At 59.9% G+C, this 44,610-nt stretch carries 34 protein-coding genes and 3 pseudogenes; 12 read left to right on the plus strand and 25 right to left on the minus strand.

The genetic code is table 11. From position 1 onward, the window contains the following. Positions 1–245: 245 nt before the first annotated feature. Positions 246–518, minus strand: a pseudogene (locus Q4B98_RS05585) (helix-turn-helix domain-containing protein); the annotation flags it as partial. 346 nt (positions 519–864) lie between these two features. On the opposite strand from Q4B98_RS05585, the gene alr reads away from it, so the two are divergent. Continuing rightward, positions 865–1,992, plus strand: coding sequence for an alanine racemase (alr, locus tag Q4B98_RS05590; RefSeq protein WP_303196150.1), 1,128 nt, complete (start codon positions 865–867; stop codon positions 1,990–1,992). A gap of 227 nt (positions 1,993–2,219) precedes the next feature. On the opposite strand, the gene Q4B98_RS05595 is transcribed toward alr, so the two are convergent. The 3 genes from Q4B98_RS05595 to Q4B98_RS05605 form a co-directional block, all read right to left on the minus strand. Further along, a complete protein-coding gene (locus tag Q4B98_RS05595; protein ID WP_303196151.1) occupies positions 2,220–3,644 on the minus strand; it encodes a phosphoglucomutase/phosphomannomutase family protein in 1,425 nt (474 codons plus the stop codon). 109 nt (positions 3,645–3,753) lie between these two features. After that, complete coding sequence (locus Q4B98_RS05600) at positions 3,754–4,944, minus strand: galactokinase family protein (protein ID WP_303196152.1); 1,191 nt, start codon at positions 4,942–4,944, stop codon at positions 3,754–3,756. Then, positions 4,941–5,777, minus strand: a complete 837-nt coding sequence (locus Q4B98_RS05605) for a nucleotidyltransferase family protein (RefSeq protein ID WP_303196153.1) — start codon at positions 5,775–5,777, stop codon at positions 4,941–4,943. Before Q4B98_RS05605 ends, Q4B98_RS05600 begins: the two co-directional genes overlap by 4 nt. 124 nt (positions 5,778–5,901) lie before the next feature. On the opposite strand from Q4B98_RS05605, the gene Q4B98_RS05610 reads away from it, so the two are divergent. Beyond that, entirely contained in the window at positions 5,902–6,759 is an 858-nt protein-coding gene (locus Q4B98_RS05610; RefSeq protein ID WP_303196154.1) for a hypothetical protein, read from the plus strand. A gap of 180 nt (positions 6,760–6,939) precedes the next feature. Here the strand turns inward: Q4B98_RS05610 and Q4B98_RS05615 are convergent, their stop codons facing one another. Further along, complete coding sequence (locus Q4B98_RS05615) at positions 6,940–7,821, minus strand: endonuclease domain-containing protein (protein ID WP_303196155.1); 882 nt, start codon at positions 7,819–7,821, stop codon at positions 6,940–6,942. A gap of 353 nt (positions 7,822–8,174) precedes the next feature. Here Q4B98_RS05615 and fumC point away from each other — a divergent pair, with 353 nt between their 5' ends. Further along, the gene (fumC, locus tag Q4B98_RS05620) at positions 8,175–9,581 is read left to right on the plus strand and encodes a class II fumarate hydratase (protein ID WP_303196156.1); all 1,407 of its coding nucleotides are present in this window, start codon (positions 8,175–8,177) and stop codon (positions 9,579–9,581) included. 365 nt (positions 9,582–9,946) lie between these two features. After that, positions 9,947–10,927, plus strand: coding sequence for a LacI family DNA-binding transcriptional regulator (locus Q4B98_RS05625; RefSeq protein ID WP_303196371.1), 981 nt, complete (start codon positions 9,947–9,949; stop codon positions 10,925–10,927). 3 nt (positions 10,928–10,930) lie between these two features. Here the strand turns inward: Q4B98_RS05625 and Q4B98_RS05630 are convergent, their stop codons facing one another. Beyond that, the gene (locus tag Q4B98_RS05630; protein ID WP_303196157.1) at positions 10,931–11,623 is read right to left on the minus strand and encodes a suppressor of fused domain protein; all 693 of its coding nucleotides are present in this window, start codon (positions 11,621–11,623) and stop codon (positions 10,931–10,933) included. A 123-nt stretch (positions 11,624–11,746) separates the two neighbouring features. Between Q4B98_RS05630 and Q4B98_RS05635 the strand changes: the two genes are divergently transcribed. Then, on the plus strand, positions 11,747–12,604 hold the full coding sequence (locus tag Q4B98_RS05635; RefSeq protein WP_303196158.1) for a mechanosensitive ion channel family protein: 858 nt from the start codon (positions 11,747–11,749) through the stop codon (positions 12,602–12,604). A gap of 548 nt (positions 12,605–13,152) precedes the next feature. Here the strand turns inward: Q4B98_RS05635 and Q4B98_RS05640 are convergent. Beyond that, positions 13,153–14,298, minus strand: a complete 1,146-nt coding sequence (locus tag Q4B98_RS05640) for a glycerate kinase (protein ID WP_368492316.1) — start codon at positions 14,296–14,298, stop codon at positions 13,153–13,155. A 116-nt stretch (positions 14,299–14,414) separates the two neighbouring features. Between Q4B98_RS05640 and Q4B98_RS05645 the strand changes: the two genes are divergently transcribed. Then, complete coding sequence (locus Q4B98_RS05645) at positions 14,415–14,669, plus strand: hypothetical protein (protein ID WP_303196372.1); 255 nt, start codon at positions 14,415–14,417, stop codon at positions 14,667–14,669. An 84-nt stretch (positions 14,670–14,753) separates the two neighbouring features. After that, on the plus strand, positions 14,754–16,277 hold the full coding sequence (locus Q4B98_RS05650) for a CCA tRNA nucleotidyltransferase (protein ID WP_303196159.1): 1,524 nt from the start codon (positions 14,754–14,756) through the stop codon (positions 16,275–16,277). A gap of 29 nt (positions 16,278–16,306) precedes the next feature. On the opposite strand, the pseudogene Q4B98_RS05655 reads toward Q4B98_RS05650, so the two are convergent. After that, positions 16,307–16,540: pseudogene (locus Q4B98_RS05655) on the minus strand (DNA-binding protein); the annotation flags it as partial. Between Q4B98_RS05655 and Q4B98_RS05660 the strand changes: the two are divergent. Both Q4B98_RS05660 and Q4B98_RS05665 read left to right on the plus strand, forming a co-directional pair. Then, entirely contained in the window at positions 16,539–18,494 is a 1,956-nt protein-coding gene (locus Q4B98_RS05660; protein ID WP_303196373.1) for a DUF6049 family protein, read from the plus strand. The pseudogene Q4B98_RS05655 and the gene Q4B98_RS05660 sit on opposite strands and share 2 nt — an antisense overlap. Before the next feature lie 100 nt (positions 18,495–18,594). Further along, positions 18,595–20,334: a protein kinase family protein gene (locus Q4B98_RS05665; protein WP_303196374.1), complete on the plus strand. Its 1,740-nt coding sequence runs from the start codon at positions 18,595–18,597 to the stop codon at positions 20,332–20,334. Positions 20,335–20,728: 394 nt separating this feature from the next. On the opposite strand, the gene glpK is transcribed toward Q4B98_RS05665, so the two are convergent. Further along, positions 20,729–22,252 (minus strand): glycerol kinase GlpK, encoded by a 1,524-nt coding sequence (gene glpK, locus Q4B98_RS05670; RefSeq protein WP_303196160.1) that lies wholly within the window; start codon positions 22,250–22,252, stop codon positions 20,729–20,731. 80 nt (positions 22,253–22,332) lie between these two features. Continuing rightward, a complete protein-coding gene (locus tag Q4B98_RS05675) occupies positions 22,333–23,088 on the minus strand; it encodes an MIP/aquaporin family protein (protein WP_303196161.1) in 756 nt (251 codons plus the stop codon). A 186-nt stretch (positions 23,089–23,274) separates the two neighbouring features. Here Q4B98_RS05675 and Q4B98_RS05680 point away from each other — a divergent pair, with 186 nt between their 5' ends. After that, positions 23,275–24,222 carry a sugar-binding transcriptional regulator gene (locus tag Q4B98_RS05680; RefSeq protein WP_303196375.1) on the plus strand — a complete coding sequence of 316 codons (948 nt, stop codon included), beginning with the start codon at positions 23,275–23,277 and terminating at the stop codon, positions 24,220–24,222. A 64-nt stretch (positions 24,223–24,286) separates the two neighbouring features. Here Q4B98_RS05680 and Q4B98_RS05685 read toward each other — a convergent pair whose 3' ends face one another. Further along, positions 24,287–25,687, minus strand: coding sequence for a S1C family serine protease (locus Q4B98_RS05685; protein WP_303196162.1), 1,401 nt, complete (start codon positions 25,685–25,687; stop codon positions 24,287–24,289). A 362-nt stretch (positions 25,688–26,049) separates the two neighbouring features. Here Q4B98_RS05685 and trxB point away from each other — a divergent pair, with 362 nt between their 5' ends. Next, positions 26,050–27,102, plus strand: a complete 1,053-nt coding sequence (gene trxB, locus Q4B98_RS05690; protein WP_303196163.1) for a thioredoxin-disulfide reductase — start codon at positions 26,050–26,052, stop codon at positions 27,100–27,102. Between the two features lie 102 nt (positions 27,103–27,204). Here trxB and Q4B98_RS05695 read toward each other — a convergent pair whose 3' ends face one another. Further along, a complete protein-coding gene (locus tag Q4B98_RS05695) occupies positions 27,205–28,050 on the minus strand; it encodes a pseudouridine synthase (RefSeq protein ID WP_303196376.1) in 846 nt (281 codons plus the stop codon). 222 nt (positions 28,051–28,272) lie between these two features. Between Q4B98_RS05695 and Q4B98_RS10565 the strand changes: the two are divergent. Continuing rightward, positions 28,273–28,635, plus strand: a pseudogene (locus Q4B98_RS10565) (MFS transporter); the annotation flags it as partial. Positions 28,636–28,891: 256 nt separating this feature from the next. Here the strand turns inward: Q4B98_RS10565 and Q4B98_RS05705 are convergent. The 13 genes from Q4B98_RS05705 to Q4B98_RS05765 all read right to left on the minus strand — a co-directional run. Then, positions 28,892–29,329, minus strand: coding sequence for an OsmC family protein (locus Q4B98_RS05705; protein ID WP_303196164.1), 438 nt, complete (start codon positions 29,327–29,329; stop codon positions 28,892–28,894). Positions 29,330–29,338: 9 nt separating this feature from the next. Next, entirely contained in the window at positions 29,339–29,665 is a 327-nt protein-coding gene (gene trxA, locus Q4B98_RS05710) for a thioredoxin (RefSeq protein WP_303196165.1), read from the minus strand. Between the two features lie 396 nt (positions 29,666–30,061). Next, positions 30,062–30,226 (minus strand): hypothetical protein, encoded by a 165-nt coding sequence (locus tag Q4B98_RS05715; protein ID WP_303196166.1) that lies wholly within the window; start codon positions 30,224–30,226, stop codon positions 30,062–30,064. Between the two features lie 113 nt (positions 30,227–30,339). Continuing rightward, on the minus strand, positions 30,340–32,397 hold the full coding sequence (gene tkt, locus Q4B98_RS05720) for a transketolase (protein WP_303196167.1): 2,058 nt from the start codon (positions 32,395–32,397) through the stop codon (positions 30,340–30,342). A 133-nt stretch (positions 32,398–32,530) separates the two neighbouring features. After that, positions 32,531–34,240 (minus strand): ribulokinase, encoded by a 1,710-nt coding sequence (locus tag Q4B98_RS05725; RefSeq protein WP_303196168.1) that lies wholly within the window; start codon positions 34,238–34,240, stop codon positions 32,531–32,533. A gap of 91 nt (positions 34,241–34,331) precedes the next feature. Continuing rightward, entirely contained in the window at positions 34,332–35,696 is a 1,365-nt protein-coding gene (locus Q4B98_RS05730) for a sn-glycerol-1-phosphate dehydrogenase (RefSeq protein ID WP_303196169.1), read from the minus strand. Positions 35,697–35,722: 26 nt separating this feature from the next. Continuing rightward, positions 35,723–37,285 carry a ribulokinase gene (locus Q4B98_RS05735; protein WP_303196170.1) on the minus strand — a complete coding sequence of 521 codons (1,563 nt, stop codon included), beginning with the start codon at positions 37,283–37,285 and terminating at the stop codon, positions 35,723–35,725. Between the two features lie 60 nt (positions 37,286–37,345). Beyond that, positions 37,346–38,200 carry an HAD-IIA family hydrolase gene (locus Q4B98_RS05740; RefSeq protein WP_303196171.1) on the minus strand — a complete coding sequence of 285 codons (855 nt, stop codon included), beginning with the start codon at positions 38,198–38,200 and terminating at the stop codon, positions 37,346–37,348. Positions 38,201–38,223: 23 nt separating this feature from the next. Next, complete coding sequence (locus Q4B98_RS05745) at positions 38,224–39,303, minus strand: hypothetical protein (protein WP_303196172.1); 1,080 nt, start codon at positions 39,301–39,303, stop codon at positions 38,224–38,226. 172 nt (positions 39,304–39,475) lie between these two features. Continuing rightward, on the minus strand, positions 39,476–39,964 hold the full coding sequence (locus Q4B98_RS05750; RefSeq protein ID WP_303196173.1) for an RpiB/LacA/LacB family sugar-phosphate isomerase: 489 nt from the start codon (positions 39,962–39,964) through the stop codon (positions 39,476–39,478). Between the two features lie 312 nt (positions 39,965–40,276). Then, positions 40,277–41,092, minus strand: coding sequence for a DeoR/GlpR family DNA-binding transcription regulator (locus Q4B98_RS05755; protein WP_303196174.1), 816 nt, complete (start codon positions 41,090–41,092; stop codon positions 40,277–40,279). A gap of 296 nt (positions 41,093–41,388) precedes the next feature. After that, entirely contained in the window at positions 41,389–42,690 is a 1,302-nt protein-coding gene (locus Q4B98_RS05760) for an alpha-L-fucosidase (protein ID WP_303196175.1), read from the minus strand. 363 nt (positions 42,691–43,053) lie between these two features. After that, on the minus strand, positions 43,054–44,610 hold a 1,557-nt coding region (locus tag Q4B98_RS05765; RefSeq protein ID WP_303196176.1), incomplete at its 5' end, for a Rib/alpha-like domain-containing protein.

Below are 44,610 nucleotides of genomic sequence, written 5' to 3' on the forward strand. Positions count from 1 at the left end.
TTGTGACGACACGGTCAGCGTCGAAACCATTCAAAGTTAACGAGCTTGTGGGATTACTGACCAAACCCGGACAACAATAAGCCGAAGCGTCCTCAATGTCATTACGCATGACAACAGGACCCGGTTATATCGTTCGATGGTGCCGTTGCGACTGTGGAGTGTAAGGGCGGATCTGTGGGTGATACCTTCATCGACCAGCACGGATGTGACCATGTGCCTATAACGGGCCGTTATCAGTGACTGTGGAGGACACGTCGACGGTTCAACCCAAGTCGGCGTAGCCATCGCCCGACCGTGGCCTGAGAAATCCGGATACCACGATCTGCCAGGTCGAAACAGATCAGCCGGGCCGACCACTGTCGTTGCCGCCGCAGCCTGGCAATAATCTCGACGACCCCACTAAAAGTTTGATGGGGACACCGGGCAGGCCGACTGGTCCGATCAGCCAGGCCAGCCTCACCATGGCGGCGGTATCGGTTGACCCATGTAGGTGCGGTAACCTGACTGATACCCATCTCGACGCCCACCATGAGCGATCAGGCAGGTGTTAGCAACGCTCAACCAGACGTCCGCTCAAAGGTGCGTTAGCGTGAGTACTCACCGGCAGGCTCCCTACCCAGGCCGTTATTTTCCGACTCCTATCCTGACGGGGCCTACCCCCTCCCTCACCCCAGCAGCGTCAACAACCCCATGAACCGCAACAACACGTCTGCAATCACATCCGAAGGCGTATCCGATGGACGCACGCACGTAACCAGCCCCGTCGTTCCGTAACCGGTACGGTTCTCTCCCGAATATCGTTCCCCATAGCCCGCTCCTGTTGACCACACCGAAATTTCTGACAGCTCAAAGGAGTTATGCCACATGTCAAGATGTCCGTCGCCCTCACATGTCACTGTTGATCTATCTGCTATCGCTGCGAACCTCGCCGTCGTCAGGAAACGCGCCGGTGATCGGAAAGTTCTCTTCGCCGTCAAGGCCGACGCTTACGGACACGGTGCCGTCGAAGTCTCCCGCTACGTCGAAAAACATCACTGCGCCGATTGGCTCGCCGTTGCCACTGTTGCGGAGGGCCAAGAGCTAGTCGAAGCAGGTATCACTCTCCCCATCCTTAAGCTCTCTCCTACTGATCCCTGGGACCTCGATGCCGCGATTGAATCCGGGATACGCCTGACCGTGGTGGATTTCGACACCCTGGATGCAGTGGATGCTACCGCCGGACACCGAGGAGTTACTGTCAAGATTCATATTGCCGTCGACAGTGGCATGGGACGTATCGGATTGCGGCCAGAACACCTGGCAGAGCTCGCTGCCGCCGCCGATCGTGCCAAGAACGTCGAGGTGGAGGGGGTTTTCACTCACCTACCGATGAGCGACGTCCCCGAGGGGGAAGAATTCACTCGTCATGAGATAAGCACCTTCATGAATGCCGTATCCCAGGTCGAGGCCGGACGCGGCCCATTCCCGTTGGTGCACCTTGCCAATTCTGGCGCCATCCTTGGGCATGACCTGGGGAAAACATCGATGGTACGCGCCGGCATCGTTGGTTACGGCTATGACCCCGATCCACACGCTGATCGCGCCGATCTGCACCCTGCTCTGTCCTGGGTGAGTCACGTTACCTTCGTCAAAACCGTCAACCCAGGGGACACGATCGGCTATGGAAGAACCTGGACCGCTAGCCAGACGACAAAAATCGCAACGGTGCCCGTTGGATACGCCGATGGACTGTCCAGGGCTTTATCGAATAATGGCCGCGTACTCATTGGAGGCGCTATTCATCCCATCGTCGGCCGGGTATGCATGGACCAGTTCATGGTCGATATCGGACCCGATTCCGCTGTTGGTGTGGGCGATGAAGTGGTTCTCATCGGGACCCAAGGCGACGAAACGCTGACCGCTGACACCATGGCCAGGCAACTCGAAACCATCAGCTACGAGGTCACCTGCGCCATTTCCAAACGGGTTGATCGTCGCTGGATCGGCGAGTGATGACTTGACCATCACTATGCTGCCTGAGGCGGAGAAAAAGGGGCAGGCCCTCCGAAGCCAGCCGTAGGATGCCTCGCCACGTTCCTCATGTCCTAGCGCAAGAATTCCCACCTGGTGTGTGGGCACGACACAGCTGTGGCGTCACCGCACGCCAAGTGGGAAAACAATCACACGGCTAACCGCTCGGCTCGCAAAGCCACAGCTCCGGCACGAACCGAGCCGACTCGTCACTCGAAGTGGTAATACTTGACGACCTTATCGATGCATTCACGGGCCGTCTCAGCATCAGGCATCTCACAGAACACCCGTAGCAAGGGCTCGGTACCGGAGAATCGGACGATGATCCACCCACCATTGGCGAAGTACACCTTGACCCCATCCATGTCGCTAATGTGGTCAATCTCGAGACCAAAGTCAGGCAGATCCTTGTCCCTGTAGATGCGCTTCTTGAGGCTCTCCTTGTCCTCTGGGGCGAACGAGAAATCGTCCTCCACCATCTCGAGGTGCCCATAACGATCCTCGATATCGGCGTAGATCTGGGAAAGCTTCTTACCTCGCTTGGCGATCATTTCCACCAGCAGAGTTCCCGCGTAGACACCGTCCTTGCCCGCGATATGTCCTTTGACAGTCAAACCTCCCGAGGACTCACCGCCTATTACGGCGCCAGTCTCGGCCATCTTCGACGACACCCACTTGAAACCGACCGGAACCTCGTAGCAGGTCTGCCCGTGGGCCTCAGCAACACGATCAAGCAGGTGTGTCGTCGCAAGGTTGCGCACACACGGGCCATTCCAACCCTTATCTTCCAACAGGTAGGTATACAGCAGGACCAAGATCTGGTTCGGGTGCAAGAAGTGTCCTTGATCGTCGATGATGCCGAGCCGGTCAGCGTCACCGTCGGTTGCAATGCCGATATCAGCTCCCCGCTCAACAACTTCCTGGGTCAGAGCTTGCAGGGTCTTCGAGTTTGGAGAGGGCAGACGCCCACCGAAAAGAGTGTCGCGGCGCTCGTGAATCGTATCGACGTCGCAACGAGCCGTCATGAGGATGGTCTGGAGGCAAGTACGAGAAACGCCGAACATCGGATCAAGGACAACCTTGAGATGGGCGTGCCGGATTGCTTCAAGGTCGACGCGATCAAGAATCGCGTCGATGTACCAGTTCATCGACGTCTGAACCTCAATCGACCCGTCACGCACGGCGTCGGCGCGATGCACGCGCTTGATGTCGGCTGGACCGATGGAATTGGCACGCCGCTGGATGGGGTTGGTGATCTCCACCTTGGCGTCACGGCCGCCTTCTGTGAACACCTTGAGGCCGTTGTACGTCGCGGGGTTGTGAGAAGCCGTGACCGCCATTCCGTAGGCGCAATTCAAATCTCGGACTGTCCACATGATCATCGGGGTCGGAGCCGGCCGATCGATAATCCGAACGGTTATCCCATTGGCCGCGAACACTTCTGCAGCCCACCACGCGAATTCTGGGGACAGAAAGCGTTGATCGTAGCCGATGACAACCGGGCGCTGCTGTTGATTCTCGTCATGTATCCGGTCTGATAGTGCCTGAGCGACTCGCTCAACGTTGAGCCGAGTGAAAGTATCCGCGATGATCGCTCGCCAGCCACCAGTGCCAAATTCGATCTCATCCGCCATGGTTCAAGAATAAGCCGGAACTGCTTTCCAGGTCGTGGATCCCCCAGGCTAACCAGATCCGCTCATCGCCATTGCACGATAGTCGGAGGGCGATGAGCGGACTCTGTCATCAGTCCAGCCGCCGGGCAGGGGGCCCCGGACGGGTGACCACGGTCGTGGCCTGAGAGGCCTCTTCCGGGTACTCCTCTCGATACGCGGCGAGCCATTTTTCGGCAAATCCCGTTGCCTCAGCGGTCGGAACCAACGCCCACACCGAGCCACCAAATCCAGCGCCGAAAGAGGTTGACCCAACCGCACCGAGGCTTTGAGCGATACGTGCCAGGGCAGAGGTTTGCGGAACCTGATTGCCAAGCAGTTCCTCGGCCGCGCACTGAGATTGCTGCACCGCTCGCCCAAATCCATCGAGGTCGCTGCAAGCTAGCGCCTTAGACGCCTGCGGGACGATTTTTTCGGACTCGGTCATGAAGTGATCGAGGCGTCGAGTAAGGTCCTCCCGATCCCGCACCACCTCGTATAGCCTCTCGGCGTGAGGGTCCACAGCAAGGACATCGCCGATGACGGCGTCGTGACGGCCGGTGGTCGAATTCCACCGACTGACAATCTCTCGGGTCGCCAGGGAAGCGGCATTGTAAAGATCCCGCGCAGCTCCGGTCTTCTCAGCCGCCACCCCAGAAACAATAACCACAAATGACATGTCCTCCGGGAATGGAACTCGTCGCTCCAGTCGAATCGGGCAGAAGCGGAATTGCCCGAGTTGACCATCCTCACTGCACACCATTGCGGTGTGGTCCTCTGAGCCGCCAAAAGTCCCTACACCGGCAGCACCAGCCAGGTTCTTGAAGGTCATGCCATTCTCATGGCAGGCCAGATACCCCGCCAGGTCAACGTCGTCGCCGATATTTTCCTGCCACGCAGTAGTTTCCGGCAGGCCATTGAAATCGGCCAAGCCCAGCACAATCGCGCTGACCAGCGCCGATGAAGAGCTCATTCCGCTGGCAAGAGGAAGGTCCGAGGTCAACTCGATCCTCGCCGGAGCCAAGTCACCGAAATTTGCCGTCAGTCGATCGAGAACAGCCTGAGCGTACCTGCCCCAGTGCCCTGCCGGTAGTTTTGGATCGCAGCCAGCTTTCAACGACAGCTCACCGGGAGAGGCGTCGGTCGTTGCTGTTAGCCCCACATCCCCTGGCTCGACCGAAATCGTCACGCCCCGATCCACGGCAGCAACCAGGGTGGACCCACCGGCGTAATCAGTGTGTTTTCCAAGGACCTCAATGCGTCCGGGAACGAACCAACGTGTCACAATTCCACCTCACGATCACTGAGAGCAGCAACTACCGAAGCAATGTCCCCACGATTCGACATGTCGAGAACCCCCGCCTCGACGGGGACGACATCAAACCGCTCGCCGTGTTCAACCATCCACCGCACCGCGTCGACGATCTCGTATTCCCCGCGTGCAGATTTTTCGATGGATCGACAGGCCTCGAATACTCTTGGGGTAAGCAAGAAACAGTTCATTGAGACCAGAGCGGTCTCCCCAGCAGCGTCAACCACCTCAGGATCTGGCTTTTCGATGATGTCAGTGAGCTGCCCAGAATCGTCAGAATCCAGCAGGGCGAAGGCACGAATACGCTCTGGATCGATGTTGGACTGCTCGATCATGGCGCGCTTCGTGAAGCCGAGCGTCGCTGAGGCGGGTACTTCCCGGATCCTGGCTACCGCGTCCTCTGGGTAGAAATTGTCCGAATTCACAACAAGCACCCTGTCGTCACCGGCGAAGTCCTCGGCGGCTGCGACAGCGTCAGCAGTGCCGAGCGGCTGCTCCTGAATTGCGTATGTGATCTTGACTCGCGACTTCTGGCACGAGTCGTAGTAATCGCGAATTAGATCGTGCTCAGGGCCGATCACCAGACAGAATTCGTCAAAGCCGGCATCTGCGAGGGAAGAAATAACGTAATCGAGGAACGGACGACCATCCAGGCTAATCATGGCCTTAACGCCAGCCGCGGCGGCGCTAGCCTGCTCTGCAGTGAGGGAGACGTCCTTAGCGGCTTTACGCATGCGGGTTCCCAGGCCGCGCGCCATGATGACGACCTTGTGAGGAACTCGTTGTGTCACGGGATCGTATGTCATGTGGACAATCCTAGGAATCGTTTCGCTCTGGCACGCGGCGAGGGCGGCACACGGTCACCGCAGCTGAGCCTTTTCATTTTCTGACGGTACAGTATCGACGACACCAATCACGTATCCTCGTGGCATGGTCACTGGCAGCAAGAGCACCCCAACCAAGCACTCGCCAGCTAGCAAATACGGATCGACAATAATCATCCTCTTTATCGTCCTTGTCCGCATGGAGGACCGCACAATCAAGTGGATTATCGATCTGGCGCTGCTCATAACGATCATCATGTGGATTATCCAGGCGCAAAAAGACAGGAGGAGGCGACGCAAGACCAGCCGCAGCTACAAACACACAGCTGACACAGACGGCCATGAATCGCAAACTTCGCGCCCCGACCCGTCGGAGCAGAAGAAGGTCATCGAACGCCAGTCGCCGAAAAACACGCAGCCTAGATCCTCAACTGACGAGTTGTTCAGCGATTCCTTCTCGGCGCTGACCGGTGCGCTCTCGGGCAGTTTCGACGATTCCGAGAATCAGAGCACCTCTGTTCCTCTTGACCGCCATCAGGCCGCCCCGGCACCGTCGTATTCTCAGCGCTCGTCGTCTCCTACCCCGGATCCAGGTGTAGACGTTCCCGAATCCTTGGGGATTGACAATTACGAACCCCTTCCGTCCGAAGTTGCTGCCCCTCGTTTCGACGCAGCGAGTCTCCCAACTCCCAACACATCCTCGGCTCACCTTGTGCAGGGCGCGCATCCATCGGCACCCCCGAAGACTTCCGCTACTCCCCGGAAGCCCTCCACTACCGCAGGCACGAAATCCCCCAGCAGCCTTGGCACGGCAAGACCCGTCAGGGAGCGTCGTTTTGACGACATGCATCGCGGTTCAGCTGCCATTTCCAGGACCCACGAATCATCAACCATGTGCGTTCACGATGTGTCAGAGGACCACGGTTCATGCCTGTCGACCTCGTCCCTTTTCTCACAAAACTGACACGCTTCAACACGTGCGCAGCTCTTAGCAGTGAAGCGAAATAGTCTCCCGGTGAGATATGGAACTGACATAAATCTGCTGCGCTCCTCCGCGAGATAGGGGTTTTGCACCCGCCTAACCCCACCTTGGGCATTCCACGCCCGCCGAGATCGCGGAGGAAAAGAGCCGGAAGTCCACCTGTCACACCGGGGCTAGCACGCCTCGATGTCGTCGCCACAAGGCCGACCTAATAGTGTCAAGAACCAGCTCTGGTGCCTCCCGGATCATCGTCGGTGTGATACGAATGACACGCCACCCAGCCCCAACCAGAAGAGCATGACGGCGAGCAGTCATCTCGTAGTCGCGAGGCTTCCCGTGAAAAGCGTATCCGTCAACTTCGACGATCACCTTCTCCTGCTTGAACCACAGGTCTGGGAAGAGTACCCGTCCGTCGATCCACAGTTTTTCATTCGCTTTCCACCCGTTGATTCGATACTCGTGCAACAGCGCATGCAGCTCTCGCTCAGCTACCGACCAGGGACGATCGAGCAGCTGCCTCAGTACCTGTCTAACGGTTCCAGGTGAAGCTTTACGTGCCATACGTCGTCGGGTATCTCGGAGCTCATCAGGGGTCACCCACCCTGCGCGAAGTGCTGTCGTAGCCGCTTCCCAGTCCCCCTGAAGAGCCAGCCAAAAGCACGTGTAGGCATGAGTTGTCCTGAATCCACCGCGGTCGTCAATAATCGACTCGCGTCCTGCTCTGTGGAAACGCAGCCGGCTTCTTCTTGACAACCGGGGCAACGCATGCGGAATTATGACGTCAATCTCGGAGACGTCAAGGTCTCTCATACCGGCCAGGTAGAGGGCCGCACGCCCGGTAAAGACTGCATTTGGTCGCCACAGCATGACCGCTCGTATCCAGGCACTAGGCCGCCGTGCCGCCTCCACCGTCATCACAATTCTCGGCAGGGGCCTGATGACTCGGCCTTCTCGTGCCGCTCTCCGCGCCTGCCGCGCAACTTTGCCTACCGAACTAATTCTTGCCACGCCACCACTGGCTTCGAGGATGTCTACTAACTCCATACCTTTAGTTGTCGTCTGAGGGTGGGCGTTTCAGCCACCCAATACGAAATCTGTGGATAACTATTTGGAAGGTACCGGCTTATCCACAGGCGGTCTTCACGGAACAAGCGGCCTCCGATACGTCTCCCCTGTGCAGAAAACCACCGATTCGGATACGCCAATCTCATCCCTGTTGCCGTCACCCCAGGGAGATGATTGTTTTCGCCTTATCACCCGCTACGCCCAACGACGCTGTGCGCCGCCATCACTTATGAGAGGCCGATCCCTGCGTCGCTCCCACGGCTGGCACTCGTTGACGAAAAATCTCGCCACCCCACCAGCCCTGTCACCCCGCTGCAAAGTAGGCTTGCGACATGGCAGAAATGCGCATCGAGAAAGACAGCATGGGCGAGGTCGAAGTACCCGCCGAGCACTACTGGGGCGCTCAGACTCAGCGTTCCCTTCACAACTTCGAGATCGGCCGTGACACCTTCGTCTGGGGCCGGGACATGATCCGTGCCCTCGGGACTCTCAAGAAGTCCGCGGCGCTAGCCAACAAGGAACTAGGAGAGCTACCGGGCGACATAGCCGACCTCATCGTGCAGGCCGCTGACGAGGTCATCGCCGGAAAGCTCGACGACGAGTTCCCGCTGGTGGTCTTCCAGACCGGTTCAGGCACCCAGTCCAACATGAACACCAACGAGGTCATCAGCAACCGCGCCATTGAGTTAGCTGGTGGCGAGCGTGGTTCCAAGAAGCCCGTCCACCCGAACGACCACGTCAACCGCGGTCAATCTTCCAACGACACCTTCCCGACAGCCATGCATATCGCCGTCGTGTGCGCCCTCAACGAGCGCCTGTACCCCGCCGTCCAGCAGCTTCGCGACACCCTGGATGAAAAAGCCAAGAAGTACGACGACGTCGTGATGGTCGGTCGCACTCACCTACAGGACGCCACCCCTATCCGTCTCGGCCAAGTCATCAGCGGCTGGGTCGCGCAGATCGATTTCGCCCTCGACGGCATCCGTTACGCCGATTCCCGCGCCCGTGAGCTCGCGATCGGCGGCACCGCCGTCGGCACCGGTCTCAACGCTCACCCCGACTTCGGCCCGACCGTCGCCAAGCACGCGACGGAGGAGACCGGCATCGAATTCAAGCAGGCCGACAACCTGTTTGCCGCGCTGAGTGCCCACGACGCCCTGGTGCAGGTATCCGGTTCGCTGCGAGTCCTCGCTGACGCCCTAATGAAGATCGCCAACGACGTCCGTTGGTACGCCTCCGGCCCGCGTAACGGAATTGGCGAGCTTCTCATCCCTGAGAACGAACCCGGATCATCGATCATGCCTGGCAAGGTCAACCCGACCCAGTGCGAAGCCATGACGATGGTTGCCACCCGTGTGTTCGGCAACGATGCGACGGTTGGTTTCGCTGGTTCACAAGGCAACTTCCAGCTCAACGTCTTCAAACCCGTCATGGCTCACGCCTGTTTGGAGTCGATCCGCCTCATCGCCGATTCGTGCGTGAGCTTCGACAAGCACTGTGCCTACGGTATCGAGCCTAACCCGGAGAAGATTAAGGAGAACCTCGACAAGAACCTCATGCAGGTCACGGCACTCAACCGTCACATCGGTTACGACCTAGCTTCCAAGATCGCCAAAAACGCGCACCACAAGGGCATTAGTCTACGTGAATCCGCTCTGACAGTCGGTGGCATGAGCGAAGAAGACTTCGACAAATGGGTCGTCCCCGCCGACATGACCCACCCCAGTGCCGCTGAGTGATTTTCATCGCTTGAACGACGTATCGGGCCGGTCGCTGCATGGACAGTGGCCGGCCCGATACTTTTGCACACCAACAAAGAACATGGCAGGCATATTTCTCCGGAGCGAGGAGGTCCTTGGCACGTCGGAGATCGTGACGAAAAAGATCAACCCGCTCGGGCCGGGGGCTACATTCACGGCTTTGCCTCCGCCGGCCGGGGTTTACTCGATCTTGCTCTAAAACCTGCGGCAACCTGTCGTACACGTGTGCATTGCGATGTGTCGCCCGGTTTCGACCAAGTAAGGTCCCATATGTGAAACGTCACCGATGATGATCGGGAAACTTGGGAGGATTGCTGGTGAGCGAGGACGCAGGTCGACCAACGATGCATGACGTGGCGCGTGTCGCCGGAGTTTCTCACGCCACGGTGTCGCGGGTTGTCAACGGTCACACCAATGTGGCACCCGCAACTGCCCAAGCCGTTGCCGACGCGATCATTACCACCGGTTACGTACCAAACCGGGCAGCACGATCACTACGCATCCGGGCAACTGGCACCGTGATCCTCGTCGCTCGTGAAAACGTCGATGTCTTTTACACGGAACCTACCCTGTCTCCGATGGCGTCCGGAGCGAACCTTCGTCTTTCTGAGCACGGCTATCAGATGCTGCTCGCGCTCGTCGATTCTCCCCGCTCGGAAGAACATGTTGGTTCCCTCATTGCCGGGGGATCCTTCGACGCAGCAATTCTGGTCGCGATGACTAACGAGGACCCGCTGATCGCGCGCCTGATGGCGACAAATATCCCGCTCGTGACGGCATCGACACCATTTCCCGGGTCTGACGTTCCTTCGGTCGACACCGACAATGTGGGAGGCGCCCGAGCTATCACTGAACGACTTGTGGCCTCCGGGCGGTCGCGAATCGTCGCGATTGGAGGGCCGTCCTGGGCGCCCGTCACCCGATTGCGCCTCGACGGCTTCCACCAGGGCGCGAAAAATGCCGCCATCGCACACACGACGGTCACTGGATGGACTCTCGGCTGTGGCGAGCGGGCGATGTCGGAGCTGCTGGAGCGTTATCCAGATCTTGACGGAGTTGTCGCGGCGTCTGATTTGCTCGCCACCGGTGCGATCCGCGTCCTTAACAAGGCGGGTCGGCAAGTACCGCAGGACGTAAGCGTGGTCGGGTTCGACGATGCGCCAGTGGCCGCTCTCAACGATCCCCCACTGTCAACAGTGCGCGGCGACGCGAGAGCTACCGGGGCCGCCCTGGCGGACATGGCCGTAGCGCAAATTCGCGGTCAGAATCTCCCACAGCGCCATCTGGTGCTACCCAACGACGTCATCTGGCGGGAATCGGCCTGAGGATCAGACCACCGAAGGACGCTTCAGGTCGGTGTAGTCAATCGCCTTGGCGTCGAGCAGCTCGACGAACGCATCGAATCCATTGGCCTCCAACCACTGACGCTCAGCCTCGGTGATGGGCACTCCCAACAACCAATGCACCTTGAAGTCGCCAATTTCTACCTGGTCAAGCTGAGGAGTGGTAAATGGATGACACCACATCAGGTGCGGCGTGGTGGAATCTGGCGCGTACATCGACACGACGTCACCGAAGACGATGCCCGGAGCCATCGGCCAATGGTCGCGCAACACCGCGAAAGCACAGGACCCGAGTACTTTGCCCATGACGTCCGAGCCGGGAGCGCCCACCACCATGAGCTCAGCACGAATATCACTGCTGGTGCCGTCAACGAGGGTGATGGCGTTCGGCTCGGCGTGGAGACTGACTGTCGACCAAGTAGACCATCCCGGCGCGGGGGCGTTTGCGAACGACAGTACGTCCATGCGAACCTCCTCAGCCGCATCGACCATGCCGTCGGCGCGAGGGTTACCGCCGACTGCCTCGACCACAGCCTGGGCGACCTGAGGTCCGGTCGAAGGCATCTGCGTCGGTTGGGCCAAATGTTCAGGCAAGTCTTGTGGGCCAAGCGGTCGCTCTGCCTCCGACTGGTACCCACCTGGAAGGCGCGCCGCAGGGGGAACATTGTCGTCACTCATACTTCGATCCTGTCACGTTGACGGCTAAGGGATGTCTGTGGAGGGGTTTCTTGCCCGCAGTGGGAAGCTGGAAGTGTTGTCGAGAACACATCTGCCACTTGCCCACGACTGTGAAGGGAGACCATGCCTCCGCTGAAATCCGACGTGTGGACATGGGACACTCTGATCCATATCCTCATCATCATCGCCCTTGCGATTATTGCCCGCTGGTTGCTGCGCAAAGGCGTCGACTGGACAATTCGCCTTATGGTCTCGCGCTCCGAGAAACGCGAAGCCACTATGCCAGGGCGCACCCGTCGTATCCTCGCAGAAGCGACCGGTGCAAGCCTCGACAGGCAGAATCAGCGCACCGCAACGGTCGGCGGTCTGCTCTCGAACGTCGGCGTAGCGGTCATCATCATCGTCGCCCTGCTGTCAGGATTCAGCACCATCGGTGTCCAGATCACCCCAATCCTCACCTCTGCCGGAATCGTCGGCGTAGCGCTGGCCTTCGGCGCACAGACCATCGTCAAAGATGTCCTGGCGGGACTTTTCATCATTTTCGAGGACCAGTATGGCGTCGGTGACGCTGTAAAGATCAATGAGGTCGAGGGCGTGGTCGAGGACGTCGGCCTGCGTGTCACCCGAATTCGCGACTGGAACGGTGCAGCTTGGTACTTACGCAACGGGGAAATCACTAAGGTCGGCAATGTCACCCAAGGATGGACGACGTCGTTCACCGATATCAAGGTCCATGCACTGGAGGACCCGAACCAAGTCATCCGTGTCATCCGGAAAGTCCTCGACGACCTGGCAGTTGAGTTTGAGGGCACTCTTCTCGACAAGCCTCTGGTGCTGGGCGTGGGCGACATCACCGGCGACACTATGACTTTCCAGGTGATGACAAAATGCATCGCCAACCAGCATCAGGACGTCTTGCGTGCATTGCGCCGCGAATGCAAGGACGCCTTTGACGCGGCGAGAATTCGCGGGGCGTTCTGACCTGTCGGACTGCGTTCATCGGAACGTATTACTTGCCATCATTGGCGTGACGCCACGCCTCGGAACGGTCGTCAGATAGGGCTGCCATTGACGAGGCGTCGATTTCTGTCGACGAGGCCAGGGGGCGAGCAGTCCTGAACATTCACGACACCTGGGGCCTGGGATATCGGGATTGGCAAAGGCCCACCTCCGGTCAGGGGGGGAGCATAGTTGCTTCGCACTCGCCGATCGGGGCCACCAGGATTGATGACGGGGTTCGCGGCCGCCTCCCAGCAGCTTCCACCCGGACGGCGATTTTTCCCACCACCAGCGCCAGCCAGTCGCCCTGGTGGCAACAGGACGCTCCCAACGATGAAAACCCTCAGAGAACACGGGCGTCTCAAGCGCTTACGTCCCTTGGGAGAGCCTGTACGTCCCTTGAGAGACATGGGCGGGGAGAGACGGACCTGAAGGTCTTCAATAAGCGCCGTCCCGGCGGGCCTCGACGGTTGCTTCCGACTCCTCGACCGCGCGAAAGTGTCGACGATATGCTCCCTCGGCGGAAACACTCAGCGGCCCAGCTCCCCCCGCACCGCCTGCTCCACTGCCTTAGTCAGCAATGACCCACTGTGAGCCATAGACACCTCAAGATCGGACTCAATGTCGGACAAGCAGATAATCCGCTGGAAGGCATCACGCTCGTCCTCTGAAAGGTCGCACCTACCGCAGACTGCCCAAACGGGAACACCGGCGTCGAGAGCGATCTTGCGGATGGTGTCAGGAAGCTTTCCCAAGAGGGTCTGCCGGTCGATCCGCCCCTCACCCGTGATGACTAGTCCCGCCTCGGAAATTTTCGACACCGCCTGCGCCCATCCGAGCACTGCGGCTGCCCCCGGACGATACTTCGCTCCTAAACAACGAAGCGCCCAGCCAACTCCCCCAGCGGCACCCGAACCAGCAGCGTCCCGGTACGCGCTCCCAATAGCCGGCTCCATGAGATCCGCAAGCCGGGTCAACCCTGCTTCAGCAATCGCGATCCCTTCCTCGTCTAATCCTTTTTGCGGACCGAAGACTGCTGCCGCGCCATTCGGCCCAAGCAACGGGGAGGTGACGTCGCACGCCACCGTCAGTGTCACTCCTGACAACTTCCGATTCAGACCTGACAGGTCGAGACGCGAAAGGTCCATCAGCCCCACCGCGCCGGGGGAAATGGGCGCCAAATTCTTGTCGAGCAAGCGCACCCCGAGGGCTTCCAACATGCCTGCTCCACCATCGGTGGATGCTGATCCCCCAACTCCGACGGTGATATCAGTCGCACCCCTGCGCAGCGCGGCCGCAATAACTTCCCCGACCCCTCGACTAGACGCCACCAACCCACGGCGCGGAGTCGGCGGCCCCGAAACCCTATCCGCTCGCTCTAAGCCGCAACAGGTCGCCATCTCGATGACGGCCTTATCGTCGCGCATGGCATAGTCTACTTCGGCGAGGTCTCCGGTCGCACCGTGGCATTTGACAGTAACGGCGCGAAAACCAGCGGCCAGAACCGCCTCGACAGTTCCCTCACCACCATCAGCAACCGGAATAGTCAGTACTTCGCGATCCGGGTCAGCTGCGGAAAACCCCCGCTGTACCGCCCGACACGCCTTGCCAGAGCTCAGAGACCCTTTGAATGAGTCAACCGCCACAACCACAGGTGCATTCGGATCAGGACGCATGATCTCAGCATGGCACGCACGCTGGTGTACCCCGAAGCTGGCTCCCCTTAACCGTCCATGAAGCTTTGTCCCACCTCGCGTCTACCCATTGCTACAAAATGTTCTCACCCTGCACGGTGCCGACGCTTTTTGCCACAACCCGTAAACTCGAGGACATGGTGAATCGCGCCTACCTGTCCCTGAGCGTTCTTGCCCTCGTGTTGTGGGTGGCTGCGTACCGTCATTTACCCGGTTGGGCAGCTGGAGTAACGCTGGCGTGCGTCGTTCTGTTCTCCCTGTTCTGCGAGTGGTCTAGGGTGCGCACCTTGGCCCGCATCGGTAAATCGCGCGGTGCCACTCCCCAAAGTTCGCGCGGTCGTAAGTTGTCTTGACCGGGTCGTTAGCAGTGCTTTGTCCCGCAGCCAGCCCAGCATTTTCTCCCCCGTCCCCAGCCTCCATGATCGGCGAGGTAACCATTGTCGCGTAGGCTGTCTGCCGCCATGCCTGAGAAAAACGTCAACAGCCCCTCGCCACTTCCCGCTGCTCTGCACCCAACCCCCTCCGAGTCGGGGTTAACCGTGCCAGAGTTACTTCAGCACCGCATCGATGTGCTTTTCGAGCAGGTGCCTCTGATCGCTGAATTGGGCGAACTGTTTGCCCAGGCGGGTCATGACCTTTATCTTGTGGGCGGGTCTGTCCGTGACGCTCTCATAGGTCTTCTGGGACACGATCTTGACTTCACCACCGATGCTCGCCCCGATGAGACCGAGGTAATTCTTCGCAAGCTCACTCATACGACGTGGGACATCGGCCGAGCCTTCGGAACAATCGGCGCTCAAATCAATGACTGGGTGGTGGAAATCACCACCTACCGAGCCGACGCCTACCGCCCAGACTCCCGCAAACCCGAAATTGTCTACGGAGACACCATCGAAGACGATCTCATTCGTCGTGACTTTACGGTCAATGCGATGGCGCTACATTCCGCGACTCGGGTGTTCTCTGATCCCTACGCCGGCCTCGCCGACATCGTGGCGGGAGTTTTGCGCACGCCCTTTCCGCCAGAGCGATCATTCAGCGACGACCCGTTGCGCATGATGCGGGCTGCTCGCTTTACATCCCAGCTCGGTTTTACCGTCACCGATGACGTTCGTGCCGCGATGACCGACATGGCCCCGCGCATCGAGATCATTTCCGCCGAGCGGGTCCGTGATGAGCTTTCCAAAACCCTCCTTACCGAACACCCGCGGGAGGGCCTCGATCTCTTGGTCACCACCGGAATCGCTGACCACGTGCTACCCGAGCTGCCAGCCCTACGCCTGGAACGCGACGAACATCATCGCCACAAGGATGTCTACGAGCACTCTCTGACAGTTTTGGACCAATCGATCGACCTCGAGAAACGTCGCGGCCACGAGCCTGATCTCACGGGTCGTCTGGCTGCTCTGCTACACGACATCGGCAAGCCGCCAACGCGCAAATTCGAGCCCGGTGGCAAGGTGAGTTTTCACCATCACGATGTTGTCGGAGCCAAAATGACGCGCAAACGCCTCAAGGCCCTCACCTACCCCAGCCAGGTCGTCAAGGACGTGTCAAAACTCGTCGAACTACACCTACGCTTCCACGGCTACGGTGACCAAGGATGGACGGACTCGGCAGTGCGTCGGTACGTCCGTGACGCCGGAGATCAGCTGGAGCGTTTGCACATTCTGACTCGCTCTGACTGCACTACCCGGAACCGTCGCAAGGCCGAGAGGCTGGAATTCGCCTACGACGACCTCGAAAGGCGTATCGCCGATCTCACCGCCAAGGAAGAGCTGGCTGCGATTCGTCCCGACCTCGACGGTGACCAGATCATGGCCATCCTGGGCATTAAACCTGGACCACAAGTCGGCATGGCCTACAAGTTCCTTCTCAATCTTCGTCTCGACGAAGGCCCGCACACTTCCGACGAGGCGAAGGCCGCGCTGTTGGCGTGGTGGGCCGAGCAAGAACACTGACCCGGGCATGAGTCACGGTTCAACTCCAGCCTGCCAGCTACGATGACGAACGTGTCACCTACTTCCCGCCTCCGCCCAGCTGCTTGGCTGCTGGGGTTGCTGATGGTTTTTGCGACCGTCATTGTGGGATCCTCGCCTGCCCAGGCACGCAGCGAGACCGAATTGGTCAAGGTAGCGATTACTTCTGTCAGCCCGCCGACAGGAGACGCCAAAACTCCCATCACCATCAAGGGGACGGTGACAAATACCTCCTCGGTGCCTATGACATGGGTTCAAACGTCTTTCTGGCGCTCCCAGGACCAAATCAACGACACCCGGGAGCTATCCGACCTACTGGCGTCCCCCGCTACCGTGCCGGTAGGGATGCGGTGGTACGGCGAACCCAACGAGGCGTCAATTTTCAACATCACCGACCCCGAGGCCAATCAGACCTTTGAACCAGGTGACAGCGGTTCCTTCACAGTGACTGGAACGCCCGCCCAGATGGGACTGACATCGCCCAACGCCGTTTACGCGATCGGGGTTCACGTGCAGGCCTCCCCCGAGGATCAGCCCCGTAGGACTGTTGGTCGAGCGCGAGTGCTTACTGTGCTCTCGGATACTCACACCAGCGCCAACCTGGCCCCCGTTATCGTGCTCTCAGCCCGGCCCACCCGAAGGATCGACGGCACGTTCACTGACGAGACACTTTCCAACGACATCACCCGTCGGCTGAAACCGCTGGCTGAGGCCGCACACACCCGTAACGCGACAGTTCTCGTCGATCCGAGCCTCATCGATGATGTGAGGGCGATGGCCTCGGGATATCGCGTTGCTGGCAAAGGCTCGGCCACCGTCAAGGGTAAAGGCCAGCAAGTTGCCAAGGAATGGCTCGACCTCGTTACCCCATTACTGACCGCCGGCCAGGCATATCGTCTGCCGTACGGAAACGCCGATGTCATTGGGGCAATTCGTCAGGGCCGCCCTAACGTCTTACTACCGGTAAAACACGCTGTGGACCCGTCAAACCCAGCCGCGAAGCTACCGCTGGCAGTCATCGATCCGGCAGCCCAACTCGACACCCCCTCATTCAAGACCCTGGCCAAGGAGCTTTCCCCGGCGCTGGTTCTGACGTGTGCGGCATCGGCTCGCGATGGGGTCCACGAAGAGTCAGGAACCAAGGTCCTCGGTCTGGCTGACACTCCCCGAGCTGACGACCATCCGCAGTCCAACAGCGATCCCCAGAGGCGTGGAATGCTGCTGTCACAGGCCCTCCTCATGACTCACGAGTCGATCCCAACGGCCACCCTCGTCACCACCGTCAACGATGTCCAAGCCACCGCGCCGGTCGGGTGGCTCCACCTGCAAAACCTCTCCACAGTCCTCAGCAGAGCCAAGTCGGGTCTGCAGCTGCAGGGAACACTCACTGATAGCACGACTTTGAAGGGTTCTTGGTGGCGAGTTCAGCACGACATTGGGGTCGACACCGACGATTGGTCGAACCTCCTCGGGGACTCACCCAAAACGGCGTCTTTGACCTCGGCGAAATTTGTCAGCAGATCGTTGTCGGCGTCACTCCAGGATCGTGAGGCATGGGCTGCTGATGTCATGCGCCCAGCGGCAGAAGCCATGGCCGGAAAAGGCCTGGTCCTGCATTCAGCCCCGCAGTTCGTGATGTCGTCCTCGAGTAACGAGTTTCCCCTGACAGTCACGAACTCGCTCAACGAGACGGTTCATGTCAAGGTTGTCGTCTCCTCCGAAAACCCGCAACGTATCGACATACCGGACACCCGAGTTGTCGCGATCCAGCCCGGGGAGACACAAACCATCAAGTTCTCTCCAAAAGCAAGCTCGAACGGTGTCGTCGAGATGCAGGCACACCTGTCCACGCCTTCCGGACGCACCCTGGGGTCGCACGCCAGTTTTGTCGTCAAAGCAACTCAGATGGACGATGTCGGCTGGATCATCATCGTGGTATCGGCCCTGGTGCTCATCATCGTCACGGTGCTGCGTATTCGTCAGGTGACTGCAAGTTCCCGACGTCAGGCCAAAACCAGCGGCGAGTCCCCGGCCGGAGAGGTTCCCACCACCCCTGACCCAACCGCCGATGACATTTTCGACACCACCCCTGCCTCTTCGGCAGGCGAGAGCTCTGAGTCCACCCCGGACGACGGTTTTGCGCACCGGACGGATAAAGACAACCCCGCCGAGTCACAATCCGGGGCTTCTCAACCCTGATCGGTATCGTTGACGGTGCGCATTCGGATCGATCGGGCAGGAGGTGGCAGTGTCTTTCGAGGACCCCACCGATCGCTACGGCGGTCCGTATGACTCGGATATCCCGGCTGCGGATGACCTCCCTGACCTTCTTCCGGGGACATTTTTGGGTGAGCGTTACCGTCTCGACCAGGAGCTGTCTCATCCCGGCTCTTCCCTGATATGGCGGGCCTTCGACACTAAGCTGCACCGCCCAGTCTTGATCCACGCCCTGGCTCCGCAAAGCCGTCGCACGCCTGCGGTCTTGGATGCTGCCCGACGCGCCGCTATGGCCACTGATTCACGCTTTTTGAGAGTCCTTGACGCTGTCGTCGCTGGCCCGGGTGAACCTGCATCCTGGATCGTCAGCGAGTACGCCCCGGGAAAATCGGTCCAAGAACTGCTGGAAACCGGGCCTCTCTCTGCTCTGGAAGCGGCATGGATCGCCCACGAAATTGCCGACGCGATGGCACCTTTGCATGCACAAGGGGTTTTCCACGAGCGCATCCACCCGGGAACGGTGCTCGTCACCTCAACCGGAAATCTCAAGATCAGTGGCTTGCTCGTCGAGGCTGCGCTGCATCCCCAGCCGGGCGACAATTCTCGTCCCTGGCCTGACCGCGAGGTCGCCGACGTGACAGATATCGGACGGGTTCTTTATGCCTGTCTGGTATCACGCTGGCCGGTCGGACATGGCCACCGTCCGTCGGCTGAGTCCGCCGCTACGATGTCTTGGGGCCTACCGCCCGCTCCTACTGACTCTCACGGCTGGCTCACCCCACGGGAGGTGCGTGCCGGGGTCTCTCCAGCCCTCGATGTCCTGTGTGACCAGATCCTCTCCCAAACCCCGCGTTATGACGAAGTGCCATTGCGCACCGCGAATGAAATTGCTCGTTCGCTGCGTCGGACCCTCGGTTCAGCTGACGCCGCTGCTGACCTCGAGCGTCGTATCCGGTTCCCGGTGGGGCCGGCTCCCCGCGCAGGAGAGGAGGCCTGGCAGCCTGAAGAATCCTTCACTCCCCCGTCAGATCAGCTAGAACGAGCAGAGGAGTACGGGCCTGACGACGAGGGGTACTGGTCCCCAGAGGCGGCTGCTGGAAAGTGGGGCCACCAGGCAGAGCCGGTGCCCTGGACAAGTGATCCCCGCACCACACAGCTCTTCCCCGCTGTCCAGGACGGGCCGGAGAAGCCCGAGGCCGAACCGGCGTTGGCCAAATCACGCCCGCGCAACCGCCGATGGCCACCGGCACTTATGGCTGCCGTTGGCGTGGTCATGGTCGTGTGCCTCATCATCGCCGGAGCGCGTCATTCTGGCGGGAGTACCCCGCAGGCAGCCAGTAAACCGACCGCACTCAAGGTGGCGCGCGCGCAGGAGTTTGATCCCTCGCGAGACGGCGGCGACGCCAAGGAGAACCATGACGAGGTTCCCTTTGCCATTGACGCAGACCCGTCGACGGCCTGGCATACGCTCGTTTATCACAACTCCGCCAAGCTAGGGAACCTCAAACCTGGAGTCGGCCTGGTCGTCGATCTGGGACGCGTCACCGAGGTCACGTCAGTGAAAGTGCAGTTGGTCGGATCAGGCACAGACATTTCTGTGTGGCGACCAACCAACGACGTCTCCTCCGATGACCCCCCCATGACGACAGTCAAGGATTGGACGCAGATTGCGGAGATGTCCGGCGCCGGATCGACAGTCACGTTGGAACCATCCGGCCAGACAAAATGCCGTCATCTCCTGATCTATTTGACGCAGCTTCCCCCGAAATCCACCGCGCGGTTCCAAGGTGGGATCGCCAACGTGACAGTTACCGGGTCCTGACGTCGTTATTTGACACCCCCAGACAGGTACCCGCCTACCGGGCACCCTCCCCCCGGCGACGGTCAACGCCGTTTTCAACCTCATCACCGCTGAACAGGTCATCCTCAGTCGCTGGAATCGACCATCTCCGCGACGAAAACTCCCAGCTGGCCGTACCTTCGCGCTCAGGTTTTCCCGACCCATTCGCCAGCTGACTTTTTTCGTCGTCAGACGTGACAGACCGAGTGATAACAGACCGAGTGAGGAGATGAGGTTCGGGTACCACCGGCTCATCATGAGAATCCCAGAGCTGACGATTACCAAGCCGCAACGCTACGGCCAAACGCAGTAGTGCCCCGTACTCGAAAGCACGGGGCACTCAAGGTGTCATCGCTCCATCAGGACCGACCCAGGATCACTCCTTGACGTCGTCGTCCATCCAGTCGAAGGTCTTGGTGACGGCCTTCTTCCAGTTGCGGAACAGACGTTCCCGCTCGTCATCGTCCATCTTGGGCTCCCAACGCTTGTCCTCGGCCCAGTTCGCAGTGACGTCCTTCTCACCCTCCCAGTAACCGACAGCGATACCAGCGGCGTATGCGGCACCTAGAGCCGTGGTCTCAGCGACCACCGGTCGGACCACCGGCACGTTGACCTGATCGGCCTGGAACTGCATGAGGGTTTCGTTGGCGGTCATGCCGCCGTCGACGCGCAGCTCAGTGAGCGGCACGCCCGAGTCGGCGTTCATGGCCTCGAGGACCTCACGGGTCTGGTACGCAGTCGCCTCGAGCACGGCGCGGGCGATGTGTCCACGGTTGACGTAACGAGTCAGGCCGACGAGAGCACCACGAGCGTCTGGACGCCAGTACGGGGCAAACAGGCCGGAGAAGGCCGGCACGAAGTATGCACCGCCGTTGTCTTCGACGGTGTTGGCGAGGGCCTCGATCTGCGGGGCGGTCTCGACCATCTTGAGGTTGTCCCGCAGCCATTGGACCAAAGACCCAGCAACGGCGATCGAGCCTTCGAGAGCATAAACAGTGGGCTGGTCACCGATCTTGTAACAGACGGTGGTCAGTAGACCGTTCTCGGAGAAAATAGCCTCCTCGCCGGTGTTCATGAGCATGAAGCAGCCGGTGCCGTAGGTGTTCTTTGCCATGCCCTTCTCGAAGCAGGCTTGACCAAAAGTGGCAGCCTGCTGATCGCCGAGGATGCCGGAGATCGGGGTATCTATCAGCAGACCGTTCTTCCGACCGTAGCCGTAGACCTCGGAGGAGGACTTAATCTCGGGGAGCATCGACTTCGGAATGCCCATGACCTCGCACATCGAGTCGTCCCACTCAAGGGTCTTGACGTTCATGAGCATGGTGCGGGAGGCGTTGGTCGGATCGGTGACGTGAATGCCACCCTCGGTTCCGCCGGTCAAGTTCCACAGCACCCAAGTGTCCATGTTGCCGAAGTACAGGTCCCCAGCCTCAGCCTTTTCACGAGCACCCTCGACATTATCGAGGATCCACTTGACCTTCGGTCCGGAGAAGTACGAAGCAAGTCCCAGACCGCAGATCGGCTTGAACCGATCGGGACCTTCGTCGCCAGCCAGCTCGTCGCAAATCTTCTGGGTACGGGTGTCCTGCCACACAATGGCGTTGTAAACCGGCTCGCCGGTGTTCTTATCCCACACCACTGCAGTCTCGCGCTGGTTGGTGATACCAACAGCAGCCAGCTGGTGACGGTTGATATTCGCCTTGGTCAACGCGGTGGCGACAACGTCGCGCACGGCCTCCCAGATCTCAATCGGATCGTGCTCGACCCACCCGGCACGCGGGAAAATTTGCTCGAATTCCTTCTGTCCTACGGCCACGATCTGGCCTGAGTGATTGAAGACGATGGCACGGGTCGAGGTGGTGCCCTCGTCGATAGCGAGCACGAACTTCTCGTCGCTCATAATTGTTGCCTTTCTTGTCTACGTTGACTTATCTGCCAGGTTACGAGGCATCAGTTCTGGTGGTGCAGCGGGACACCGTTTCAGTCCCAGAAGATGATGTAGGTAAGGGCGGCAAGAACAGCACCGATGATCGGGCCGACGATCGGAATCCAGGCGTAACCCCAATCGCTGCCGCCCTTGCCCTTGATGGGCAAAACGGCGTGCGCGAGACGAGGAGAGAGGTCACGGGCCGGGTTGATGGCGTATCCAGTGGGGCCACCGAGGGAAGCGCCAATGGCGACGATGAGCAGCGCAACGGCCAGCGGGCCAATCGCTACTCCCTGGGTGTATCCGGAGATGATGACCCACAGCACCAGGACCCAGGTGCCGATAGCCTCAGTAAGGGTGTTCCACCAGGGGTTGCGGATCTCCGGGCCGGTGGCGAAGGTGCCGAGTTTGACCGCCGGGTCGCATTCCTCGTCGTAGTGCTGTTTGTATGCCAGCCAGCAGAGGACGGCACCGACGAAAGCGCCGAGGAACTGGGCGACGATGTAGATGACGATGTTGCCAGCGGTGGCGGGGATGCCGGGGGCTAGGTCCTTACCAGCAATAGCGAGACCAATGGTGACGGCCGGGTTCAGGTGTCCACCGGTCTTGTACGCCGCGTAAACACCGAACATCACGCCGAAGCCCCATCCCCAGTTGATCTGGAGGGAACCGGGAGCGTTGGCGTGGCCCTTGCTCTTGGGAAGACTGTTGTTGGCGACGACGCCACAACCCAACAGAATGAGGATCATGGTGCCCAAGAACTCAGATCCGAAGATCGTCGCGGCGGGCACCGCAGTTTCGAGAAGCATGAGTACTCCTTCGTTGTGGTGTCATCCATTGACACCGTTTTACTCGCCGGTGGCGGTCAATCCCGTAGAATTCAGCAAACGGGGACCGTCGTCCCGACCCTGCGGGGGCTGGACATGGCTCAGTCAAACATCAACGGCACCGGAGAATCGCGATTCTGCACTGATGTGCATGAGAAGGGAGGACGCATGAACGAATTGTCCAATGACGTATGGACAGCAGCGTCCATGTATTACATGCAGGGCGAGACAATGGATGCCATCGCCAGTCATCTTGGCACATCCCGCTCTACTGTATCCCGTCTTCTCAAACAGGCTCGCCAATCCGGAGTCGTGCGTATCACCTTGTCAGAGCCGACTGGGTTACGTAATGGACTGGATTCCACCCTGACGAGGATGTTCGGGGTCAACACCACGGTTGTGCCAGTGAAATCAGGTACGACTGAAATTCACCGCTTGGACCAAGTCGCCAGAATTGCCGGACAGATGGTTACGGACTTGGTCGACGACAATTCTGCGGTAGGAGTCGCCTGGGGAACAACACTAGATGCCGTTACCCATTACGTTGTCCCTAAAGACGTCAAGGGAGTTCGTGTGGTCCAAATGAATGGGTCAGCCAACCCCGCCAGTTCTGGAATTCCTTATGTTGGATCAATTCTTTCTAGAATGGCCGCAGCATTCGGCGGTGACGTCATTCATTTTCCCGTTCCGACATTCTTCGATAATGCGGCGACGAAGGCCGCAATGTGGCAGGAGCGCTCCGTCCAGGCAGTACTCAAAGCACAGCGGGAACTCGACCTTGCCATATTCGGCGTGGGAACCCTCGATAGCCCAGTGCCCTCCCACGTCTATTCCGCCGGTTACATCACCGACGAGGAAAAGGCGACTCTGGTGCGTTCCGGAGTTGTTGGTGACGTCAACACCGTCTTCCTCAAAGCTGACGGCGCTTACGACGTCGAGTTCAACAAGAGGGCGACCGGATTGGCGCCATTCCAGTTGCAGCGCATACCGCGTCGGCTCTGCGTCGTCGCTGGTCGTGCCAAGGCCGTCGGGCTGCTGGCCGCCCTGCGCGCCCGAGTGGCGACTGACCTCGTCGTCGATGACGCGACTGCCCGCGCGGTTCTCGATCTGATGTGACTTGCGTCTCTACCGCAAGAAGAGCTTTCGCAACGGCTGTCGCTGCGAAAGCTCTTCTGCTGCGTCAAGACTTCGCTGTTCCCAAGGTGACGTCAGCGATGGCCTCCTTGGAACCCCGGATATAGCTGATTTTGACCTTCTGCCCGGGTTTGAACGATCTCACGAGACCAACCAAGGACTCGCCAGACACGATATCTGTGTCATCGATCTTGGTCACGACGTCACCACGCTGCAACCCACCCTTGTCGGCTGCTGAATTTTGCGAGACCGTGGCGATTCCAGCTCCAAGAACTTGAGCACCATCCTTGCTGGTAGTGACGTCACGCACTGAGATACCCAAAAAGGCGTGGGTCGCCTTTCCAGTGTCGATGATCTGATCGGCGATCGATTTGGCTAGATTCGACGGGATCGCAAAACCGATTCCGATATTGCCTGACTGCTCGGATTCGCCTGATGAAAGACTGGCGATCGACGAGTTAATTCCGATGAGTTCACCGTTGGCATTGACCAAAGCACCACCCGAGTTGCCCGGATTGATAGCTGCGCTGGTCTGGATGGCATTCGTGACGACCACACCTGACGACGAGTCCCGAGCCCCCAGCAAATCCTGCGAGTTACTGCGATTCGTGGTAGCGACCGGACGATTGAGGGCACTGATGATTCCGGTCGTCACCGACCCCGACAACCCGAGTGGATTGCCCACAGCCATCACCGGAGACCCGACGGTTAACTTGTTGGAGTCAGCAAAACTGATCGGCTTCAGGGACTTTGGCGGGTTCGCTACCCGGATAACGGCAAGGTCTGTTGATGGGTCCGTGCCGACCACCTTGGCTTCATAGGTCTTGTTACCCATGGAAACCGTCAGCTGGCCTCCGTTGACAGCGTCAGCGACGACGTGGTTGTTCGTCACGATGTTGCCATTCGCGTCGACGACGACTCCGGACCCCTCACCGCCGCCATTACCCGTACTCACCGTGATGGCGACCACCGAATCCGACACTGCCGATGCCGTCACCGTCCAGTCTGGGGCTGACGACTCGCCTTGAACCACCTTGGTGACGCTGTTGGGGGAGGCAGAGTTCGAGGTCACCGCCGGGGTGTCGTTTTTTACCAGGGCGCGATCAGCGAGACTCCCCGAAACGCCGCCGACAGCTGCTGCCAGTACGGCGATAAGGACAACAGTCCCGGCACGGACGCCTTTACGGCCCGCTTGTGACGGGTCCTGCGGCGAGTCGGGGATTTTGTCACCACGACTCGGATTCGGTTGGCCGGGGGCCTCCCACGAAGGGGGTTCGATAGTTCGTGAATCTCCCGAACCGGACCAGGAATCGTCACTGTGCGACCAATACGACTCTTGTGCCCAGTCCTGACGCCCATTGTCAGAGGGCGAGGGGTATCCGCCGCTGGAATTTGACACGAAATTGGGGTCACGAGGCTCCCGGGGACTATTCGTCGACTCACTCATGGGTTCCAGTGTCTACGCGCCGTCAAGTTCTCGCTCGACAACCCGGCAAGATTTGACCGTCGACGTAGCGGAAACGGTGCTGCAGTGGCATCCATCGAGTCAACACGTCAGACCGTGGTCAGGTGACTAAAAAGGTCGTCATACACGTTGAGGTGTCAGTTTTTGCACCATGTGGCGACAGTCGGGGTCTCTGACCGCAAGGTCAGCGTGACGGCCACAACGCCCTGGTGAAAGTCATATCGGAAAAGCGAGCCGAGACTGCAGGGTTCGGCCCTCCTTCCTTAATCCCCACCGGGAATGTCCTAACCTCTTTGCGCGCTGGATAAATTGATCCATGAACCAGTCACCGACCAGGAGACCCCATGACCACTCAGTTCCTTGCGCCCAACACCGTCCTCGGCAACATCTCACTGGCCGACTCTTCAGACACCGGCACCACTGAGCCGTCTCCCGTGAAGGTCAAGCCTGGCACCCGAGGAGACTGCGAACCTCGTGACGTCATTATCGTCGGTTCCGGTCCAGCTGGGTACACCGCCGCTGTCTACACCGCGCGCGCTGGACTAAAACCGCTTGTCTTCGAAGGATCAACGGATGCCGGCGGCGCTCTCATGCAGACGACCGAGGTCGAGAACTACCCCGGCTTCTCCGAGGGGATCATGGGCCCAGACCTGATGGCCCAAATGCGAGCCCAGGCCGAGAAGTTTGGGGCCGAACTCGTCACTGACGACGTCACCGAGCTCGACCTCACCAGTGAGATCAAAAAAGTTGTCGACACCGACGGACGCACACACACCGCGCGCGTCGTCATCCTGGCCACGGGGTCGGCCTATCGCAAGCTCGGTCTTGACGACGAGACCCGTCTGTCAGGCCGTGGCGTGTCTTGGTGCGCTACCTGTGACGGGTTCTTCTTCACCGGTAAGGACATCGCTGTAGTCGGTGGCGGTGACTCCGCTGTTGAGGAGGCCACCTTCCTCACCCGCTTCGCCAACTCGGTGACCCTCGTCCACCGTCGCGACAAGCTACGTGCCTCCCAAATCATGGCCGAGCGCGCCGAGGCTGATCCCAAGATCACCTTCGCTTGGAACAGCGAGATCGTCGCCATGCACGGTGAATCGAAGCTGGAATCAGTGACTCTACGTGACACCAAGACCGGTGAGGAACGCCAGCTCGAGGTCGCGGGAGTTTTCGAGGCCATCGGGCATGACCCGCGCTCCGAGCTGGTGCGTGGTCAGGTCGATCTGGACGACGCCGGATACGTTGTGTGCGCCGAGCCGTCGACTCGCACCAACCTGCCGGGAGTTTTCGCCTGCGGTGACCTCGTCGACTCTCACTATCAGCAGGCCATCACTGCAGCTGGGTCTGGATGCCGTGCAGCTCTTGACGCCGAGCGGTTCCTCGCCGAACTCGGACGCTGAGGACCTCGCGAGTTTGCTGCATCGCTTCGTGACGCCATGAGCTATGAACACGGGGCGATGCGGCGATTTTTGTCACGCCTCCTTCGAGACCGGCCGCAAAACTCACTGCCATGCAGCCAGCCGCAACCTCGACGTGAACACCTTTTTCTTCCCCGACACCGGATCCGTGAATCCCATCTGCCAGGCCTGCAGCTGCAGCGGGTGGCTGAAATCATCCACTGGGGTGTCCAGAAGTACCGGGTAAAAGGGGTCATTGACAATAGGAGCGCCGAGCCTCTGCATATGGAGACGAATTTGGTGAGTGCGACCTGTCCTAGGCCTGGCCTCATAGAGTCCCAATCCATCACGCTCGGCTATCAGACTGACGTCGGTTACAGCGTTCGGCTCACCCGGGATCTCGCGAGCCTGGAGAATGCCCCGCTCTTTGATGATGCGTGACCTTATCTGCCAGCCGTTTTTCGTCACAACAACCCCATCCCCAGCACGACCGTGCACCAGGGGTGCGACCAACCGGTATTTTTTGAACACCTCACGATGCTCAAACATCTCTTGGTAGGGCCGCCGCCACTTCCGCTCCCGCGTCAGCAGCAGCACCCCGGCAGTCACCCGGTCGAGACGGTGGGCCACTGTCAGTTCCGGTAGCCCCATCTGGGTTCGCAGCCGGACGACTACTGACTCAAGAACATGCTGCCCCCGCGGAATCGACGACAGGAAGTGCGGTTTGTCGACCACAAGGATTCGCTCGTTGGCGTACAAGATCCCGATGCCAGCTGGGACAGGGGTCTCTTCGGGCAGGTCTCGGTGGAAGAAAACGAACGTTTGCGGGGTGAAGGGGGAACCCGCTGTGACGACGCATCCCGCTTCGTCGACGAATCTCCCCTCGCAGAGCATTTCATCAACCCGCTGCTCACCTAGTCTGACGAGCTTTTCGATCAGATAATGACGCATCGTCGGCCAGGGCCAGCCATCAATCCCCCGCGCGGCCGCCAATCTGCGACACGTGCCGTGATCGGGGGTATGGACCCACGCCGATTCCAGACCATGACGTTGTGGAAGAGGCGACCGGGGCACCGTGCCAGCCTACGGGGCCTTTTAGCGCATACCCAACACTCCCCATACCAAGTCCTAAAAATCCCGTCTCGCGGGTCCACAGCTCACCGCAGTGTTTCGACCGCTGTCATCCTCGACGTCATCACCGGGCCGTGGTCCGACAAGCTCAAACGTCGCAAACCTTTCACGATGGTCGCCCCCATCGCTGGAGTGGGAGTGATTCCGCTCTTGCTCGTCAACCAACCGTGGACCCTCACGGTCGTTTCAGCTATGGGCGGTGCCGCATTTGGAACCTACATGGCGGTCGATGGCGCTCTCATGGTCGAAGTCCTGCCCAACCGCGACGATTCGGCTCGCGATCTGAGCTTCCTCAATGCAGCGAACTCGTTACCGATCGTCTTCGCTCCCGGCATTGGCGCGGCGCTGGTCAAGACCACTGGATATCCCGGACTTTTCACGGCAACGATCGTCCTGGCAATCCTCGAGGTGCCAGTTCTCGACATTTCCGACACTTCCGCCGCTATGGCCGAAGCCCGGCGTGATGTGCCCGATCTCGCTGCGGCATTGCACCAAAGTCACCTGCGTTACCTGTCGCACGGGGCACGTCTTGACGACCCGTGCAGCAACCCGATCTGTCTAGAGGATGCCACCGGCCTTCCGCCGACATTTTTGCTCAACTGCGAGGTAGACCCCTTACGCGATCTCTATAGTGGAGGCCCGAAGCCTCCGTGTGAAAACCTCACTTCAAGGGCTCACCGGCGACGGTGAATGTCACCGGGGTGTGCGCCTCGACCGTGCGTGACACGGTGCAATTCTTATCTCGTGACATCGCAACGACGCGATTCACCAGTCCGGCCGCCTCGCGACCCTCCTCGGTGTCGGGGAAGCTGAGCTGAAAGTCAACCGAAACGTCGTCAAGGGATGCTCGGCCCTGCTCGTCGCTGGCCTTGGTACCCATCACGGAGACAGTGAACTGGGTTGGCTCACCGCGTCGGCTCGTCACCGTATCAACGTCGATAGACGAACATCCGCCGATGGCCGCCAGCAACAACTCGACGGGGGTGAACTCGGCGTCCTGACCGGACCCAAACCGGATCTGGCCGCCGCGTGCATTGGTGGCGGTGTAGTGGCCCTGGCTGCGACGAACCAGGGAAACCTTCTTGGTTGCGGATGGCATGACTTCTCCTCAGCCCACGAATTCCTCGATCACCTTAACTAGCGCCTTCTTCGTCTTGCCGCCCTGCAGCGACTTGACGAGCTGACCACCCTGCCAGACCTGAATAGTTGGCAGGGACATGATTCCCTGCTCAGCTGCGATCCGGGTATTGGCGTTGGTGTCAACTTTGGCGAAAATCATCCGGCCGCCGTAAACCCCAGCCAGCTCCTCGATGATCGGGGAAAGCTGTTTACAAGGAGCGCACCAGTCGGCCCAGTAGTCGACAAGGACGGGCTTGGCAGCGCCGAGTACCTGAGAGGCAAAAGTATCGTCGGTAACCTCGATGACGTTGTTCATGACACCCTTTCTAGTTCGACCCGATGAGTGTAGGTCGAGCCGGGTCGAACGGCACTTCTAGTTCACTACCACCGAGCGGTTTCCTGTCCTGTCTGGGCAAACTCCAGTGGCACACAGCACCCCGGTACACACAGCCCCGGTATAAAAACGTCGTTCCCCACGACCCTGAAACCCTGAAGTGCTCACACCCCTGTCGAGTTGACAGTTTTGCTCCTAACGACGATCCGCAAGTGTGACAACTTACGACAAAGCGCGCACAGGCATGACGCGCGGGTAGGACAACGTAGACCTTCTGAGGGCACAAAACTCACACTGAACAGCCACGGCCCGGCTATACCTGCCCCTGGGCACCACGCAAGCAACCCCTGAGCTGCTATCCGCGAGGTCCACGACGGTTCACCCACTGGCCGGGGCGAGTAGGACGCCGTCCGTTTGCGGCCAGAAAGCTTTAACTACCTCGGTTTCGCACCGGTCAGGCCGGGCGAGGGGATGGTCAATGGTGACCTTGACCATCCCCAAACGGCGAGCTTCTTCGAAGAGCCCGCCAGCCATGAGGCTCATGGAGAGTCGCTAGACGGCACAGCGAGGGTCATCCGCACGAAAGTGCGCCTGGGACCATCACCTCGTCATGGCTCACCCGGCGTCAACCCGGCACCGTCACATCTAGACCCGCGTCACAACACGGACTTGCCGACCTCCACGACATGATCGGCAGTGAACCCGAACTTCTCGAACAGCACAGTTCCGGCAGCAGAAGCACCGAAATGCTCCAGGGAGACCGAGGCACCCTTGCAGCCGACATATTTCGACCATCCCATCGCGATGCCGGCTTCGACGCTGACACGAGCGGTCACTGAGCTGGGAAGCACCGACTCGCGGTACTGCTCGTCCTGCTCATCGAACCACTCCTGGCACGGCATCGAGACAACCCGGGTCGGTACGCCGTCGGCCTCCAACTTCTTCTGCGCTTCGAGAGCCACCGACAGCTCAGATCCGGTGCCTATGAGAATGAGCCTGGGCTCGGCGCTGGCCTCAGACACCACATATGCGCCCTTGGCGACACCCTCGGCGGAGGCGTACTCGCTGCGATCAAGCGTCGGCAGGTCCTGACGCGAAAGCACCAGAGCGGCAGGACGATCGGTGTGTTCCAAGATGGTGCGCCACGCCACAGCGGTCTCGTTAGCGTCGGCCGGACGAACGATGTCGAGACCCGGGATGGCACGGTAAGAAGCCAGGTGTTCAATCGGCTGATGGGTGGGGCCGTCCTCACCAACGCCGATGGAGTCGTGGGTCCACACGAAGATCGACGGGACCTTCATGAGGGCCGCGAGACGAGCCGCCGGACGCATGTAGTCAGAAAAGACGAAGAAGGTTCCGCCGTAGCAACGGGTCAGGCCCGACAGTGTAATGCCGTTGAGGATGCCCCCCATGGCATGCTCGCGCACACCAAAGTGGATCGTGCGACCGTAAGGGCCGCCCGGGTCCTTCTCAGAGCAACGGTCCTCGGGCAGGAACGAATCAGCCCCCTTCATCGTGGTGTTATTGGACCCGGCGAGGTCTGCCGATCCGCCCCACAACTCAGGAAGCTGAGGACCGAGGGCATTCAAGACGGCCCCAGACGCTTTCCGGGTGCTCATCTTGCCGGGCTCAAAGGTCGGGATCTCGAGATCCTCAGGCAGCTTGTGGCTGAGCATTCGCTCGAGAAGGGCGGCGCCGTCGGGGTTGGCGTCGTGCCAAGCGGCGAACTTCTCGTCCCAGGCCTCGCGCAAAGCTTTGCCACGCTTTGCAAAAGCGGAACGCACCTTCTGAACCATATCGACGTCAATGGCGAAGGGCTTGTCTTCGAAACCGAGTTTCTTCTTGAGAGCGCTGACTCCCTCGGCACCAATCTTCGCGCCGTGTACCTGGGCCAGGCCTGCCAGGACCGGGAGCGGCCACCCGATAACGGTCGTCAGGCGGATGAAGGACGGCTTGTCGGTAACGGCCTTGGCGTTGTCGATGGCTTCCATAAGAGCCTCGACGTTCTCCTCATAGGTGGTGCCGCCGTTGGTGAAGTCGACGTGCTGGACGTGCCAGCCGTAGGCCCGGTAACGAGCCTCGACGTCCTCCGAGAAAGCGATGGTGGTGTCACCCTCGATGGTGATCCGGTTGTCGTCGTAGAACAGGATGAGGTTGCCCAGTTCCTGGGTTCCGGCCAGGGACGAGGCCTCGGACGCGACACCCTCCTGCATACAGCCGTCGCCAGCGATGGCGTAGACGTAATGGTCGAAGGGGCTGGTTCCGGGGGCGGCGTCCGGATCGAGAAGGCCACGCTCACGACGTGCCGCCATGGCCATACCAACGGCGTTGGCGACGCCAGCACCCAGCGGTCCGGTGGTGGTCTCGACGAATTTCGTCAGGCCGTATTCGGGGTGACCGGGGGTCAGGGATCCCCAGGTACGCAGAGACTCCAGATCGGACAGCTCAAGGCCAAGACCGGCCAGGTAGAGCTGGGTGTACTGGGTGAGCGAAGAGTGCCCGGCGGACATGATGAAGCGGTCGCGACCGAGCCAGTTCGGATCGGACGGGTCGATGGCCATGACCTTGTGGTAGAGCAAATAGCCCAGCGGGGCCAGGGAGATAGCGGTGCCGGGGTGTCCATTACCGGTCTTCTCAACGGCGTCGGCCGCCAGCACTCGTGCAGTGTCGACAGCGAGCTTGTCGGTGTCGGTCCACGTCAGTTCGGTTGCCACGATGATCCTCTCGTATTGGCGTATTGGCCTGATCTATGTGATGTGTTGTCGCTCGTCATGGCGATGGGGTTCCGGTCCTCGTTGGGAATCCTATTCGTAACCTGATAGCCATGCACTTTCGGGAATTCTGACCTCACTGATGTGCAGGAATGTCGTCATTCATCACCTCGCTTAGCTCCTCGGGCCGCACATGAGCCTGGCTGCGGATCTTCTTAAGCCGGTGCATGACTTGGTTTTCGCCGCGACCAAAGTAGTCGTGGAGGCGAGCATATTCGGCGTACAAGAGGTCATATTGGTCGGCTCTACGCGTATCAACCTGGTAGACCCCGGTGAGTTTTCCTCCCATAGCTTGAGAGGCTGCACGCACGTCGGGGTACGCGCCAGCGGCGACCGCGCCGAAAATTGCCGAGCCACGCGAGCCAGGCTGCCCTGCCGTGCCCACAGACAGCGGCACGCGACAAATATCGCACATCAGCTGCATAAGGAAGTGATTCTTGGTGAGTCCTCCGGCAACGACCATCTCGCTGATCTCGATTCCGGCGCTGCGGAACGATTCGATGATGGTCCGAGCCCCAAAGACAGCGGCTTCTAAGAGAGCCCGGTACTGGTCTTCTGGAGTAGTGGTGAGGGTTTGGCCAAGAATCATGCCGGACAGCCTGGGGTCAGCCAGGACCGATCGGTTTCCGTTATGCCAATCGAGCGCGATAAGACCGTGCTCGCCTACTTTCTGGCCTGCACATTTCTCGCTCAGCAGCTCATGCACGGTGATACCGCGACGCTGCGCCTGCTCGCCGTATGAGGCGGGCACGCAGTTCTCGACGAACCAGGCAAAGATGTCACCGAAGGCAGTTTGACCGGCCTCGTACGTCCACGACCCCTCGATCATCCCGCCGTTAACAATGCCGAAAACTCCCGGCACCTCTCGACATTGGGAGTCCGAAACGATGTAGCAGGCCGATGTTCCCATGATCGCGGTCATCTGACCGTTGTCGACAGCCTGTACGGCCGCTGCGGTGGCATGAGCGTCAATATTCCCGCTGGCCACCGCAATTCCTGCCGGCAGGCCGAGCTGCTCGGCACATTTCAACGTCAGGCCGCCGACCCGTGCTCCTAGGGGCAGGATTGGCGCGTTCATGCGGGTTTCAAAAACGTCGGCGAAGCCTGGGTTGAGGTTCGCTAGGAACTCCTGCGACGGATACTTGCCATCCTGGTACGTCCGCTTGTACCCCGAGTCCCCCTGAGCGAAGGTGAGGACCCCCGTGAGTTGCCAGGTGATCCAGTCAACAGCGTCGCAGAAGACCTCTGTGGCCCGGTACACCTCCGGTGCCTGCTCGAAGGTCTCAAGCACCTTTGGAAGCAGCATTTCAGGGGACAAAACGCCCCCATAACGCGCCAGCCACGGCTCTCGTCGAACTTGGGCAAGCTTAACGATCCGTTCAGCTTGGTCCTGAGCGCCGTGATGTTTCCACAACTTCACCCAGGCATGGGGGTTGTTGGCAAATCCTGGCACCTGACACAGCGGCGTACCGTCAGATTTCGCAGCGACGACGGTAGCGGACGTGAAATCCACCCCGATGCCGATGATGTCGTTGGCATTGACGCCCGAATCAGCAACGGCTCCGGGAACAATTGCCGTCAGCGCCTCGATGTAGTCACTGGGGTCTTGCAGGGCGAAGTCTGGCGGTAATTTTCGACCGTCAGCCGCGCTAAGTACCCGATCCATGACGCCGTGCGAGTATTCGTGAACAGCAGTTCCCATTTCGGCACCGTCACGAACCCTGACGATGACAGCCCGGGCCGACAGAGTGCCGAAATCCAGCCCCACCACGTATTTGTCGGTCATGGCCCCTCTCCTTGGTGCAGTCGCGGGATGGAACCGGGGCGAGTACGCCAACTCCACCCCGCGACGGTCTTTGCGGTCCTCGCGTAGCGCGTCAGTCCTGCGGCCAGGGACGCTGACCCCAGAATCCATCGGGCTGGAACAGCGGCTCAACGAGGTCACCAACGGTCCCCGTCTCGACGAGCAGGTCAAGCAGGGTGTAGCGAGACCTAATCATCTGGCACCGATAGTAAGTGTCGTGGAAGCGTTCCCGGGTCAGTCCGATCTGGGCTGGGTGATAAATACCCCCAACCGCCTTGATGATGTCCTCGACGCGCGTCGCGGGCATCACCTGAGCACGGCAACGCTCCTGAATGGTTGGCCATTTCGACTTCACAAGTTCTAGGCGTTCACGCAGGGCGTCCGCGTCGAGGTATTTCTCCATGGTCTGCTTGACGGCGGGCTCCACCATGTCGCCAGTGAAGTTGGCGCGGACCTTGGCCTCCATCTCCTGGGCCGAGGGCCACTTAGCAACAGCGGCGTCTACGTCAAGGGTCGTGAAATCGTGCTCCAACACCTTCTCCCACAGGGCCAGCACCGAGATGGTCCCCAGGCCTACCTTGAACCCGTGGGTCAGCGGCGGGTCCTGATCCATGCCGAGATGTTCCATTTCCCACACGTGGGAGAACTGATGGCCAGCACCCGAGGCAGGACGCGAGGAGATGCGGTATTTCTGCATCGCCAAGCCCGACAGCACCAAACCCTCGACCAAGCCGACGAACGACTCTGGGTTGCCGTTGGCCAGCCCCTCAGGATCGCTGATCGCGGTCGGAAGGGCGTCCTGGGCGAGGTGCCACGACTCCGCGTCAATAGGCTCGACCCCCAGCTCGTCCGCGACGATCCAGTCGGCTCCAGCCGGCACTTTCTCGATGAGGTCTCCCAGGCCGGTGGCGGTGCACCGCTGTGGCGCACCGGCCATTGTCGGAAGATCGGCAATGAGGGCCTGCGGTGCACGACAGCTCATGGTGTGCTTGAAACCGTTCTCGGTGATGGAAGCACCAAACGCCGCGTACCCGTCCATCGAGGCGGCGGTGCACACATTCATGTAGCGCCGGCCCAGCTCGTCACTGGCTCGCTTGGTGAGGTCGTTAAGAGTGCCCGAACCGATGGAACAGGCAATCACACCGTCGAGGTCACGAATATGGTCACGGATCTTCTCGATGTTCTCGTAGCAGGCGTAGACAGTGGGTCGTCCGGGGAAAATAATCGGTTCGACAGTCTCCACGCCATGAGCGTCGAACGATGCCTTCGTCTGCTCCCCAGCAACAGCCCAGGTGTTCTCGTCGGCAATGATGATCGCCTTCGCGTCACCGAACAATTCTTTGAACACTCGCCCCGTCTCACCAAGCACGTCATGGCCCATGACCACGACGTCAGTGTCGTCGCAATCAGCCAAGGCCTTGTCAATCAATTCGGACATTGCTTCTCCTCTGATCGGTGTGATCGTCAGTTTTTGTCGGCCTCGTGATCGACCATGTGGTGAATCATGGGGCGCAGCTGTGGGTAGGTGTCGCAGTACTTGTCCACGTAGTACTGATACTCCTCGTAACGCTCCTGATTGGGTTCGATGAGGTCGATCTCGTGAACCATCTGTTTCGCTGCCTCGGGTAGGTCCTTGAACAGGCCGGCGCCGACGGCGGCCACCATGCAGGTGCCGAGCACAACGGCGTCGCCAACTTCGGTCAGAGCGATCGGGACCCCCGTCACGTCAGCGTGCATCTGCATCCAGTTGCGGCTCTTGGTGGCACCACCGCAGGCGACCATATGATCGACCTCGAAGCCAGCCGCTTTCATGGCACGCAAGTTGTGGGCCGTGCCGTAGCAGACCGACTCCTGGATGGCGTGGTAGAAGTGCGCCGGGGTGTGCATGAGGGACAGACCCCAGATGATGCCGCGGGCCTTCGAGTCGGTGTATGGGGTGCGGTTGCCCTGGAAGTACTCGTTGATGATGAGACCGTCGGACCCGGGACGGATGTTCCGCGACTGCTCATTAAGGACGTCGTAAGGGTTGAGACCGATCTTCTCTGCAGCAGCGGTGTAATCAGCGGCAAAACTGTCCTTGAACCATTTGAGCACCGAACCGGTCGAGACCTGGCTGCCTTCGACGGTGTATTGACCGGGCATAACGGCGTCGGTGTACGAGCCGAAAAACCCCTGGCCGTGAATCTCGGTGTCGGACTGGCCGGTCAACACGTGCGAGGAGCCAGTAATGAGAGCCATCGACCCCGGGGACAACACACCGAGGCCGATCTGGCCCGCCCAAGCATCGCCCAGGCCCTGAGCGACCGGGATTCCTGGACGCAGGCCCAGCAGCTGGGCCGGAATCGTACCCAGGGTGCCGACCGGAGTGCCGAGGTCGACAACCCGCTCCGGAATCTTGTCAAAAACGTCGCCACAGCCAATGGTCTCGTAAAAATCTACCGGCCAGCCGCCTTTGTCGCGGTTGTAGTACATCCGGATGGCGGCCGAGTTGATGTTTGTTGTCCACTCGCCAGTGAGCTTGTAGGTCACCCAGTCGGGAGCGTCGACGAGGTGAGCGGCCTTGCGGTACGTCTCCGGCTCGTGTTCGCGCAGCCAGGCGGCCTTGAAGGGGTACCACTCTGCGGTGGCCGGGGATTTTCCGGCGCCGTTGTAGAGGCGGGCCACCGAGTCAGATTTCTCAGCGCGAGCAGCCTGCTCGGTGGCGCGGACGTCCATCCACATCATTGCCGGGCGCAGTTCATTTCCGCGCTCGTCCATGGCAACCATCGTTATCGTCGTGGCGTCATAGGAGATACCTGCGATGGCAGCCGGGGAGATCCCGGCCGCCGCGATGGCGCGATGGCAGGAAGCCTGTAGCGCCTTCCACCATTCCTCTGGGTCTTGTTCAGCCCAGCCCGGTCGGGGATGGGTGGTTTTGTACGGGGTCGCCGCAAAGGTCAGCGGACGTCCTTCAAGGTCGAAAATTGCCACTCGGCAGGACTCAGTGCCGTAGTCGATTCCCAAAAGGTAGGGGCCGTTGTTCAACATCGTTGTCTCCAGTGGGTATGTCTTGAGGGGCTGCGGCTGCAGTGCTCGCACCCCGTCGTGTCAGTCGTTGTCTTCGGTCCAGCCAAGTTCCTGCCACGTGACGGCAGGAATAAGCCGGTCAATGCGATCCAGGGTCCAGGTGGGACGGTGTTTGTCATCCAGTGCCGCGACGTCTTCGGCGGTGGCCTCACCGGTCAACACGCAGGCTGATTTCATGCCGGTGTCGAGGGCCATCTGAATGTCGGTCTGCAGCCGGTCACCAACCATGACGCAATCCGACGGGTCGACGTCGAGGCCGGACAGTGCCTCGGTGAGCATGATCGGCGACGGCTTGCCCAGGCTGACTTTGCACTGCTGTCCGGTACATGCCTCGATGGCCGCTGTGATGGCAGCGCAATCAGGCTCGCCGCGACCGCCCGGGAAGGGGCAGAACCGGTCCGGGTTGGTTTGTATGAGGAAGGCGCGCTTGTAAAACCAGATGGCGTCAAAGGCGATCTGCAACTTTCGGTAATCGAAGGCGCGGTCATACGAGGCGATGACGATGTCGATCTTCTCGGGATCTTCGCTCAGCTCAATACCGGCCTGCTGCAGACTTCGCTTGAGGGGCTCCTCTGCGATCGCAAAGACCCTGGCGTCGGGGTGGTTATTCACCAGCCAGCGTGTCGTCGTGACTACCGTGTTGGAAATGTCCTCGATAGCCGTCGGCAGTCCCAACTTCTTGAGCTTTTCGACGTACTGGTCCGGGTCCTTCGTCGGGTTGTTCGACAGAAACCTGACCGGAATCTCGCGACGACGTAGCTCCTCAATCATGCGGCGGGAACCTGGCAACAGACGGTCACCGAGGTAGATAGTGCCGTCCATGTCAAAGACATAGGCCTTGGCAAACTCGGTTGGCGCGTTGATGACGTCATTCATGGTTGTCACTTCCTTGGGTCAGATCAGGCGAACAGGGCAGCCAGCGAGACAACCACGGTGTTACTCAGCCAGATGGCTGCAGCAGGCGGGTCGATGTGGCTGGTGCCGCGGGCGTACCAAAGCCGTGCGCAAAACTCGCCGAGACCGGCAGCGAAGATACCGAAGATGGCGGCGATAATCAGGGCGATCGCTGCCATTCCCCAGGTATGGGAGTCCCACGTCGAGGTCGCCGTCCAGGTATAAGTCCCGATACTCTCACCCATCAGCACTGGGAAGAACTGGACAGCGGCTAAGCCGGCAATATTCGTCACGTGGTGCTGAACCGGCATGTTCCGGTCGAGGATGAGAAGCAGGACCATGATGGCCGATATGCCGAAGCAGAAGCTGTTGGCGTTGATGGCGGCCACGTGGTTGTCAAAGCCCATCTTGGTGAGGCGGGCACCCACGTTGGCGGCCAGCAGAAGGGAGGCTCCACCGGCGAAGATGCCGAAAAGAGAGCCGATCGCCACCAGCTGGATGGGCTTTTCCTGCCACTCCAGCCACCGTCCGTTGGGACCCGGCTTGATCTTCGCTGAGAAGGTGGTGGCGCCTTCGTTGAACAGTTCAGGGTTGTGCAAAGAACCGTGGAACAGCCCTTTTCCGGGGACGCCGCCAAAAACGACACGGGCAAGCAGCCCGGAGACCAGCACCGTCATGGCTACGGGGTCAGTGTGCTTGCCGAACCACGGGATGTTGGAGATGCCGATCTGGCACAGGTAACCAAAAACCCCGAACAGAGAGCCGACGAGGAGGATATCGGAGCGTCCGATACCTCCCAGCGGGGTATTGACGTCCTTGCCGTCATCAAGACGACCCCGGTAACGGGCATAAATGGCTGCCGCGACGCCGCCGGCGAAGGCGATGTGCGGACCCATGAAGGGGCCGAAGGCTAAGTAGTCCAGGCCGAAGGTGTTTCCGGTTGCGGCAAAGACTCCCCAGGAAGCCAGCACGCAGAAGCCGGTGAAAACGAAGGCGTAGTTGCCGCCAATGGCAGCTCCGACGGCGCCGCCGGCAATGGCGGCAAGTAGTCCAAAGATGAATACTCCGACAGAGGTGGTGAACATCGGTGTTCCTTATATATAAGGGCGGGATGCACCCGCGATCGGATGCCCGCGCACAACGCCGGTGCTGTACGCGGTCTTTCTGGGCGTCCTGAAGGTTCGTTCCCTCAGGGGCAGGGTGGCTCAGATATGTGCGGCGCGTGGCGCGGGTGTTGGCACCCGCGCCAGACTGGTCTCAGCAGCTTCCCGGGGCGGTCTCCCCGGCAATGTCGCCTGATTCGTAGGCGCTGATGAGGTCAACGTTGGTCTTGGAATGGGAACTCGGGTCAAAGGTGTACCCAATGAACTCACGAGCCAGACGACGAGCCAGTTCAAGTCCGATGACGCGCTGCCCCAGGCACAGGACGTGGGCGTCGTTGGACATAATGAGGCGCTCTACGGAGAAGGAGTCGTGGGCAGTGCAGGCCCGGATACCCGGCACCTTGTTGGCGGTAATGGCCATGCCCATTCCAGTGCCGCAGAGGAAAATGCCTCGATCAGCCTTGCCGTCCTTGATGACGTTGGCTCCCTTGACGCCGACGTGCGGGTACAGGGTGTCATCACCCTCCTGGACGCCGACATCAATCACGTCATCGACTCGTGAATCGGCCTCGAGGTCGGCCTTGATGGCGTCCTTGTACTGCACTGCCGCTGGGTCGGCGGCGACGACGATTCTCAGTCCCATGATCCCTCCATGCCGTGTGTTGGGAAGTCTCACTCGCAAGCGCGAGAAGTAACGACTCACGGTGTTAATAGTAACACTGTACATGTGAAAAGTAAGGTTTGGAGTGTGTTTTTCACCAAAATCAGGTCTTTGACGCTTGGGGCTGCACGTAGCGTTACCCGGACAAGTGTGCAACCAGCAGCACCGCCACTACCTGTTACATGCTGATGCATGACATCTCGTGCGTGACTGGGCCGAGGCACACAAAAATCACACCACGCCTGTGAAAACGTCGTCGAAATGGTGCAGGTGGCGTGGAACCGGGGACAGTCGTCAGGACTCTGATGAATCATCCCCCACGACCATGAGGTGAACCCCAAGGTCGCGCAGCTGACCAAGAATCCCGGGCGGAGTGTGGCCGTCGACAACGACGTGATCGAATTCCGTCAAGTCGGCAAATTTGAACAGCGCGCGTCGTCCGAACTTGGTGTGGTCGAGCAGCAGCACTCGCTTCTCGGCTGACTCGAGCATGGCCCGCTTGACCTCGACAACCTCTTGATACGGGTGATAACAGCCCGCCTCAAAAATTCCCGACGCAGACAGGAAGCACAGATCGGCGTGCATCGAGCGGATCATCCGAACCGCTGCGGGACCCATCAACGACTTCGCCCACGACTGGTACTCACCACCTGAGACGACAAGCTTGTCGGAGCCATTGGCAATGACCTCATCGGCCACCAGGAGGGAATTCGTGACAACGGTCAGCGGAGAATGGTCTCCCAGGGACCTCAACAGCCACACTCCCGACGTCGAGTCATCCAGCATGATTGAGCACCCCGGACCAATGAGGCCACCGGCAAGGTCAGCTACCGACTGTTTGTCAGCCGAGCTCTGCTCCAACCGAAATGTGGCGTCAGCCTCATGCAAACCGTTCGCAACCGCAACAACGCGGCCACGGTGACGCTGCAGCACTCCGCTGGCTTCAAGAGTCGCCAGGTCGCGATAAATCGTCATGGCAGATACCCCAGTGGCCTCAACAAGGTCCTCGACGGTAACTGAGCCCGCTCGTACTACGGCTTCAGCAATCGCGAGCTGACGCGCCCTCGGACCGCCCTGACCCTTAGAAACCGTGGTCCTATTGCCGACCATCACCTATCGCCTTCCCACCTGTCCGATTCGCAAGAATATTAGCCGCGCGGCGACGAGGTCCTGCTCTCACGCGCAGAGAGTGACCGTTGACCGCGAATTGAATTCCAGCGGCGACCGGCGCGGTGGCCCCACAGCGGTGATCCATCGGAAGGTTGAAGGTCGTTGCGACAAAGCCCGAGCAACCGGTGACGTGCCGTGCGCCGCCCCGTACCCCGGCTGACGATTTTCGTCATGGGGTTGGGCAACGGCACAACTACGGGCCACTGGGAAAACGCCACGGTGCGGATAATCGATCATCAGGCGAGGGTTATCTCGAACACCGTGTCAATCTCATCAGGCAGCGGATAGCTGAACTCAGGTTGAGGACCCATTGACAGGAAGGCAAGATCGTTGCGGTCACTTACTGTCCAGCATTGGGCCATCGGAACTTCCGACCCATCCGCCAACCTGCGTACGAGTTTCACCTGGTCGGGGCGCAGGCCGATGAGGGGTAGCGGACCGACAGGAGCTTCGAAGACATGGGCATACAGCTTGCCGTGACCCGCAGTCCACCAGCCCCAATCAGGTTTCGGTAAGCCGGCGGGTCCGCACCCACGGATCGACTCGCAGTTGTCGTCCATCCACGTCCCCACTTGATCGAGGACCTTCGCTGAACCGGTCGGGATCCGCCCTCGCGCGTCCGGACCAACATTGGTCAGCAGGTTCCCGCCTTTGGCGACGCACTCAACCAATTTGTGCACCACCATTGATGCAGGCTTCCACACCGTGTCGGAGGCGCAGTATCCCCAATGATTGTTGAGGGTCATACATGACTCCCACGGCACCGGGCTGCCGTCGTATCCGATAACGCCCTGAGTGGGGATAATCTGCTCTGGAGAGGCGAAGTCCCCCGCCCATGGCGATGGTGTCGCAGTGAGAATCGAACCCGGGTTGGCGCCGTCGCCCTCCATGCGATTGTCCATGATCGCGTCGGGTTGTAGTTCGCGAACGATTCGAACTATCTCGTCCGCACCCCACTGCTGCGGCCCCATACCCTCGTATGAAAAATCGAACCACAGGATGTCGAGCGGTCCGTAACCAGAACACAGCTCCCTGACCTGGCCGTGCAAAAACTGCCGGTAGGAGTCAAGATCGGGCACATGATCGGGGACGGCACCCCGCATCGGGTGATGAAGGTCGGCATGGTGCGGGAAGTCTGGCCGTGACCAGTCAATGAGGGAGAAGTACAAACCCACTTTGATCCCGCGTTTACGGAATGCGGCGAGAAACTCTGCGACAAAGTCTCGGCCTAACACCTTGGCCGTTGTGTAGTCGGACAAGGCAGAGTCGAACAACGCATATCCGTCGTGATGTTTGGCGGTGAGGATCGCGTATCTCATGCCAGCACTCGCCGCCACTTCGGCCCATGCGTCGAAATCTGGTTCAGGTCGGAAAGCGTCAATAGCGTATTGGTAATCCTCGACGCTCATTCTCTCAGCTGAACGCACCCACTCACCGCGCGCTGGAACTGCATATGCTCCCCAATGGATGAACATTCCAAAGCGGTCGTGACGCCACCACGCAGAACGACCAAATCTGTCCTCATCAATAACCCGCATGGAACAAGTGTGACACAGCGGCTGCGGGCAGGTTCGATCGCCTCTTTTGATACCCGACATCACTGAGCTGGAAACCCTCTGAATCGCCTCCCACAAGCCATTACGGGTTCTTTGCAGTTGCGCGCGTGGGTAGTTGGGGGTAGGGGTCGGGGTAGGAGCCGAGACCCCGATGATCGAAACTCCAACACTTACCAGGTTCTTCACAAATAAGAGTGAATGAGGGGTCGAAATATTCGTTTGCGATGAGCCACAAAGGCACATCCACCCGTGGGAACCGGGCGGATGTGCCTTTACAGAGTAAGGGCCGCCTCACAACGAGGCGGCCCTTACTTCGTGTCCTAGCAGGTGCTAGTTGTCACTGACTCAGTGGTTGTAGCGGCGACGCACAGCGTAAGCCGCGCTACCGATCACCAGCAGTCCCACTCCACCAACTGCCAATCCAGTCAGCGGAGACTGGGTCTCGCCCGAAGCACCCGTACGCGGGAGCTGGGTCGGAACAGCAGTCACCTGAGCAGACTGTGACGGGGCCGGGGCCTTTGGCGCGGCAGCAGGCTGCGACGGGGTAGGCGTCGGTGACGCAGCCGGCTCCTTCACCGAAACCGTGACCTCATCGAGGACCTTGCCATCGCCGTCACGCACAGTCACCTTAATGACGTCGCCAGGCTTGGCGGACTCATCAGGAGTCACCTTGATCGTACCGGTCTCCGGATCGATCTCAGCCTTACCGGGGCCATCGGTCTCGACGGTCGTACCTTCAGGAACATCGCCACCAGTGTTGGGGATGTCAACCGGCTCGCCAGGAACCGTCGGGGTATCAGCCCAGTCAGGACCAGGCGCAGGCTCAGTGACCGTAATCGTGAAGGTGACATCCTCAGACGACCCATCCGGGTACTTCACAGTCACCGTCACCTCATAAGGATCACCAGGCTTGGCATCCTCAGGCACCTTAACAGTGGCGTCACCAGTATCAGGATCAACCGTCACACCAGGAGTATCCGAGGAGAACTCAGTACCCTCAGGCAGATCTTTATCACCAGTCTGCGGAACCTCAACGGACTCACCAGGCTCACCAGAGCCACCCTGGTAACCAGGATTCTCAGTGTCCTTCTGCCACGGGCAACCATCATTGTCAGCCGGACCAGCCTGATCGGGGCACTTGTCCTTATCATCGGTCACACCATCGCCATCACCATCACCAGGCGCAGGCTCAGTGACCGTAATCGTGAAGGTGACATCCTCAGACGACCCATCCGGGTACTTCACAGTCACCGTCACCTCATAAGGATCACCAGGCTTGGCATCCTCAGGCACCTTAACAGTGGCGTCACCAGTATCAGGATCAACCGTCACACCAGGAGTATCCGAGGAGAACTCAGTACCCTCAGGCAGATCTTTATCACCAGTCTGCGGAACCTCAACGGACTCACCAGGCTCACCAGAGCCACCCTGGTAACCAGGATTCTCAGTGTCCTTCTGCCACGGGCAACCATCATTGTCAGCCGGACCAGCCTGATCGGGGCACTTGTCCTTATCATCGGTCACACCATCGCCATCACCATCACCAGGAGTGACGATGACCAGCGCGTTGACGGTATCGGAGGTGCCATCTGGGTAGACGGTATCGATACGGGCGGTGTAGTTGCCAGGCTTCTGATCCTTTGCCGGAGAAGCGGTGATCTTACCGGTGGTCTTGTCAACGGCGATCCACTCTCCAAGGGCCTTTTCAACCTGCGGGGTGAGGGCGAAGGTGGTGCCTGCGGGGAATCCGTCTTTACCGACGGTATCAACCGGGGCGGGACCTGTTGCAGTCTTACCAGCAGCGACCTCGAGGTTCTCCCACTGGGGCTGGTTGTCAGCGGTCACCGCAGGCTTTTCACCCACAGTCACCACAGCGTTGGCGTTATCCGTGCCACCGTTATC

Source organism: Cutibacterium sp. (assembly GCF_030525615.1).
In the GTDB taxonomy this organism is placed as follows: domain Bacteria; phylum Actinomycetota; class Actinomycetes; order Propionibacteriales; family Propionibacteriaceae; genus Cutibacterium.

Excerpts from the sequence above, each read along its gene's own strand:
- alr (WP_303196150.1), top strand. The coding sequence starts at position 865 with ATGTCAAGATGTCCGTCGCCCTCACATGTCACTGTTGATCTATCTGCT.
- Q4B98_RS05595 (WP_303196151.1), bottom strand. The coding sequence starts at position 3,644 with ATGGCGGATGAGATCGAATTTGGCACTGGTGGCTGGCGAGCGATCATC.
- Q4B98_RS05605 (WP_303196153.1), bottom strand. The coding sequence starts at position 5,777 with ATGACATACGATCCCGTGACACAACGAGTTCCTCACAAGGTCGTCATC.
- Q4B98_RS05610 (WP_303196154.1), top strand. The coding sequence starts at position 5,902 with ATGGTCACTGGCAGCAAGAGCACCCCAACCAAGCACTCGCCAGCTAGC.
- Q4B98_RS05615 (WP_303196155.1), bottom strand. The coding sequence starts at position 7,821 with ATGGAGTTAGTAGACATCCTCGAAGCCAGTGGTGGCGTGGCAAGAATT.
- fumC (WP_303196156.1), top strand. The coding sequence starts at position 8,175 with ATGGCAGAAATGCGCATCGAGAAAGACAGCATGGGCGAGGTCGAAGTA.
- Q4B98_RS05625 (WP_303196371.1), top strand. The coding sequence starts at position 9,947 with ATGCATGACGTGGCGCGTGTCGCCGGAGTTTCTCACGCCACGGTGTCG.
- Q4B98_RS05630 (WP_303196157.1), bottom strand. The coding sequence starts at position 11,623 with ATGAGTGACGACAATGTTCCCCCTGCGGCGCGCCTTCCAGGTGGGTAC.
- Q4B98_RS05635 (WP_303196158.1), top strand. The coding sequence starts at position 11,747 with ATGCCTCCGCTGAAATCCGACGTGTGGACATGGGACACTCTGATCCAT.
- Q4B98_RS05640 (WP_368492316.1), bottom strand. The coding sequence starts at position 14,298 with ATGCGTCCTGATCCGAATGCACCTGTGGTTGTGGCGGTTGACTCATTC.
- Q4B98_RS05660 (WP_303196373.1), top strand. The coding sequence starts at position 16,539 with ATGACATGGGTTCAAACGTCTTTCTGGCGCTCCCAGGACCAAATCAAC.
- glpK (WP_303196160.1), bottom strand. The coding sequence starts at position 22,252 with ATGAGCGACGAGAAGTTCGTGCTCGCTATCGACGAGGGCACCACCTCG.
- Q4B98_RS05675 (WP_303196161.1), bottom strand. The coding sequence starts at position 23,088 with ATGCTTCTCGAAACTGCGGTGCCCGCCGCGACGATCTTCGGATCTGAG.
- Q4B98_RS05680 (WP_303196375.1), top strand. The coding sequence starts at position 23,275 with ATGAACGAATTGTCCAATGACGTATGGACAGCAGCGTCCATGTATTAC.
- Q4B98_RS05685 (WP_303196162.1), bottom strand. The coding sequence starts at position 25,687 with ATGAGTGAGTCGACGAATAGTCCCCGGGAGCCTCGTGACCCCAATTTC.
- trxB (WP_303196163.1), top strand. The coding sequence starts at position 26,050 with ATGACCACTCAGTTCCTTGCGCCCAACACCGTCCTCGGCAACATCTCA.
- Q4B98_RS05695 (WP_303196376.1), bottom strand. The coding sequence starts at position 28,050 with ATGCGTCATTATCTGATCGAAAAGCTCGTCAGACTAGGTGAGCAGCGG.
- Q4B98_RS05705 (WP_303196164.1), bottom strand. The coding sequence starts at position 29,329 with ATGCCATCCGCAACCAAGAAGGTTTCCCTGGTTCGTCGCAGCCAGGGC.
- trxA (WP_303196165.1), bottom strand. The coding sequence starts at position 29,665 with ATGAACAACGTCATCGAGGTTACCGACGATACTTTTGCCTCTCAGGTA.
- Q4B98_RS05715 (WP_303196166.1), bottom strand. The coding sequence starts at position 30,226 with ATGAGCCTCATGGCTGGCGGGCTCTTCGAAGAAGCTCGCCGTTTGGGG.
- Q4B98_RS05725 (WP_303196168.1), bottom strand. The coding sequence starts at position 34,240 with ATGACCGACAAATACGTGGTGGGGCTGGATTTCGGCACTCTGTCGGCC.
- Q4B98_RS05730 (WP_303196169.1), bottom strand. The coding sequence starts at position 35,696 with ATGTCCGAATTGATTGACAAGGCCTTGGCTGATTGCGACGACACTGAC.
- Q4B98_RS05735 (WP_303196170.1), bottom strand. The coding sequence starts at position 37,285 with ATGTTGAACAACGGCCCCTACCTTTTGGGAATCGACTACGGCACTGAG.
- Q4B98_RS05740 (WP_303196171.1), bottom strand. The coding sequence starts at position 38,200 with ATGAATGACGTCATCAACGCGCCAACCGAGTTTGCCAAGGCCTATGTC.
- Q4B98_RS05745 (WP_303196172.1), bottom strand. The coding sequence starts at position 39,303 with ATGTTCACCACCTCTGTCGGAGTATTCATCTTTGGACTACTTGCCGCC.
- Q4B98_RS05750 (WP_303196173.1), bottom strand. The coding sequence starts at position 39,964 with ATGGGACTGAGAATCGTCGTCGCCGCCGACCCAGCGGCAGTGCAGTAC.
- Q4B98_RS05755 (WP_303196174.1), bottom strand. The coding sequence starts at position 41,092 with ATGGTCGGCAATAGGACCACGGTTTCTAAGGGTCAGGGCGGTCCGAGG.
- Q4B98_RS05760 (WP_303196175.1), bottom strand. The coding sequence starts at position 42,690 with ATGCGGGTTATTGATGAGGACAGATTTGGTCGTTCTGCGTGGTGGCGT.